The sequence below is a fragment of the Mariniflexile sp. AS56 genome, assembly GCF_030552475.1.
Classification (GTDB): domain Bacteria; phylum Bacteroidota; class Bacteroidia; order Flavobacteriales; family Flavobacteriaceae; genus Mariniflexile.
This window is the reverse complement of sequence record NZ_JAUPED010000018.1, coordinates 1-57,671: the sequence shown is the minus strand read 5'-3', so window position 1 is coordinate 57,671 and position 57,671 is coordinate 1. Positions and strand designations below refer to the sequence as shown.

At 34.2% G+C, this 57,671-nt stretch carries 55 protein-coding genes (1 of these 55 running past the window's edge); 25 read left to right on the top strand and 30 right to left on the bottom strand.

Annotated features, from left to right (window positions below; all coding sequences use genetic code 11):
• The 3 genes in view from Q5N74_RS16630 to Q5N74_RS16620 are tightly spaced (each overlapping or abutting the next) and all read right to left on the bottom strand, a layout consistent with a single transcriptional unit that may run on beyond the window.
• A protein-coding gene (locus tag Q5N74_RS16630) for a peptidylprolyl isomerase (RefSeq protein ID WP_369686038.1) crosses the window boundary here: on the bottom strand, positions 1–623 show its 5' portion. Its footprint begins 811 nt before the window's first position; only the first 623 of its 1,434 coding nucleotides appear in the window; its start codon is at positions 621–623; the stop codon falls past the left edge of the window.
• Entirely contained in the window at positions 607–1,458 is an 852-nt protein-coding gene (locus tag Q5N74_RS16625; RefSeq protein WP_304390125.1) for a peptidyl-prolyl cis-trans isomerase, read from the bottom strand. The genes Q5N74_RS16630 and Q5N74_RS16625 overlap by 17 nt, the downstream gene beginning before the upstream one ends.
• Positions 1,459–3,414, bottom strand: coding sequence for a peptidylprolyl isomerase (locus tag Q5N74_RS16620; RefSeq protein ID WP_304390124.1), 1,956 nt, complete (start codon positions 3,412–3,414; stop codon positions 1,459–1,461).
• A 145-nt stretch (positions 3,415–3,559) separates the two neighbouring features.
• Here Q5N74_RS16620 and Q5N74_RS16615 point away from each other — a divergent pair, with 145 nt between their 5' ends.
• The gene (locus Q5N74_RS16615) at positions 3,560–3,799 is read left to right on the top strand and encodes a hypothetical protein (protein WP_304390123.1); all 240 of its coding nucleotides are present in this window, start codon (positions 3,560–3,562) and stop codon (positions 3,797–3,799) included.
• Between the two features lie 84 nt (positions 3,800–3,883).
• Here the strand turns inward: Q5N74_RS16615 and guaB are convergent, their stop codons facing one another.
• The 7 genes from guaB to Q5N74_RS16580 form a co-directional block, all read right to left on the bottom strand.
• Entirely contained in the window at positions 3,884–5,356 is a 1,473-nt protein-coding gene (gene guaB / locus Q5N74_RS16610) for an IMP dehydrogenase (protein WP_304390122.1), read from the bottom strand.
• Between the two features lie 151 nt (positions 5,357–5,507).
• The gene (locus tag Q5N74_RS16605) at positions 5,508–6,212 is read right to left on the bottom strand and encodes an Insecticidal toxin complex protein (RefSeq protein ID WP_304390121.1); all 705 of its coding nucleotides are present in this window, start codon (positions 6,210–6,212) and stop codon (positions 5,508–5,510) included.
• 72 nt (positions 6,213–6,284) lie between these two features.
• On the bottom strand, positions 6,285–9,047 hold the full coding sequence (locus Q5N74_RS16600; protein WP_304390120.1) for an outer membrane beta-barrel protein: 2,763 nt from the start codon (positions 9,045–9,047) through the stop codon (positions 6,285–6,287).
• A 133-nt stretch (positions 9,048–9,180) separates the two neighbouring features.
• Positions 9,181–9,672: a hypothetical protein gene (locus Q5N74_RS16595; RefSeq protein WP_304390119.1), complete on the bottom strand. Its 492-nt coding sequence runs from the start codon at positions 9,670–9,672 to the stop codon at positions 9,181–9,183.
• The gene (locus tag Q5N74_RS16590) at positions 9,672–10,199 is read right to left on the bottom strand and encodes an FMN-binding protein (protein ID WP_304390118.1); all 528 of its coding nucleotides are present in this window, start codon (positions 10,197–10,199) and stop codon (positions 9,672–9,674) included. The genes Q5N74_RS16595 and Q5N74_RS16590 overlap by 1 nt, the downstream gene beginning before the upstream one ends.
• Before the next feature lie 272 nt (positions 10,200–10,471).
• Positions 10,472–11,626 (bottom strand): hypothetical protein, encoded by a 1,155-nt coding sequence (locus Q5N74_RS16585; RefSeq protein ID WP_304390117.1) that lies wholly within the window; start codon positions 11,624–11,626, stop codon positions 10,472–10,474.
• Positions 11,627–11,785: 159 nt separating this feature from the next.
• Positions 11,786–12,649, bottom strand: coding sequence for a hydroxymethylglutaryl-CoA lyase (locus Q5N74_RS16580; RefSeq protein ID WP_304390116.1), 864 nt, complete (start codon positions 12,647–12,649; stop codon positions 11,786–11,788).
• A 133-nt stretch (positions 12,650–12,782) separates the two neighbouring features.
• On the opposite strand from Q5N74_RS16580, the gene Q5N74_RS16575 reads away from it, so the two are divergent.
• Together Q5N74_RS16575 and Q5N74_RS16570 are read left to right on the top strand one after the other, a co-directional pair.
• On the top strand, positions 12,783–13,712 hold the full coding sequence (locus Q5N74_RS16575) for a spondin domain-containing protein (protein WP_304390115.1): 930 nt from the start codon (positions 12,783–12,785) through the stop codon (positions 13,710–13,712).
• Between the two features lie 80 nt (positions 13,713–13,792).
• Positions 13,793–15,715, top strand: coding sequence for a T9SS type A sorting domain-containing protein (locus Q5N74_RS16570; protein ID WP_304390114.1), 1,923 nt, complete (start codon positions 13,793–13,795; stop codon positions 15,713–15,715).
• 120 nt (positions 15,716–15,835) lie between these two features.
• Here Q5N74_RS16570 and Q5N74_RS16565 read toward each other — a convergent pair whose 3' ends face one another.
• Entirely contained in the window at positions 15,836–16,870 is a 1,035-nt protein-coding gene (locus Q5N74_RS16565) for a quinone-dependent dihydroorotate dehydrogenase (protein ID WP_304390113.1), read from the bottom strand.
• Between the two features lie 166 nt (positions 16,871–17,036).
• Between Q5N74_RS16565 and pepT the strand changes: the two genes are divergently transcribed.
• Both pepT and Q5N74_RS16555 read left to right on the top strand, forming a co-directional pair.
• Positions 17,037–18,275 carry a peptidase T gene (gene pepT / locus Q5N74_RS16560; RefSeq protein WP_304390112.1) on the top strand — a complete coding sequence of 413 codons (1,239 nt, stop codon included), beginning with the start codon at positions 17,037–17,039 and terminating at the stop codon, positions 18,273–18,275.
• Between the two features lie 45 nt (positions 18,276–18,320).
• Complete coding sequence (locus Q5N74_RS16555; RefSeq protein WP_304390111.1) at positions 18,321–18,857, top strand: GNAT family N-acetyltransferase; 537 nt, start codon at positions 18,321–18,323, stop codon at positions 18,855–18,857.
• Between the two features lie 88 nt (positions 18,858–18,945).
• On the opposite strand, the gene Q5N74_RS16550 is transcribed toward Q5N74_RS16555, so the two are convergent.
• Positions 18,946–19,191, bottom strand: a complete 246-nt coding sequence (locus Q5N74_RS16550) for a hypothetical protein (RefSeq protein ID WP_304390110.1) — start codon at positions 19,189–19,191, stop codon at positions 18,946–18,948.
• Positions 19,192–19,329: 138 nt separating this feature from the next.
• Entirely contained in the window at positions 19,330–20,025 is a 696-nt protein-coding gene (locus tag Q5N74_RS16545) for a peptidoglycan DD-metalloendopeptidase family protein (RefSeq protein ID WP_304390109.1), read from the bottom strand.
• A 272-nt stretch (positions 20,026–20,297) separates the two neighbouring features.
• Here Q5N74_RS16545 and Q5N74_RS16540 point away from each other — a divergent pair, with 272 nt between their 5' ends.
• From Q5N74_RS16540 to ttcA, 6 genes are all read left to right on the top strand, one after another.
• Positions 20,298–21,569: an ammonium transporter gene (locus Q5N74_RS16540; RefSeq protein ID WP_304390108.1), complete on the top strand. Its 1,272-nt coding sequence runs from the start codon at positions 20,298–20,300 to the stop codon at positions 21,567–21,569.
• A gap of 100 nt (positions 21,570–21,669) precedes the next feature.
• Entirely contained in the window at positions 21,670–22,011 is a 342-nt protein-coding gene (locus tag Q5N74_RS16535) for a P-II family nitrogen regulator (protein WP_304390107.1), read from the top strand.
• Between the two features lie 351 nt (positions 22,012–22,362).
• Entirely contained in the window at positions 22,363–22,803 is a 441-nt protein-coding gene (locus Q5N74_RS16530) for a hypothetical protein (protein ID WP_304390106.1), read from the top strand.
• Positions 22,804–22,806: 3 nt separating this feature from the next.
• Complete coding sequence (locus Q5N74_RS16525; protein ID WP_304390105.1) at positions 22,807–23,007, top strand: hypothetical protein; 201 nt, start codon at positions 22,807–22,809, stop codon at positions 23,005–23,007.
• A 164-nt stretch (positions 23,008–23,171) separates the two neighbouring features.
• Positions 23,172–23,720 (top strand): hypothetical protein, encoded by a 549-nt coding sequence (locus tag Q5N74_RS16520; RefSeq protein WP_304390104.1) that lies wholly within the window; start codon positions 23,172–23,174, stop codon positions 23,718–23,720.
• Between the two features lie 408 nt (positions 23,721–24,128).
• Positions 24,129–24,917 (top strand): tRNA 2-thiocytidine(32) synthetase TtcA, encoded by a 789-nt coding sequence (gene ttcA, locus Q5N74_RS16515; RefSeq protein WP_304390103.1) that lies wholly within the window; start codon positions 24,129–24,131, stop codon positions 24,915–24,917.
• A 10-nt stretch (positions 24,918–24,927) separates the two neighbouring features.
• Here the strand turns inward: ttcA and rimO are convergent, their stop codons facing one another.
• Positions 24,928–26,235, bottom strand: coding sequence for a 30S ribosomal protein S12 methylthiotransferase RimO (gene rimO / locus Q5N74_RS16510; RefSeq protein WP_304390102.1), 1,308 nt, complete (start codon positions 26,233–26,235; stop codon positions 24,928–24,930).
• Between the two features lie 131 nt (positions 26,236–26,366).
• On the opposite strand from rimO, the gene Q5N74_RS16505 reads away from it, so the two are divergent.
• On the top strand, positions 26,367–27,425 hold the full coding sequence (locus Q5N74_RS16505; RefSeq protein WP_304390101.1) for a serine hydrolase: 1,059 nt from the start codon (positions 26,367–26,369) through the stop codon (positions 27,423–27,425).
• A gap of 83 nt (positions 27,426–27,508) precedes the next feature.
• Here Q5N74_RS16505 and Q5N74_RS16500 read toward each other — a convergent pair whose 3' ends face one another.
• The 12 genes from Q5N74_RS16500 to recR form a co-directional block, all read right to left on the bottom strand.
• Positions 27,509–27,976 carry a DUF3291 domain-containing protein gene (locus tag Q5N74_RS16500; RefSeq protein WP_304390100.1) on the bottom strand — a complete coding sequence of 156 codons (468 nt, stop codon included), beginning with the start codon at positions 27,974–27,976 and terminating at the stop codon, positions 27,509–27,511.
• Positions 27,977–28,069: 93 nt separating this feature from the next.
• On the bottom strand, positions 28,070–29,023 hold the full coding sequence (gene ftsY / locus Q5N74_RS16495) for a signal recognition particle-docking protein FtsY (protein WP_304390099.1): 954 nt from the start codon (positions 29,021–29,023) through the stop codon (positions 28,070–28,072).
• Between the two features lie 395 nt (positions 29,024–29,418).
• On the bottom strand, positions 29,419–29,571 hold the full coding sequence (locus Q5N74_RS16490) for a DUF4295 domain-containing protein (protein ID WP_117176235.1): 153 nt from the start codon (positions 29,569–29,571) through the stop codon (positions 29,419–29,421).
• Between the two features lie 6 nt (positions 29,572–29,577).
• Positions 29,578–29,760, bottom strand: coding sequence for a 50S ribosomal protein L33 (gene rpmG, locus Q5N74_RS16485; RefSeq protein WP_042500020.1), 183 nt, complete (start codon positions 29,758–29,760; stop codon positions 29,578–29,580).
• Positions 29,761–29,785: 25 nt separating this feature from the next.
• Positions 29,786–30,022, bottom strand: coding sequence for a 50S ribosomal protein L28 (rpmB, locus tag Q5N74_RS16480; RefSeq protein WP_304390098.1), 237 nt, complete (start codon positions 30,020–30,022; stop codon positions 29,786–29,788).
• Between the two features lie 84 nt (positions 30,023–30,106).
• The gene (locus Q5N74_RS16475; protein ID WP_304390097.1) at positions 30,107–31,357 is read right to left on the bottom strand and encodes a competence/damage-inducible protein A; all 1,251 of its coding nucleotides are present in this window, start codon (positions 31,355–31,357) and stop codon (positions 30,107–30,109) included.
• Complete coding sequence (locus Q5N74_RS16470; RefSeq protein WP_304390096.1) at positions 31,357–31,698, bottom strand: Hpt domain-containing protein; 342 nt, start codon at positions 31,696–31,698, stop codon at positions 31,357–31,359. The genes Q5N74_RS16475 and Q5N74_RS16470 overlap by 1 nt, the downstream gene beginning before the upstream one ends.
• Positions 31,699–32,310, bottom strand: a complete 612-nt coding sequence (locus Q5N74_RS16465; RefSeq protein ID WP_304390095.1) for a fumarylacetoacetate hydrolase family protein — start codon at positions 32,308–32,310, stop codon at positions 31,699–31,701.
• A 79-nt stretch (positions 32,311–32,389) separates the two neighbouring features.
• Complete coding sequence (locus tag Q5N74_RS16460) at positions 32,390–33,166, bottom strand: 3'-5' exonuclease (protein WP_304390094.1); 777 nt, start codon at positions 33,164–33,166, stop codon at positions 32,390–32,392.
• Positions 33,167–33,271: 105 nt separating this feature from the next.
• Positions 33,272–34,594 carry a dihydrolipoamide acetyltransferase family protein gene (locus Q5N74_RS16455; RefSeq protein ID WP_304390093.1) on the bottom strand — a complete coding sequence of 441 codons (1,323 nt, stop codon included), beginning with the start codon at positions 34,592–34,594 and terminating at the stop codon, positions 33,272–33,274.
• A 74-nt stretch (positions 34,595–34,668) separates the two neighbouring features.
• Positions 34,669–35,781: a glycosyltransferase family 2 protein gene (locus Q5N74_RS16450; RefSeq protein WP_304390092.1), complete on the bottom strand. Its 1,113-nt coding sequence runs from the start codon at positions 35,779–35,781 to the stop codon at positions 34,669–34,671.
• A 7-nt stretch (positions 35,782–35,788) separates the two neighbouring features.
• Positions 35,789–36,406, bottom strand: coding sequence for a recombination mediator RecR (recR, locus tag Q5N74_RS16445; protein ID WP_304390091.1), 618 nt, complete (start codon positions 36,404–36,406; stop codon positions 35,789–35,791).
• 119 nt (positions 36,407–36,525) lie between these two features.
• On the opposite strand from recR, the gene Q5N74_RS16440 reads away from it, so the two are divergent.
• On the top strand, positions 36,526–37,962 hold the full coding sequence (locus Q5N74_RS16440) for a sodium:solute symporter (RefSeq protein ID WP_304390090.1): 1,437 nt from the start codon (positions 36,526–36,528) through the stop codon (positions 37,960–37,962).
• Here Q5N74_RS16440 and Q5N74_RS16435 read toward each other — a convergent pair.
• Entirely contained in the window at positions 37,939–38,301 is a 363-nt protein-coding gene (locus Q5N74_RS16435) for a CoA-binding protein (protein ID WP_304390089.1), read from the bottom strand. The genes Q5N74_RS16440 and Q5N74_RS16435 overlap by 24 nt on opposite strands.
• Positions 38,302–38,481: 180 nt before the next feature.
• On the opposite strand from Q5N74_RS16435, the gene Q5N74_RS16430 reads away from it, so the two are divergent.
• Entirely contained in the window at positions 38,482–40,953 is a 2,472-nt protein-coding gene (locus Q5N74_RS16430; protein WP_304390088.1) for a TonB-dependent receptor, read from the top strand.
• 457 nt (positions 40,954–41,410) lie between these two features.
• Here the strand turns inward: Q5N74_RS16430 and Q5N74_RS16425 are convergent, their stop codons facing one another.
• Positions 41,411–42,418 carry a 3-oxoacyl-ACP synthase III family protein gene (locus Q5N74_RS16425; RefSeq protein ID WP_304390087.1) on the bottom strand — a complete coding sequence of 336 codons (1,008 nt, stop codon included), beginning with the start codon at positions 42,416–42,418 and terminating at the stop codon, positions 41,411–41,413.
• A gap of 222 nt (positions 42,419–42,640) precedes the next feature.
• On the opposite strand from Q5N74_RS16425, the gene htpG reads away from it, so the two are divergent.
• From htpG to Q5N74_RS16390, 7 genes are all read left to right on the top strand, one after another.
• Complete coding sequence (gene htpG / locus Q5N74_RS16420; RefSeq protein WP_304390086.1) at positions 42,641–44,554, top strand: molecular chaperone HtpG; 1,914 nt, start codon at positions 42,641–42,643, stop codon at positions 44,552–44,554.
• 218 nt (positions 44,555–44,772) lie between these two features.
• The gene (locus Q5N74_RS16415; RefSeq protein ID WP_304390085.1) at positions 44,773–45,963 is read left to right on the top strand and encodes an ATP-binding protein; all 1,191 of its coding nucleotides are present in this window, start codon (positions 44,773–44,775) and stop codon (positions 45,961–45,963) included.
• Between the two features lie 3 nt (positions 45,964–45,966).
• Positions 45,967–46,377, top strand: a complete 411-nt coding sequence (locus Q5N74_RS16410; RefSeq protein ID WP_304390084.1) for a response regulator — start codon at positions 45,967–45,969, stop codon at positions 46,375–46,377.
• Between the two features lie 173 nt (positions 46,378–46,550).
• The gene (locus Q5N74_RS16405) at positions 46,551–47,165 is read left to right on the top strand and encodes an MOSC domain-containing protein (protein WP_304390083.1); all 615 of its coding nucleotides are present in this window, start codon (positions 46,551–46,553) and stop codon (positions 47,163–47,165) included.
• Positions 47,166–47,302: 137 nt separating this feature from the next.
• Positions 47,303–48,262: a tRNA-dihydrouridine synthase gene (locus Q5N74_RS16400; RefSeq protein WP_304390082.1), complete on the top strand. Its 960-nt coding sequence runs from the start codon at positions 47,303–47,305 to the stop codon at positions 48,260–48,262.
• 219 nt (positions 48,263–48,481) lie between these two features.
• Entirely contained in the window at positions 48,482–50,668 is a 2,187-nt protein-coding gene (locus Q5N74_RS16395) for a radical SAM protein (RefSeq protein ID WP_304390081.1), read from the top strand.
• A gap of 98 nt (positions 50,669–50,766) precedes the next feature.
• Positions 50,767–51,756 carry a hypothetical protein gene (locus Q5N74_RS16390; protein WP_304390080.1) on the top strand — a complete coding sequence of 330 codons (990 nt, stop codon included), beginning with the start codon at positions 50,767–50,769 and terminating at the stop codon, positions 51,754–51,756.
• A 181-nt stretch (positions 51,757–51,937) separates the two neighbouring features.
• On the opposite strand, the gene Q5N74_RS16385 is transcribed toward Q5N74_RS16390, so the two are convergent.
• Complete coding sequence (locus Q5N74_RS16385; protein WP_304390079.1) at positions 51,938–52,801, bottom strand: bestrophin family protein; 864 nt, start codon at positions 52,799–52,801, stop codon at positions 51,938–51,940.
• A 121-nt stretch (positions 52,802–52,922) separates the two neighbouring features.
• On the opposite strand from Q5N74_RS16385, the gene Q5N74_RS16380 reads away from it, so the two are divergent.
• Together Q5N74_RS16380 and Q5N74_RS16375 are read left to right on the top strand one after the other, a co-directional pair.
• A complete protein-coding gene (locus Q5N74_RS16380; RefSeq protein ID WP_304390078.1) occupies positions 52,923–54,161 on the top strand; it encodes a DEAD/DEAH box helicase in 1,239 nt (412 codons plus the stop codon).
• Between the two features lie 78 nt (positions 54,162–54,239).
• Positions 54,240–55,169 (top strand): sterol desaturase family protein, encoded by a 930-nt coding sequence (locus tag Q5N74_RS16375; protein WP_304390077.1) that lies wholly within the window; start codon positions 54,240–54,242, stop codon positions 55,167–55,169.
• Positions 55,170–55,208: 39 nt separating this feature from the next.
• Here Q5N74_RS16375 and Q5N74_RS16370 read toward each other — a convergent pair whose 3' ends face one another.
• A complete protein-coding gene (locus tag Q5N74_RS16370) occupies positions 55,209–55,874 on the bottom strand; it encodes a M15 family metallopeptidase (RefSeq protein WP_304390076.1) in 666 nt (221 codons plus the stop codon).
• Positions 55,875–55,919: 45 nt separating this feature from the next.
• Here Q5N74_RS16370 and Q5N74_RS16365 point away from each other — a divergent pair, with 45 nt between their 5' ends.
• The gene (locus Q5N74_RS16365; RefSeq protein ID WP_304390075.1) at positions 55,920–56,279 is read left to right on the top strand and encodes a hypothetical protein; all 360 of its coding nucleotides are present in this window, start codon (positions 55,920–55,922) and stop codon (positions 56,277–56,279) included.
• A gap of 584 nt (positions 56,280–56,863) precedes the next feature.
• Positions 56,864–57,565, top strand: coding sequence for a DUF4369 domain-containing protein (locus tag Q5N74_RS16360; protein WP_304390074.1), 702 nt, complete (start codon positions 56,864–56,866; stop codon positions 57,563–57,565).
• The last annotated feature ends 106 nt before the right edge of the window (positions 57,566–57,671 follow it).

Genomic DNA, 57,671 nt, shown 5'->3' with positions numbered 1-57,671 from the left:
ATTATTTGAGCTACTTTTAATTCTGTACCAAATGTTGGACGTTCTTCCTTTGGGATTTTCTCAAAAAATGTACGTACTTCTTCTGGTGTTATTTCAATTTCCTCAACAATTTTAGCTTGCATTTTTGAAGCTAATTGGTTGGTTTTATTGATTTCGAACATATCATCTCTAAAAGATTTTTCATCATCCTTCTTATAGAATTCCAAGAGTTCTTTCATAGACTTACCAGACTGCGTTAAAAATTGCTCTACTTGGTAATCAACGTTTCTTCTAATTTCAGCGTCAGATACTTGAATACTATCTTGTACCGCTTGGTGTGCGTATAATTTATCTTCTAATAATTTACCAAATAACTCGCATGGTTTTATATCGGTAGTATTTACGCCTTGCGCTTGAAGTTGCAAATAGGCTTTATCTACGTCTGAATCTAAAATAATATAATCGCCCACAACAGCAGCAACACCATCTACTTTCTTTGCGTTTAAGGTTCTTGTGCTGTCTACTTTTTTTGGTGCTTCTTCGACTTTCTCGTCGTTTATTACCTCTTGTGCAGATACATTATTTACTAGTAGTAGGGTTATGAATAAAAATCCAAGGTGTTTCAAATTATTTGTAAATTTCAAATTGTTTATTTTTAATAGCATCTTTAGTAATATCTTTTTCTAATTCTCTAATAAGTTCAAGCTTTCTTTTATTAATGACAATTTGATCGATCGTTGGCCTTACATACTCTAAAGGCGCTGTATCATTTCGCAGTAAAACGTCATTAATTTGCATCAAATATACTCCTAATGAGTCTTTGAGTTGTACAAAATTAGATTTTTTTAACAGTTGATTTTTATTTTCGGGTGATATGGTTGATATTTTATTGATGACTTGGTTCACTTTAATCCAAATAGTATCATTTAATGAATAGGATTTAAACTGAATAGACATGGCGTTCAAATCTTTTTTATCTTTGGTATTGAAGCGTTTAAACTTCTCGACAACCTCATTATAGTTAAGAATATTTTCATCTAAATGCACATACCGAAACTTTAACAACTCCTCATTCAACCTAAACACATCTTTATTTTGATTGTAATAGGCATCCGCTTCTTGTTTAGTTACCACGGTATCCATATCTCTTTTTACAAGAGCTTCTATATAGGCCTTGGTATATAAATCGTTTTTATACTGCTGTATTAATTTATTAAACTCCTCTTGTTTAAGCTCGCTCAAGTTCACTTTAGCACCATCAACAAATAACTGTTGTGTTGCCCAACGGTTTATAAAATTTTGAACCAGCAACATACTATCTTCTTTAGGCGTGCCTTCAGATACTAAATCTTTTATATCATCATAAAACAAATACGTATCATTAACCCTGGCAACAGGAATTCTGTCGTCTGTTTTTTTAAAAAAGTCGCACGAGCTAACTAATATTAAAAGACATACTATGCTGATTTTATTTCGCACTTATTGATTTTTTATTTGAGACTTTACGCTTTTTAAAGCCGCTTCATTTACAACTACGTGATATTTAGCAGCTAGCTCTTTTAGCCATTTTGCTTCTTTATAATTTTGATAATCACTTATTACCAAACCTTTAGCTTCTTCTAACGATTTCTCAGTTTCAGGTAACACCTCTTTTACTTGAACTAATACATAGCCATTGGTGTGCTTGTATACTTTAGATATTCCTTCTTCAAACACAAAACCTTTTGGAAGTGCTTGATGGTTGGCTTCCATCACGTCTACCGTAAATATAACATCTATTTTATCATTACTATTGATAAGCATTTTTATTTGTGGTAATGCCATCCCCTTCTTAAGTAACTTCGCTACTTTTTTAAGTGTTTTTTGATCTTTAGAAGATGCTACTACGGCATCTACACGTTTCGGTGTGATGTAGTCGTTTTTATGAGCGCTGTAATAATCTTGTATTTCTAAAGAATCTGATTTTGCCGTATTCCAAATTGTTGTTTCCATTAAATCGAACAGCAATAAACCATCTCTATATTCAGCCACCACATGAGCGTACTCTTCGTTTTCAGTCTCTAAATTATCTTCTTGGTACGTTACTAAATTCGTATTTAAAAAAGCTTCGTAATGTTTTGATGCCAAGGTTTTAAAATCTGTTTTCGCAGCAGTATTACGCTGTACCGATACTAAATACGCACCAAAATCTTTATATGTAAATTGTTTGTCTCCAATTTTAACCAATGCTTTATCTCCTTTAAACCCAACAGGTAATTTCCACGTGCTTTTAAAATAATTTTCATTCAAAATGGAAGCGAAATACGTTAAGGCAGGTTGATTGCTGGCAACCTGGTATTTAGTTTTAAGCTTCGTATATAAAGCCTCGTCAATTAACTTAGAACGATCATCACGTTTTACTTTTTGTTCCAACTCAGGTTTCATATCTTCAAAAGAAGCTATTGGCTTTTTAGCTAATAATTTAACGATATGCCATCCATAAGCCGATTTAAATGGTTCGGACACCTCGCCTATTTCTTTCAAACCAAAAGCGGTCCCCTCAAACTCTTCAGAGTTTATTTGACCGCCAACCATAGGCGCTAATTTACCACCATTTGGTGCCGAATTTCCATCATCAGAAAATTGCTGCGCTAAAGCTTCAAATTCTTCACCTTGCTTTAGCTTTTTATAAATATCTTGAATTCTACTTTCTGTTTTTTCAGCTAAAGTATCACCTGGCTTTTCAACCACCATAATATGTGCTACCGTACGTTCACCTCGCGATGCACGCTTATCTTGCACAAATACCATGTGATACCCAAATTGGGTTCTAAACGGTTGAGATATCTCACCTATTTTTGTATTATATGCCGCATTTTCAAACGTATAAACCATTCTAAAACCAGAGAAATAACCTAAATCTTCTCCATATACGGTTTGCCCGTTGTGTACTTCTTGACGTACTTTTTCAAAACCTTCTTTTAAAGCTCTTTCACGTAATTTTAAAATAGAATTATATGCCGCTAAGGTATCTGTTGGGTTCGCGTTTTCTGGAATTTTAATTAAAATATGAGAAGCCTTCACATCGTTAGAAATACGTTGGTACGCCTCTTCTACCAAAGCTTCTGTTACTTTAGAATCTGAAATAAAACTTTTCGCCAACTGTTTTTTATACGTATCTAACTCACGCACATAGGTTGGTTTATCCTGAAGCTCTAATGCTTTTGCTTCTTTTAACTTTAATTTATAATTGGTGAAGAGTGTTAAATACTCATCCACATCTTTTTGCGATTCATCTTGAACCAAATCTAAATTCTTATTGTAAACCCTTAAAAATTCTGAAACATAAACAGGTTCATCATCAACACTAAACAACACGTCTTTGGTTGTGGTTTGTCCACTAACTTGTGCAATAGACACAGAAAAAAATAAAATGAAAAAATACTTAAAGTTCATTTGAATAAAAATTTATATGATGTCACAAAAATAGTAATATATAGCTATAAAGCAAGTTGCTTTTAAAAACGATTAAAAACATAAAATATTACCATTCTAAATGATATATTTTTTACCTTTCAATAATTATTTTTTACTATAAAGCATGCGAAAATTAAAGTTAATATGGGATTTTCATGGACCAGATGCGTTGAAAATTGCGGAACACCATGAAATTCATTTAAAAGAATATATTCAATTAGAGAAATTAGACATTTCGATTACTGGTTTTGAAGCGATGCACGATGCACACGCTATCGCTTTTTTGGTAGTAGATGAATCTGCCATGAAACCGATTCGTGATGCTTTGAAACCGCACCGTGGGCAGGTGTACACGGCGGAGTAAGTTTTTCTTATGTTTAAAACATAAAAAAAGGTTAGAATTTTTGAATTCTAACCTTTTTTTAATTTTATAAGTATTTACTAAAACCTATCTAGAATAATTAGGAGATTCTTTAGTAATCGTAACATCGTGTGGGTGACTTTCGTTAATACCACTTGCAGTAATTTTAACAAATTGACCAGTTTCTTTTAAAGTGGCAATATCTTTAGCACCACAGTAACCCATACCTGCACGTAAACCACCGATAAACTGGTGAATACTTTCGTATAAATCGCCTTTATAAGGTACACGCCCTACAATACCTTCTGGTACTAATTTCTTAATATCGTCTTCAACATCCTGAAAGTAACGGTCTTTACTACCTTCTTTCATGGCTTCCACAGACCCCATACCACGATATGATTTGAATTTTCGTCCTTCATAAATAATGGTTTCTCCTGGAGATTCTTTAGTTCCTGCTAAAAGAGAACCTAACATAACAGTATCTGCCCCTGCTGCAATCGCTTTTGGAATATCGCCTGTATAACGAATACCACCATCTGCAATTACCGGAACACCTGAACCTTTAATAGCTGCAGCGACTTCTAAAACTGCAGAAAACTGAGGAAAACCAACACCTGCAACAACACGTGTGGTACAAATAGAACCTGGACCAATACCTACTTTTACAGCATCGGCACCTGCTTCTACTAAATATTTAGCGGCTGCTCCTGTAGCAATATTACCAACGATAACATCTAAATTCGGAAATTTTGCTTTTATTAGTTTTAAAACATCTACCACACCTTTGGTATGCCCATGTGCTGTATCAATTACAACGGCATCAACACCTGCGTTTACTAAAGCTTCAGCTCTATCCACAGCATCTCCTGTAACACCAATAGCAGCAGCAACACGCAAACGACCATACTGGTCTTTATTTGCCATCGGTTTCTGACTTAATTTGGTGATATCTCTAAAGGTTATTAAACCAGATAATTTATAAGTATCATCAACAATAAGTAATTTTTCAATTTTATGTTGTTGAAGAATAATTTCAGCATCTTTTAAAGAGGTTCCTACAGCTGCAGTTACTAGATTTTCGCTAGTCATCACTTCAACAATAGGGCGTTTTTTATCGTGCTCGAAACGTAAATCACGGTTGGTTACAATTCCTTTTAGCATGCCTTCATCATCTACGATAGGAATACCGCCAATGCCATACTCGGCCATTGCTTTTTTAGCATCACTAACGATGGCTGTAAGCGGCAAAGTTACGGGATCTATAATCATACCACTTTCGGCACGTTTCACTTTTCTAACTTTTAAAGCTTGAGCTTCAATAGTCATATTTTTGTGTAACACTCCAATACCGCCTTCTTGCGCCATAGCAATAGCCATTTTGCTTTCGGTAACGGTATCCATAGCAGCCGATATAATAGGCACATTAATGGTAATGTTACGTGTAAATTTTGTTTGAATGTTTACTTCTCTTGGAAGTACTTCGGAATATGCTGGAACTAGTAGAACGTCGTCGTAGGTTAACCCTTCTCCTAGAATTTTATTTTGATGTGCAGTCATGATGCAATTATGATTATAATTGCGTGCAAATATACACATTTTTTTCTGTTTGAATCACGTAAACTTTCAGTAATAAAAAATAGTGTAAAAAAAACGTTTTACTTGTTAACTATTTGAAACACTATTACACTAAATACCTACAAAAAAAGCATTACTTGGTATTTTGGAAGTACAACCTAAGTTTGTTTAAAGCATATTCATAGCGCATTTCTTTATTATCCAAATCGCCAGTAAACCTAATTTCTTTGGGCACAAACACACCGTACAAACACTTACCTTCTAAAATGGTTTCAATCTTGTTTAAACTACGCGTATCGATACTATTTATAAAACCATCAACCCAAACATACTGTTCCTTATATAAAATACGTTTATCCCATTCTAAACCTGTTACTTCATTTAAAACAGAGGTCAATTTAAAAAGATTACTAATTTCAATAAATGAATTCTTAAAAATAGTCTCACTACAGCTTTGTGCGTAAGTCATGATCTTTTTATTCACAAAAATCACATTCGGGAAGGTTTCCATAACACGCAATTTACTAGAAATAAATTGAACCATTTTAAACCAAACCACTTGGTGCCCCCTTTTCTCGACCTCGGTTTGCACCCATTTATAAAAATCTCTACGGGATGCCAAACTCGAATATTCTTGGGGCTGGTTTTTTTCTAAGTTATAGGCATTCGCCATTTCCCAAACACCGGTGTTATGCGTTCTGTCAGATTTTAACCAATCTGAAGGTAATAGCATTTCCTGTTTTGTGGCTTCTTGATAAGCTTTTAAACTCCTCCATTCTTTAGCATAAATAGACAGGTTCGAAATAAACAGAAATAAAAAAAAACACCAATTTCTCATAGCCTATAAAAGTACGAGAAATTGGTATTGCTTTTACTTGTGTACAACGTATATATTGAAATGAGAGAAATTCTATCTTCTTCTCATGCCGCCTCCAGAACCACCGCCACGTCTAGAACCACGATCTCCACCTACATTCATTTTTTGTCCCGCAAAACTTCCGAATTTATAAGTAAAGTTTAGCATAAAATACTGCTCTAAAATTCTATTTTCAACATCTTGAATAGAGGTTTCAGACACTGTACGTCTATAACCATTATTTTTCCCGAGGATGTCATAGCCAACCAATGTTAAAGTAGCTTTATTATCCCATAATTCAATACCAAGTCCTGCGTTCCAAAAAATGGCATCACCATCAAAATCGTCACCAACGCGACTGTTATAACGGTAAGAGACTTTGTTAGATAAGAACACATTTTTTATGAAGAACACAGACGATTCAAAATCTATATTTTGCACAAAGTATTCATTATCATTAAACGCATCGGTATCATACACACTTTTATTGGTTGAATAACTGTAAGTACCACTAAAATCTAATTTATTATCATAGGAATATTTGAAAGATAATGATGGTCTTATGGTTGTTGTTTTGGCGGCAAACTCAATGGCATTTTGAATAGACAAGGTGTTTTTATACGAACCATTTAAACGGGCATTAATATTAATATTTGTTTTTTTACTGAAATATGATTTTGAAATAGCCGCATTTCCAGAATATGAATAATCCCCATTTATATTGGCATAGGTTGTGAACTTATTAAAATCTTCATCTGTAATGGTAGAACTGATGATTTTATCTTGAATAAATTGTGCTCTCACATTCCCAGTAATATTGATGTTATTGAAAGCCAAATTATTTTGGTATTCAAAACTTACATTATGGTTGATTTCTGGTTCTAAAAATGGGTTACCAACACGAATATGGGTTATATTACTCACATCTTCCACCGGTTGCAATTGGTTTGCAGATGGCAAATCGACATTTTGGTTGTAATTTAAATTGATGTTTTTATAGCCATTTTTATCACGATAGCGTAATCTTCCTGAATAAGTTAAAAACTCAAAGTCTTTTCTAAAGTTTCGAGCTTCAACCAATAAATCCTTATAATTTCTAAAGGTATTTGTAAACGCTCCTTCTACCTCAAAACGAAACTCTTTATACTCGTATCGTAATCTTAAAGCGGGTTTAATAGTGGTTGTTATGTATTTACTATCAGAACTTAGTACTTCATTAAAATCATCATAATCATTTGTAACCTCATCATAATCAAAAATATATTTTTCATTATTTTGAGAACGAATGCTCACGTTATACTTTGGCATTATTCTAAAATTAGTGAATAATTCTTTACTCCACATGGCACTAAGGCTGATGTCGCTACTATTTGAATTCGAAATATTTATTTGGTCTTGAACAATCGTAGTGCCTTTATTGTAAAGTATGTTTTCGGAATAGTTTTTACTATCGGAAGTACCTTTACTAAAATCGGTGCCTAATTCCACATTTAGATAATCTCTACCTTTACCTGTAATAGGGATAACACTAAACTTATTTTTTAATTGATAATTTGAAGACTCCGACTGGTTTGCCGAATTATACTCACTTACCAAATCACCATTGGTGTATTCTGAAATTTTATTAGTTAACGACCCAGATGTAGAATTCTCCGCATTAAAATCGGTTTCATTAGAAAGTTGAACTTTATTATTAGATTGCTTGTTTTTCGGCTTTAAGATAAATTTTAAATCGGCACCTCCTTTATGGTTATCAGAATCGTCAAAACTACTACTTTCAGAGTCTGTGATGTAATTTAAATTGGGTAAAAAATTCTCTGAATGGCTTTTTTGTGCCTTATCTGTACTTTGAGCGCTGTATCTGTAATTTCCGTTAACACGTGTTTCATTCCATTTTCCTTTGGTAAAATTGGCTCCAACAAAATCTGATTCCATATAACCATTACTCGTATCGGCATCTGGTAGCGCGTTAAACCCTTTAGACATGTTAATGTTATTTGTACCCGCTATAAGTCCCAGTTGTTTGCCGTCTACCAACTGGAATACATTGGCATTGGCTTGGTATTTATCATCGGTACCATAGCCCAATTTCACATCTCCAAAAGTGGCTCGATTTTTCCCTTTCTTAATAGTTAAGTTTATTTCCTTAGTTCCAGAATCAGACTCTTCACCTGTAAACTTTTGCATGTTACTTTTATAATCGGTAACCTGAACCTTGCTAATCACGTTACTTGGTAAGTTTTTTAGTGCGATATCTCCTTTCTTTTCTCCAAAAAATCGCATACCGTCTACATTAATAGCCTCTACTTCTATCCCGTTTACGGTAATGTTTCCTTCTAAATCGATCTCAACACCTGGTAATTTTTTAAGTAAGTCCTCCGCTTTATCATTAGGTAAGGTTTTAAAACTATCGGCATTATACTCAATGGTATCTTTCTTAATTAAAATGGGCGGTGCTTTACCTATAATAGAAACCACATTAAGTTCTTCAACTTGATCATCTAAAGTAATAAACCCCATGTCAAGCTGTTTTCCGGCAGGCACATTAATATCCTGTCTATAAGGTTTGTAACCCAAATAAGCGATGTTAAAAATAGCTTTGGAATCGTTTTCTGTATTAACCTGTAATGAAAACTCACCGTTTTTGTTTGTAATACCGTAAGCAATAGGAATACTATCTTTTATACTTTGAAGATACACGGTGGCACCTTCTAAAACATGAGTGCCTTGATCTTTAACGACACCTTCTAAGGTGAATTTTTGTGCAAATAAGGATGCAGAGATGCATAAGGATAGTAATAGTACAAGTGTTCTCAATGTAAGTATTTTATCTAGGTTTATGGCTTAGACCTTACAAACATTAAAAAGTTTAATGGAAATATGTTAAATTATCACTTTTGAAAAATGAATAGTAGAAAATGGGCAGAAAAAAGAACCGTAACGCACAAAATTAATGACTTTTCTGAAGCAATTGTTTAAGAATTACAAGCACCGAAACAGTAAAGGTAAGCGTCATTAAAATACCTGAAAACATCACAATATATTTCATCCAAAGGATGTCGCACCAAAGTAAATAAAGCCCACCAAAGGTTAATACCACCGATACAAAAGGCTCTACTATTAAAAACATTTTAAGCTTAGATCCCAATTGCGTTATAGAAACCAAAAGCCCTATTAAAAAGAAAATAATAGACATGGAAAGAATGTGATTATGCACCAAAGTAAGCATTTCTTTAGCACTTTTTTTAAAGTGCATAACTTCTGCGTTTTCATCAAATTCATTTCCTAAATACTGCTCTTCAATACCATTGGGATTTGCGGAAGAGGTTTCGCCCACAAATAATAAACCGGTATAAAACCCAATACTTAACACGATAACAAATGCACCGATTAATAATTTTAATTCTTTTGGAAGCGTTAATATTAATCCGTTTAGTTGCATTAAAGTAATTTTTTAGATTGAAGCATTTTTAATGACTTCAATAAGTTATTCATAGCATTCGTCATGGAACGCACCGAAATTGTTGCGCCAGATATAGCCACAATATTATCGCCATACCTCAAATTATCTGATGCTTTTTTACCAATGAATTGTTGCAGCCAGCGTTTGCTCCCTATTTCGCCACCGTAATCTTCACGATAAGCCGTCACCTTTGTTTTTAACACGATATGGTCTGTATCTAGCAATACTAAATAATCAAACTCGTCCGTTTTGCTTGGGGCTTTCCCCATATAAGCATAGCCCACTACTTTTTTATTAGCATGGATGCTTATAAAGTTTTTAGCATCAAATTGTGATGGTAATTCTTTATTTATTTCGGTTGAAAATGAAATAGGCGTATATGCATAGCTAGATAACTTAAAAGTATCTTTAATCTCTTTATCTATTTTCTTACTTAAATCTTTTTGTATAGAAAAAGACAGTAATGAAAAAGCTAATAATAAAATGGTAACCTTTTTAAAAATCATGCGGCAAAAATAAACTTTTAATTTTAAAATTTGAATGTCATTAAAAAATGGTTTAGAACAAATCCACGGTATTGCAATGTGCTTTTCTTTCAAACCTGTTATAATACATTCTTATTCGTTGTTAACGGAACAAATAATATACCAAAAAGCTAAAGTAAATATAAGATCTACTTTAGCTTTCTGGTTTTGTTTCTATGCATTAGCTATTACATGTCAATTCTATTTTAATAAATAGGAAATTGTAATACGCCGTAATTACAGTAAAAATTGTTTTAGAACCAAACACCTAAACCAAAGTTTAATTGGTTTGTAGCACTGTCATCTGCGTTATTTTTAAACTGATAATCGGCTTTAACAACGGCTCCTGGTGCTATTTTATAACTTAAACCTAAAGTCCAGTCATCTCTATTATAACTATCCTTTCTAATTAAACTTCCAGCTACTGATGCATGCGTATCATAATCTTCATAACGTGCAAAAGCATATAACTGTTGTTGTTTTGTTTGTGGTAATAAGTTATAAGCAGCTTCTAAATACCAACCTTGTAAAGAACTACCTAAATCTGCAGTATTTAAAGTATTATAATCTTCACTACCAGAAACACTTGTGTGGATAAATTGACCTCTTGCAGCAAAACGTTGGTAAGCATAACGTGCATCTAAACCAATCATAGAAAGACCAACATCAGACCCATCAATCATATCGACACCATCTTCAGCTTGTGTGCGTCCAAAATACCCAGATAAACCTAAACGTAAACCTAATATCCCGTAATAATCTAATTTTCCAGATAAATTAGGCGTGTTAATAGTTGATTCTGCGCCTTTTTGACGTCCATTACGTAAACCGTTAGAACCTCCTAAAACCTTTCCGTCGTTCACAGATTTAAATCCGTTAAACACATACGCTTGGTAACCTAAAGAAATTTCGTTAAATCGACCTTGAACACCTACACCTATTTCTCTCCATGTAGTTGGAACAATACTTTTATCAACACTTGGTCTGTTTACACCATTAAAGGTTGTTGGTTCGTGAAACTCATTAATAATACCCATTGGTACTAGCATTAAACCACCACGTAAGTTTACATTATCTGCAACCGTGTATTGAATAAATGCTTGTTCTACATATACTTCTTTTACATGTTCAAATTCTACTTCGGTAACAAATTGTACTTTATCGTTAAATTTGTAACCAAATAATAATACCAAACGTTGTACATCTAACGTTCCATTACCACCTTCTGGCTGGTTGTATGTTATTTCACCATAACCTCCAACAGTAACACCTGTATTAATGTTCCCTGTTAAAATACGTTGTGCCGCATTTAATTGAGTTTGTGGGTTTGTTGAAAGGGAATCTGGTACCGTTTGTGCAAATGTAAAAGCTGCTGTAAAAGTGGCTAATAGTAAAGATATTCTTTTCATTTTTAGTGATTGTTTTGTTTTTATTTAGACTTGATATAAATAATATGTTAAAATATCGTGCAAAAATAAAATACAAAATGAGAATCACAAAGTTTATTTAGATTAAATTTAAATAAACTTTTTACACCCCTAATTATTAACCTTTTAGATAGGCTAAATTTAATGATATACGCTAAAAATTTTAGTTGCCTCATTATGCGCACTCTCAAAACTAAGCGCATTTAGGTTGTTATTTTTCTGTGAAGTAAAGTAAGATAACAACTTTTCGGTTGGCATATTACCTGTTAATTCGTCTTTCGCCATTGGGCAACCTCCATAACCTTGTATGGCACCATCGAAACGTTTACAGCCCGCCTTATAAGCTGCATCGACCTTTTCGAACCAAGTAGATGGTGTGGTATGTAAATGGGCTCCAAACTCTATATTTTGATACTGCGGAATTAAATTTGAAAATAAATAGTGAATATTCTCTGAATTAGAACTTCCAATAGTATCACTTAAAGATAATATTTTAACGCCCATATTGCTTAAACGCTCGGTCCACTCCCCCACAATATCCACATTCCATGGGTCTCCATATGGGTTTCCAAACCCCATAGAAATATAAACCACCACTTCTTTATTGGATTTGTTCGCAATTTCTAATATTTCAGAAAGTGTAACTATAGATTGCGCAATCGTTTTGTGCGTATTACGCATTTGAAAATTCTCAGATATAGAAAACGGATACCCCAAATAACCTATTTCAGGATGATTACTAGCATCTTCCGCCCCTCTTCTATTTGCTATTATAGATAATAGTTTGCTGCTTGTTTTACTTAAATCCAATCGCGACAGCACTTCTGCGGTATCTACCATTTGTGGAATGGCTTTGGGTGAAACAAAACTTCCAAAATCAATCGTATCAAAACCAACTCGTAATAACGACTGAATGTATTGCACCTTTTTCTCTGTTGGAATAAACTGCTTAATGCCTTGCATGGCATCTCGTGGGCATTCTATAATCTTTATTTCGCTTGACATTACTTGGTTTAAAATACGATGCTAAAAATACTATTATTTTTATAAAGAGCTTATTTAAAAAATAAGTAAAACGTTTCTTTTTGTTAGTATTCGTGAAAATAGTAGACCTATAATACAAATAACTCGATGCCTTATGAAAAATTCTACGTTTACTTTAATTATCGGACTTTTATTTTCAATTGGCAGTTACTGCCAGAGTACGGCAACCTATAACATATCACTCACCACTATTTGGAATGAAACCGATCACACTTCAGTTCCTGGAGGCGCGCATTGGTCTGCCTTAGTGGGTGCCACTCATAACACGACGAATCAATTTTATGAAATAGGCGCTATATCTCCAAACACCAATGGTATTAAAGATGTTGCTGAATTAGGTAACAATACCAATTTCATGAATGAAGTGAATACAGCTATTTCTGCCAACAAAGCAGACCAATGGCTAAATGCAGGAGGTATTGGCAGCGCCGTTGGCACTTTTACCCTTAACAATTTACAAGTAAGTGAAACATACCCTTTAATCAGTCTGGTTTCTATGGTGGCTCCAAGCCCCGACTGGTTTATTGCCGTAAACAGTATTAATTTAAGATCTGGAAACAACACCATTAACAATGGTTGGAAAGAGACTTTTACTTTAGACGTTTTCGCATATGATGCGGGTACCGATGATGGTGTAAATTATACATCTGAAAATATGGTAAGTAGCCCACGCTTAGGTATTTCTAAAATTACAGGTGTTCCAATAAATAGTAATAAAATGGGGACTATTACTTTTACTTATAATGCTTCAACTTTAAGTACTCTGAGCCAAAATGCTATTGAAAACATTACAATATACCCCAACCCAGCACAGAGTAAAGTAACGGTTTCAAATAGCCGAAATATGGACTTAAAATCAATTCAACTTTATAACATATTGGGACGCTTAGTAACAGACGTTACACTTAACGCGCAGACTTCAAAAATCGATTTTAATGTATCTCATTTAAGTAAAGGTATGTATCTATTAAAACTGAATGGTGTTGACGGAAAGAGCAAAACTAGCAAACTACTTGTCAACTAGTCGTTTATTCTCACGGTTCAACGTTTTAATTATTATAAAAAGGTGTTATGCTATACATTTGAAAAAAATGTTTTCCCCAAATGCATCTTTTAAAACCTACATTAGCCTACCTTTTCCTATTGATATCTTTATCATGGAGTGCCAACTTGTTTGCACAAAATGAAACAGCATCGTGTGGAACAACAGTCTCACAACAATCTTTAGAATTTTACAACAGTATAAAACCCCAGCTTAAAAAGTATGAGCAGGCCTTTATGCAAAAACAGTTGGCTAAAAACCCATCTCATACCATCTTGAATAATTCCATACCCATCAAAGCACACGTTATTCGTAGCTCGAAGGGTACCGGAGGTATTTGTGAAGCAGACCTTAATACAGCTATTAATAATTTGAATAGTATGTATGCTGATGCCTACATGGAGTTCTTTTTATGTGACGGTATTAATTATATTGATGAAGATAGCCTATGCCACTTGAAAAAAGGAGATGAAAAAACATTGGTAGAATCTAACAATGTGGCGGGTCTAATAAATATTTATTTTGCAGATTCTATTGAAAATGAAAAGGATGAAAGCATTTGTGGTTATGCTGATAATGAAGGTAGAAATGATGTGATTGTAGTCAAAAATAGTTGTGTTACTAACGATTCTACTTTGGCTCATGAAATAGGTCATTTTTTCTCTTTAGCCCATACACATGGTGCCGATGATGCACTAACAACAGAATTAGTAGACGGTAGCAACTGTGATACTAATGGCGATGGCATTTGCGACACGCCAGCCGACCCAAAATTAACCACCAAAAACGTTAATAATTTCTGTCAATACACAGGAACTGAAACTGATGCTAACGGAGATGCTTACACACCGGACACATCAAACATCATGTCCTATTCCAGAAAAGGCTGTCGCTCTCATTTTTCGCAACAGCAACTCGCCCGCATGTATGCCTATTACCTTACCGTTAAAAACTATTTGGCTTGCCCTACTTTTAATGCTAATTTCACGGCAGACGTTGTTCAAACCTGTGATGAATCGTTAACCGTAAATTTTCAAAGCAGTTGTAAAAACATTTCAAAATGGGCTTGGGATGTAGATAGTGACGGCGTGATTGATTACACCACACAAAACCCAACGCATACCTTTACAACAGGTATTTATGATGTAACGCTAACCGTTTCAACAAAATCTAAACACATAAAAAAGACCTATTCAAAACTTATAAAAGTGGGTGACGCCGTAACTCTTTTTAATGATGATTTTGAATCGTATCATTTACAAAGTGATGTCAATTGGACGGCTAAAGATGTGACCGAGCATGGCTATAATTGGCTTCTAAATAAAGGTGAAACAACCTCGGTTAACACAGGTCCTATTTTAACAAAAACAACGCAAAACCAAACAAACACCTATATGTACGCAGAAGCTTCTGGTGCGCAGGCAGGTGATATTGCCGAGTTAATATCGCCATGTATGGATATTGTTAACCCGAATTCTGAATTGGAGTTTTCATACCACATGTTTGGAAAAAATATTGGTGAATTACATGTTGATATAAAAACGGATGCTGGCTATATAAATGATGTGATTCCCGCTATTATTGGTAGTCAACAAAAACATCAAGACGATGCTTTTATTATTAAAAATATCGACTTAGCGGCCTACACGAACCAAACAATTAATCTGCGTTTTAGGGCTATAAGAGGTAGTGGTTGGGATGGAGATATGGCTATTGATAATATTTTTATTAAAACAATAGACATTCCTATTACAAACGATACGGTTAAAATATACCCAAACCCCGTTAATGGCAAAACCATTCATGTGGCCTTTTCGAACCCACACGACGCTGTAAATTATCAATTAAGTGATTTAACTGGAAATGTTGTATTAACTGGAAATTTAACCGATAAGCAAATACATATAGGCAACCTTACTTCTGGTATGTACTTACTAACCATTAGAAGTAACGGCAATACAGTAACCAAAAAGGTTATAAAGTAATAACCTTTTACTGCATTAAATAGCCATTCTATTTACTTAAATGATTTCAACAAGTACCCTACCAGAAACTAAAAATTCGTAACTTATACTTACTACAATAAATTCAGTTTAATTTCTAAATTAAGCTTCTTTAAGAATCGCTTTGTTTATAGATTTCACAAGACTAGGCCCTTCGTAAATAAAACCGGTATAAACCTGTACTAAATCGGCACCTGCACGCATTTTTTCTAAAGCATCTTCTGCGGAATGAATACCACCAACCCCAATTATAGGGAACGCCTTATTACTTTTATCAGCTAGATACTTAATAACTTGTGTGCTTTTATTCTTAACGGGTTGTCCGCTTAAACCGCCGTTTCCAATAGCTTCTAATTGAGTTTCAGAGGCTATTAATCCTGTTCTATCAGTAGATGTATTACTAGCAATAACCCCATCTAACTTGGTGGTTGCAACCAATTCTATAATTTCATCTAACTGCGCATTATTTAAATCGGGCGCAATTTTTAAAAGAATGGGTTTTTGCTTTTCGAAGGTTTTGTTGGCTTTTTGTACAGCACCAATTAACTCTTCTAAATATTCTTTATCATTTAATTTCGCATGGCTTCCCACATTCGGACAACTTACGTTGAGCACAAAATAATCTACAAACGGGTGCAGCGCATTAAAACATTCTAAATAATCTTTTGTATAATCTTCGGGCTTGGTATTTGTGTTTTTACCAATGTTTCCACCAATAATAAGTTTACCCTTATTATTTTTTAATTGCGAGATAGCTGCTTCAAGACCTTCATTATTAAAACCCATACGGTTAATAATACCTTGATCGTCTTTCAAACGGAACAAACGTTTTTTCGGGTTTCCTGCTTGTGCTTTTGGGGTAACGGTTCCTATTTCGATAAAACCAAATCCGAAATTGGCAAGTTCATTATATAAAACCGCATTTTTATCGAATCCTGCGGCTAAACCTACAGGGTTTTTGAAGGTAATACCGAAAAGGTTTCGTTCCAATCGTTTATCATTCACCACATATAAACTTCTAAAAATAGCAGCAAAACCTGGAATTTTAGAGGTGTTTTTAATTAATGAAAATGTGAAATAATGAATCTTTTCTGGATCGAACGAGAAAAATAACGGGCGAAGTAATAGTTTGTACATCTGTATTATTTCTGCAAAAGTACTCCTAAATATTCAAAATAAAAAATCATCCTTTTCAAAAGCAAAAAAAATTAATAATTGTACTTTTGAAGCACAAAAGGCTATGTGATTATCTCTCAGAACCTCTAAAATTTCTTACCTTAACACTTTAATAATTCATCTCAAAATGATTTCAAAAGAACACATCATAAAACGCTTTATAAGTTACGTTACAATCGATACCGAATCGGATCCCACATCAAACACCACACCTAGTACGGCTAAGCAATGGGATTTAGCAAACAAACTTGCCGAAGAGTTAAAAGCGATTGGTATGCATGATGTGAGCATTGACGAGCATGCTTATATTATGGCCACTCTGCCAAGTAACGTGAGCCATGAAACGCCCACCATTGGTTTTATCTCCCACTTTGATACCTCACCAGATTTTACTGGAGCCAACGTAAACCCACAAATTATTGAGCATTACGATGGAAAAGATATTGTTTTAAATGAAGCTGAAAACATTATCCTATCTCCCGATTATTTTGATGATTTACTGCAATATAAAGGGCAAACCTTAATTACAACCGATGGCACCACACTATTGGGGGCCGATGATAAAGCGGGTATTACTGAAATTGTTTCGGCCATGGAATATTTAATTAACCATCCAGAAATAAAACACGGCACCATTAAAGTAGGCTTCACACCCGATGAAGAAATAGGTAGAGGTGCTCATAAATTTGATGTTGCCAAATTTGGAGCCGATTGGGCTTACACTATGGATGGTAGCCAAATTGGCGAACTTGAATACGAAAACTTTAATGCCGCTGGTGCTGTTGTAAAAGTAAAAGGTAAAATTGTACACCCAGGTTATGCCAAGGGTAAAATGATAAACTCCATGTACATTGCCCAAGAATTTATAAATTCATTACCGCGCATGGAAACTCCTGAACATACGGAGGATTACCAAGGTTTTTTCCATTTGTCTTCTATGACAGGTGAAGTTGAAGAAACGGTTTTGGAATACATTATCCGTGATCACGATTTAGGACATTTTGAAGCACGTAAAGCCGTTATGGAAAATTTAGCAACCGAGCTAAACGAACAATATGATAGAGAAGTGATAAGCGTTGAAATAAAAGACCAGTATTTTAATATGCGCGAAAAGATTGAACCTGTTATGCATATTGTAGATATTGCGGAAGAAGCCATGAAACAACTACATATTGCACCTCTTATAAAGGCAATTCGTGGCGGTACCGATGGCTCACAATTAAGTTACATGGGCTTACCATGCCCAAATATATTTGCTGGCGGACATAATTTTCATGGGCGTTACGAGTATGTACCCGTTGAAAGTATGATTAAAGCAACTGAAGTTATTTGTAAAATCGCGGAATTAGCGGCTATAAAAAAATAAAGCATCTCATACCACCATCAAGGAACTCCAAAAAAGAAAAAGTAAATGGCAGGTGAATTTCCCATTCTAAAATCTGAGAACGTTATTTTAAGGCAATTTACAAATGCAGATTTAGAACATGTTTTTAAAGGACTTTCGCACCCCGATATTATAAAGTATTACGGCATTAGCTTCAACAGTTTGGAAGCCACAAAAGAACAAATGATCTGGTTTGAAGACCTTGAAAAGAATGGAACTGGTATTTGGTGGGCGATTTGTTCCCAATTTGATGGCACTTTTCTGGGTGCTGGAGGTCTCAATGCATTAAGCAAAATCCATAAAAAAGCAGAAATAGGTTTTTGGTTATTACCAGAAAACTGGGGAAAAGGACTTATGACGCAAACAATGCCTCTTATTTTTAATTACGCCTTTAAAAATCTAGATTTACATAGAATTGAAGGTTTTGTAGAAACTGAAAATATAGCTTGTAAAAAGGCACTAGCAAAACTTAAATTCAATTTGGAAGGCACTATGAAAGACTGTGAAATTAAAAATAACAAGTTTATTAGTGTTGATATTTACTCCAAATTTGCTGATGAATAAAGGCAAAGCATAACTTTACCTTCTTATATAAAAACAAAAAACCAGCTATTTAGCTGGTTTTTTGTTTTTATATATTTTCTAAATTGAATTAATCTTCAATAGTAATTTCTGTTTTTTTCTTTCCGTTTTTAGTTGAAAAATCAACACCATCACTACCAATACTTAGTGAGGTACCATCACTTTCTTTCTCTTTTGGCGCTTGCACTTCTTTTTCAATTATAATTGTATCCGATTTTGATTTCTCTTCTCTACAACTTGTAAAACTTAATAATATTACAGAGGCAAAAATGGCAAAACTTATAGAGTTTCCGAGTATTAATGTTCTTTTTTTCATCTTAATTGTTTTATTGATTAATATAGGTGCAAGGTACAACCAACAAGAACTAAAAGAATTACATCAATTTTAACAAGTGTTATAGAATTACCATTTCTCACTATATAAACAAACCCTAAGCTGTTAATATATAAGTTTTTAACCTTCTAATTTCAATAATACATTAGGGTCTGGGCAATTATCTAAATAAAAATCTAAATCGGTTTTACTACAAACCCCAGGATAATCACCATTAAAATTTTGTAAGTCTCTAATAATTTGGAAATGTAAATGCGGTGGGTAATCGCCATTCACTTTAGCATCACCCAAAGTACCTAACAAATCACCTTGCTTAAAAACTTGATTCACCTTAACATTTTCAATAGACGCCAAACTTAAATGACCATAAAGTGTATAAAACTCCACATCCTTTATTTGGTGTTTCAAAATAATAGTCGGGCCATAATCACCAAAATTCATATTGTTTTTAAAACTGTGCACCGTAGCATCTAGCGGCACATAAATAGGTGTATTTACAGCATGCCACAAATCGACACCTAAATGGATGTTTCGTTCCTTTTCTGGCGAATCATTAAAATACGTACTGCGTTTATAAATGCCTCGGGCTTCATTATAGCCACCAAAGGCCACCGAAGCAGCGTGTTTTTGAATGTGACTTGTAATATAAGTTTCTAACTTCTTAGATGAAGATACATCAACATGGCGTAATCCTTCATTTTCTTCCGATAAATCTAACTTAATATAAGCCGAATTTTTAATGGAAGCGTCTAAAATACGAAGCGGTTTATTACTTATACCAATAAGGAAATCTTTAAAGTTTAATCGAGTCGCCATAAAAAGTATTTATTCAAAAGTATTAAAAAAACACACTTTTTGGGTTTAAATATTTTTAACTAGAAGTCCGATTATAGAAAAAATCAAATTAAGAATTTTACGGTTTAGTGAGAATTTCGAAAAAATTTATTTCCCGCTGCCAATTCCATAACTAAAGGCTTTAAAATCATTACATTCATGCTTTTTTAAAAATAAACCTGAATATTTCTTCAAAACTCTCTAAGGAAATAGGCCTGATTTTTAACAACTAAAACTAATTAACTAAAAAATTTATGGAATTATTAGCACTTATTGCTCAACAACCAACCGAGCTCATTGATCAAAAAGAAATTATACACGGTATAGATAGTGTATGGGTAGCACTTTGTGGTGCTATTATATTTTTAATGGAAGGTGGTTTTGCATTGCTTGAAGCTGGTTTTGTGCGTGCAAAAAATGCGATGAGTATAATAGCTAAAGTCATGATCGATATTATTTTTGGAGGTATTGCCTTCTATATTATTGGTTTTGGTATTGCCTACGGAAAATCGAATGGCTGGTTTGCACTAGACTTTGGTATAACGACGGACGATTTAGGTCTGGGACTTACCGTTTCCAACAAACTCTTCTGGTTTATACAACTTGGTTTTGCTATAGCATCCATTTCCATCGTATCTGGTGCCGTTGCAGAACGCATGAAATTATGGTCTTACGCCCTATTTGTATTTATATTTTGCGCCGTTATGTACCCTGTAGCAGCACATTGGGTTTGGAATCCAGATGGTTGGTTAGCACTTCGAGGCTTTAACGACTTTGCAGGGTCGTCGGCAGTTCACGCTATGGGTGGTTTTGCAGCTTTAGCCGCTGCCATTGTATTAGGGCCACGTCTTGGAAAATATACTAAAACAGGAAAATCAAATCCAATACCGGGTCACAACTTACCATTAGCAGCCGTTGGCGCCTTTATTTTATGGTTTGGTTGGTTTGGGTTCAACCCAGGTTCTACCCTATCAGCTGTTGGAAATTGGGAACTTATAGGAACCGTTGTTGTTAACACCTTTTTAGCATCGGCAGCTGGCGGACTTTCCACTATGGTTTACACCTATTTCAAATACGGTCAAATAGATATCACCATGGCTATAAATGGTGTATTAGCTGGTTTAGTAGCTATTACTGCAGGTTGTAATGTAGTCGATTCCAATTCGGCCATCATTATTGGTTTAATCGCAGGGGTGTTAGTAGATCTTGCCGTTATATTCTTCGATAAAATTAAAATTGACGATCCCGTTGGTGCGATTGCAGTACACGGTATAAACGGTTTGTTTGGTACCATTGCTGTGGGTTTCTTTGCAACCGAAAACGGTTTGTTTTTCGGTGGTGGCACCTCGCTATTAGTAACACAAACTATAGGTGTGATTGCTATTGGTTCCCTATCTTTCATAGTGACTTATTTATTAATGGTTATTTTGAAAAAAACCATTGGTATTCGAGTATCACGTCGCGAAGAAAACGCAGGTATCGATGCTGTATCATTTGGAGTTGAAGCCTACACCACATTCGAATAATTTAAGAAAACACTAAACAAACACAGCGTACTTTTATAAACGTTTACACCGCAAGGCGTCCTTTTATGAAAGTACGATGTAACCATAAAATAATAATGACATGAAAAAAGTAGAAGCCATTATAAGACCCTCTAAACTTAAAGACGTACAACAAGGCCTTAGAGAAGCCGATATACCATGTTTAACCATTGTTCCTGTAAAAGGGTCGGGCTTGCAAAAAAGCTATACCGAGCGTTACCGTGGTACCGAACAATCTATGATTTTACAAACGCGTATCATGATTATGTGTATTGTAAGCGACTCAAATTTAGACAAATGCATCGATATTATACTCGATAATGCCTCTGAAGGACAAGTAGGCGACGGTAAAATTTTCGTGTACCCCGTAGAAGACGCTATTAGAATTCGTACCAGAACCCGAGGCATCGAAGCTATTAAATAATAGTATTTGGGCGTTACCACAAGGGTCGGGCTTTTCGTTGCAATCTTTTTAAACCTCATGGCGAGCACAAAGGCCGAAGCCATCTGCCACTATTTAGTTTCCAAATAAAGTTTAGATTCTTTTTAGTTTAAAAAGGATTTCCTCTGCAATCCCTAACGCGCAGTACAACATAAAAACATACTTTGTAATTAAAAATCCTGATAGAAAACTATCAGGATTTTTTTTTGCTTAAAAAGGAAAATTCAACTTCATTTTGTGAGAAAAAATTTTAACTTCGTTTAAGAGTATATATAGCCAATTGAAACTGGTTAAGTCTTATAGTTATATACAATATGAAAAAACAAAAACTGAATGACAAAATTTGAACTAATAACACTAATAATAGCATCATTTTCAATTGCAGTAAGTTTAATTGCCGTTTATCTATCTGGCAAAGCTAATAATACAAATAAAAATATGTTCAGACGCCAAGGTGTAATTGATTTACATATGGCTTGGCAGAATATAAATGAAATTGATGAAAAAAATCTAATTGGACCTGATGTCGTTAAAGCTGTAAACGCCTTATCCCTCACAGCTTCATTATGGAATCACGATGTTATTGAAAAAAGTATTCTATACCAAACTTATTGGACTTCATATAAAGACCTTTATGACACTTTAAACAACATTAATGAACTAGTTCCTGGACACAAAAAGACTTGTCGTAGCTTAATGACAAATGAAATAACTAAGGCTTACGAAGGAATGAAAAATGTGAATTTAAGCACTGTAACACAAACAATAATATAAGATATGGACGAGTATAAAGTTTATCAAAAAGTAAAAGAAGCTATCGAGGCTGTTGAGCAATATCAAAACACGGTAAATGAAGGGAAAACTGGATTGTGGAAATCTGACATTGAGAAAGGACTAGAAACTCTGACTGAAAAAAGACATATGTTAGCCTCTTCTGGACAAGCTTGTTCTTGTTGTAATGGAAGTGGAAGAGGATAAAATACTGTTTATAAAAAATTGTTAATTTAGACTTAAATCTATGTTAGTAGCTCCTTTACAAGCTTCTGATTTTCCGCCGGAACATCCTCGCACACAAACGCGCAACTTTCCATATTCATAAACTTTGTAGAGCATTAAAACCAAACTTAAAAATATAGAGAATATTGAGCGCCAAAAAATACACCAACATAAGGCCTTCACTTTCATGGATGGTATATGAAGAACATGCTTTAAGTTTAAAACTTGCAGCTGACGATTCGTTCGAAAAAGGAAAGGAGGTTATGAGAATTAGGAGTCAAAATGAAAGAATTCATGCACTCGGTTTGTTCAGAGGAAGTATGCTTATGTATGCGGTAAGCTTGGAATTAATCCTAAAAGCTAGAGCTTTATTTGAGGAAAAAAATAATATTTTGAGTGGTCAAATTTCTTCTTTCAAGGAATTCATGAAACAATGGAAATCAAATAACACTAATGGGCATAGCTATATGGAAATAGTTAACCATTACAAAATAGAATTATCTGAAAAAGAAATTGAACTCTTAAACAATTTCCAAAATTATACTAGTTGGGATGGTCGCTTTCCCTTTCCAAAAAAGGAAGACGAAATAACAGATATGGAAAAAAATGGAAGAACTAGTGGAACTGCTAAAACTAGGCACAAACAAGAAATTAAAGAGTTCTTAGATAAACAAATGGCAGCAATGACAATATAAACCTTAAACTATTAAAAATCAACACGATAAGTGTTACTATTCTATTTTCACTTGTACGCTATCCATCAATTCCCAAACTATTATAATAAAATAGGACTACGTAAAATTAAAATTTATTAGTTCTAGTTATACCTCTATTGGTTACTTTGTTTGTTAGCTAATGATTTTCATTCGGAAGCTATTATACAAACACATGACATTTGAACGAAAACTAAAACATTCAACTCTCTGTACGTATTTCGAATTAAATCATACAAAACAAAATAAGTAAAATTGGACTTAGTAACACCATCAGTTTACAAATAGCTTTTTCTTCCATCATAAATTAAATTTCCAAATTTCAACCAACACCCCGTAAAAGTTTCCATTCAAAAGCATTAAAATATTACTTTTGCAGCCATGGAGACTATGCAACAGATTACAAAAAAATTAATTCGTGCTACGGGTGAAGCCTTAGAACAATTTTCAATGATAGAAGCCGGCGATCGTATTATGGTTTGCCTATCTGGTGGAAAAGACAGTTATACCATGCTCGATATGATGCTACACTTTCAAAAAGTAGCGCCTATTTCTTTTGAAATTATTGCGGTAAATCTAGACCAAAAACAACCAGGGTTCCCTGTAGAGGTGTTGCCTACTTACTTAAGTAATTTAGGTGTAGACTATAAAATTATAGAGAAAAACACCTACAAGGTGGTCATGGAAAAAACACCCGAAGGCAAAACAACCTGTAGTTTGTGTTCTAGGTTGCGACGTGGCACTTTATACGAAGCTGCCAAGAATTTAAATTGCAATAAACTAGCCCTAGGCCACCATAGAAACGATATTATAGAAACGTTTTTATTGAACTTCTTTTTCGCTGGTAAATTAGAAGCGATGCCTCCTAAGTTTAAAAACGATGCGGGCGATTTGGTGATTTTAAGACCGCTTGCTTTGTGTAAAGAAGAGGATATTGAAGTGTATTCAGAATACATGAATTTCCCTATAATACCCTGCAATTTATGTGGGTCTCAAGAGAATTTACAACGCAAAAAAGTAAAACAAATGATAGCCGACTGGGAAACGGATTTCCCAGATCGAACTTCTGTTATGATGAATGCTTTGCAAAATGTATCGCCGTCGCATTTACTAGATCGTAAAATTTACGACTTTTCGTTGCTTCAAGATATGGTTTCTAACGACGATGCTTTGGTATAGGTCGTTTTAATTACGCGGTAACAACTTCGGCAAATAAATCAAAATCTGCTGCTTCTGTAATTTTAACAGTTGCAAACTCACCTGTTTTCATATAGGTTTTGCTGGCATCAATTAAAACTTCGTTATCAACATCTGGCGAATCAAATTCGGTACGTCCCACAAAATAATTACCTTCTTTTCTGTCGATAACTACTTTAAAGGTCTCCCCTATTTTCGCTTGGTTCAATTCCCATGAAATTTGAGATTGAATTTCCATGATTTCGTTAGCACGTTCTTGCTTAACGTCTTCTGGCACATCATCCTCTAAATTATAAGCATGTGTGTTCTCTTCATGAGAATAAGTAAAACAACCCAAACGCTCAAAACGCATCTCTTTAACCCACTCTTTTAGTATTTGGTAATCTTCTTCCGTTTCACCAGGATAACCTACAATTAAGGTGGTTCTAATGGTCATATTCGGTACCGCTACTCTAAAATCTTTAAGTAATTGGGTGGTTTTCTCTTTGGTAGTACCACGACGCATGCTTTTCAAAATAGAATCTGAAATATGCTGTAATGGAATATCTATATAATTACAAATTTTTGGTTCGCGGTTCATCACCTCCAACACATCCATAGGGAATCCTGTTGGGAAGGCGTAATGCAAACGAATCCATTCGATTCCATCCACTTTTACTAGGGCTTCTAATAATTCGGCAAGGTTTCGTTTTTTGTATAAATCTAACCCGTAGTAGGTTAAATCTTGGGCAATTAAAATCAATTCTTTAACACCTTTAGCAGCTAGCTTTTCAGCTTCAATAACCACTTCTTCAATAGGCGTACTTTTGTGTTTTCCACGCATTAACGGGATGGCACAAAAACTACACGGGCGGTCGCAACCTTCGGCAATTTTTAAATAGGCATAATTTTTTGGTGTGGTTGTTAAACGCTCACCAATTAATTCGTGCTTATAGTCGGCACCCAAAGCTTTTAATAAACCGGGTAATTCTGTTGTACCAAAATAGGCATCTACATTCGGGATTTCCTTTTGCAAATCTGGCTTATAACGCTCACTTAAACAACCGGTTACAAAAACCTTATCAACTTCACCATCTTCTTTCTTCTGCATAAATTCTAAAATAGTATTTATGCTCTCTTCTTTGGCGTTATTAATGAATCCGCAGGTATTAATGACAACAATATTACCTTCTTCTTCATGAACCACGTCTTTACCACTGGCTTTTAACTGTCCCATTAGCACTTCGCTGTCGTAAACATTTTTACTACACCCTAGTGTTACTACGTTGATTTTATTCTTTTTAAGCGATTTCGTTCTCATACCAAAATTTAAGTGTGCAAAGATACGGAATGATTTAAGATTAATGATTTAAGATGGACGATATTTAAGCTTTCAACCTAATTCATTAAACCTTTACTATATTTGAACGTCCTATTATTAAAATCTGCCTTATGAATCGCCTCTATTTTTTAGCCTTTTTGGTAACTATGTCTTTTCTAAACTGTTCAAAAGACACCGCTATTGAAGATGTTGCACTATACTTTCCGCCAATAAACACGGAAACTTGGGAAACTAAATCGATCACAGAATTGGGTTGGAACGCGAACGCACTGCAACCTTTACTATCTTTTTTAGAAGACACAAACACCAAAAGTTTCATTATACTCTATAACGGACGCATTGTTAGCGAAAATTATTTTAACGGACATGACAAAAGCGCTTCGTGGTACTGGGCAAGTGCCGGCAAAACATTAACCACAGTCGTATCTGGAATTGCACAGCACCAAGGCTTGATAAATATCAACAATAAAGTCTCTGATTATTTGGGAACAGGTTGGACCAGCGCTCCACTTCAAAAAGAAAACCTCATTACTTGTAAAAGCCTACTGGCGATGAATTCGGGTTTGGATGATACTTTAGGAGATGATGTATCGCCTGAAAATTTGCAATACACCGCAGATGCTGGCTCCCGATGGGCTTACCACAATGTGTATGTGAAAATGCAAGATGTGGTAGCTGCAGCGAGTAATCAAACTTGGAATACTTATTTCAATACCCAATTAAGAAATAAAATAGGCATGACGGGGCAGTGGTTTAATGTGGGTGGTTTAAGTGTTTATGGAAGTAATACCAGAAGTATGGCGCGTTTTGGTTTGATGATGTATGCAAATGGTACATGGGAAAATACCCAAATTGTGCCGGAATCTTTTTTAAATGAAGCCACAAACACCTCACAAACTATTAATGAAGCTTATGGCTATTTATGGTGGTTGAATGGCAAATCGAGCTACCATTTACCACAAAGTCAGTTAGAATTTAGCGGAAGCCTTATACCAAATGCACCAGATGACATGTATGCTGCTTTGGGTAAAAACGATCAGAAAATTTATGTGGTACCAAGTAAAAAATTAGTGGTTATTAGAATGGGGGAACAGGCGGAAGACTCTAATTTTGCGCTATCTAATTTCGATAACGACTTGTGGGAAAAACTTAATGCGCTAATGGATTAAATCGCATTAGATTCTTTAAACTTCATTTTACAAAGCAATCTATATATGAAACCTGGCGTGAAAAAAACACTAATTTTTATGTCTTAGTTTTTCTCTTCTCCCGGTTTAGGAAATTGATATCTAAAACTAAATGCAACTTCGGAAGGTCCGTTTTTCTGAATGTATTCTAACTTTTCTGCAGCTTCTTGAATCGTTGGTACGTCTCCTTTCGGAATCCACCACATGGCAGTAGCTACTTTTCCGTAGGCATAAAACCATTCCTTCCTTCTTTTTAAAAAATCAGAATGAAAGGTCTTGTACATAAACGTTTCTAAAGACGCGATAGTTTCCCAAACTGAAATATTTATAATCACTTGCTCATCTGTAAATGGGCTGAAGTTAGCAGCCTCTTTATCTTCATCGAGTAACCGCCATACAAAACCGTTACTTTTTTCAGCGATTTCATTTACTGCATTGACATTATCGACAAACTCTTTCATAATTGGATCATCCATACTCACCCCTTTCATTCGGGCAATATTGATTTCAGCAATTTGATACTCTTTAGTCATTATATAAAAATTGGCAGCCTCTTGTTTTTAATTTCAATTATAGGACAAGCATCCTCTAGAAAACAAAAAAAAAACGACTTCTGAACAGGAATTTTACTTAAAAAAAGAATCGACAAACTCGAATTTATTGAACACTTGCAAGTCTTCTATACCCTCGCCTACTCCAATATATTTAACAGGAATTTTAAATTGATCTGAAATTCCAATCACAACACCACCTTTTGCAGTACCATCTAGTTTGGTTACGGCTAATGAAGTGACCTCTGTGGCTGCTGTAAACTGTTTTGCTTGCTCAAATGCATTTTGACCTGTAGAACCATCTAAAACCAATAAAACATCGTGAGGCGCATCGGCAACCACCTTTTGCATCACACGTTTTACTTTGGTAAGCTCATTCATTAGGTTAACTTTGTTGTGTAAACGCCCAGCGGTATCTATAATAACCACATCGGCATTTTGAGTTACTGCACTTTTTAAGGTATCGAACGCCACAGAAGCAGGATCGGACCCCATAGATTGCTTTACTAATGGCACATCAACACGATCTGCCCAAACTTGAAGTTGGTCTATCGCAGCTGCTCTAAAGGTATCAGCAGCTCCTAAAACAACATTAAGTCCTTGTTTTTTAAATTGAAACGCTAATTTACCAATGGTCGTTGTTTTACCTACACCATTTACGCCAACCACCATAATAACGTGTGGTTTTTTATCTTGAGGTACTGTGAATTCCGAGTCGTTACCCGAATTCGTTTCACTTAATAAGCTTGCTATTTCTTCGCGAAGAATGCTATTTAACTCGTCGGTTCCTAAGTATTTATCTTTAGCAACACGCTCTTCAATGCGCCCTATTATTTTTAGCGTCGTATTGACGCCCACATCGCTAGAAACCAAAACTTCTTCCAGATTATCTAAAACATCATCATCTACTTTAGATTTTCCAGCAACCGCTTTACTTAATTTATCAAAAAAAGTGGTTTTTGTTCTTTCTAAGCCTTTATCTAAGGTTTCTTTTTTTTCTGAGGAAAATATTTTTTTAAAAAAACTCATGTTTCTAGGTTAATTAGTTGGTTTATTTATGTGTTTAGGCATCTGTGTTAAGGATTACTCATGTGTTCTATTTTAACAAATAGTAAATCATGAATACTCTGTATTTCAAGTGATACCATTTTAATCCATTTTAAATGAAATATTGTAATGATTAGAAACTGACAAATAGCCTAGTTCTTCGTCCTTACAACAACGTTTTAAAAAGATACAGCACTTCAACAACACTCAGAGTAAACTCCAATCTAGTTCCTTATGGTAATGCCTTAATTGTATTGTCAAAAGTCTTACCACTTATTTCAACTGCTATTATGGCAGTAATCGACTCCCAAATATAAACATAAAAAAGCTGCTTCCTATAAAGAAAGCAGCTTTGTATATTTTAAAAAGCTTGTTTTTTACTTTTTGTTGAAAAAGTCGTCTGCAAATTCAGGAGACATGATTGATTCAACAAACATGTAAGCACCTGTTTTAGGTGACTTTACCATTTTAATCGCTTTAGTTAATCTTTTAGAAGATGTTTGTAACGATGCTACTGTTTTCTTTGCCATGACTTATTATTTTATCTCTTTATGAACTGTCATACGCTTAAGGATAGGATTAAATTTCTTAATCTCCATTCTATCTGGCGTATTCTTTTTATTTTTAGTAGTAATGTACCTTGAAGTTCCTGCTTGACCAGACTCTTTATGCTCTGTACATTCTAATATTACTTGTATTCTATTACCTCTCTTTGCCATTTTTTTAACTTATTATATACAGCTATTATTTTAAAAATCCTTTAGATTTTGCATCCTTAATTGCTGCAGAAATACCTATTTTGTTGATAGTTTTTAAAGCAGATGTAGAAACTTTTAAAGTTATCCAGCTGTCTTCTTCTGGAATGTAAAAACGTTTCTTTACTAAATTCGCATTAAATCTGCGTTTAGTTTTATTCATTGCATGAGACACGTTGTTTCCAACCATTGCCTTCTTACCTGTAAGTTCACAAACTCTTGACATTATTTATAACTTTAAATTTCTTTTGTTGCTTAAAATCGAGGTGCAAATATACAAATTCTTTACATTACAACAACCTAATTTATATCAATTTTTAAAAATTTCTTTTAGAAGCATTTCTAAGGCCTTATTTACAGCCTTATTTATCACCTTTATTCGGTGATTTCCTAACATGAATTTTTCTGAATAAACACCGTTTTTTGTAGCAATAGCAATATAAACGGTACCAACCTCAGCTTCTGAATCGCCTTTTGTTGGCCCTGCATTTCCCGTTGTTGCCACGACAAAATCTGACTGGAAAATTTTTAATGCATTGCTCGCCATAGACTCTACAACCTGCTTACTTACCACCGAAAACGCGTCAATATCTTTTTTTGAAACGCCTAAAACGTTAACTTTTGACTCTGTTGAATAGGTTACAACGCCTCCTTTAAAGTAAGCTGAAGCTCCAGGATGTGCCGTAAATTGTTCGGCAATCATACCGCCCGTACAACTTTCTGCGATGGCTAATGTTTTTCCTAATTTATTTAATTGTTTTGCAATAACTACTTCCACCGAGCCATCTTCTTCCTCAAAACCTGCAAACTCGTTTTTTATTAATGGAAGTACTTTATCAAGTTCCTTTTGAACACCGTCTATAACTTCTTGAACATTGAAACCTTTGGATGATAAACGCAACCTCATCTTACCTAAACTTGGCAAATAAGCCAGTTTAATGGTTTTAGGCAAGGCATCTTCCCAAGCTTCAATACGTTCAGCTAACGCGCTCTCACCGATGCCGTACACCAATAAGGTTTTGTGTAAAATATATGGGCAATTGTATTTTTCTTTTAGCTTTGGAATAACAGACTCTTCAATTAAAGCATTCATTTCAAAAGGCACACCCGGAAGTGAAATAAAAACTTTAGAATCTTTTTCCATCCACATACCTGGCGCTGTACCCAATTTATTCATGAGTACGGTTGCTTTGGAAGGTACGAGTGCTTGATCGCGATTTACTTGAAGCAGTAAACCTCCTGAATAATGTTTCCAGAGTTCTTCGATATTTTCTATAACGGAAGGATCGTTAACAAGCGTATCATTAAAATATTCAGCGATGGTTTTTTTGGTAATATCGTCTTTTGTTGGCCCTAAACCACCTGTAAGAATAACGATATCCACATTATTTTCAGCATCTTTAATGGCCTTAAGTATATGTGTTTTATCATCTTGAACCGATGTTATTTGATATACCGATATGCCTATTTTATTAAGATGTTTTGCTATAAATGCAGAATTGGTATCAATTACTTGACCTATTAAAAGCTCGTCGCCTATGGTGATTATTTCAGCTAACATTATAAATTAAAATCTGCTTTTATTTCGGCAACTGTATTTTCTACAGCCGAAATAACAATAGCTAATTGTGAAGAAATATCTAAATCTCTTTTTTCAAATTTACCCCAATCTTGAACTTCTATTAAAACATCAAGCACCCCCATTTCGAATAAATCGACTGTTGGTTTCATTTTATGCGCTGCTTGGTAAGCATCGTGATAATCTTTTGCTGCTACTGCTATCTTTAATCGTTCTGCGTCTTCTGGCACTTCTTCCAAAAAAGCTTCAGCTAAAGTTGCGATAAAATCTTCATCATTATCTGCTAACTCGCGTACCCTAAATAGTTTGTAATGTTGTTCCATTTATTTAATTGTTATTGAAAACATTTCTTTGTCTTCTATAAATCCTTTTAGTTTATCATTTGCAAGCACTTTACCAACGCCTGCCGGAGTTCCCGTAAATATAATATCTCCTATCTTTAAAGTAAAATATTTTGACACATATTCTATCAATTCATCAATTTTCCAAAGCATATGGCTTGTATTTCCTAATTGTACAATATTATCATTTTTTTTTAAAGAAAACTCAATCGTATCTACATCTTTAAAATCTGACACTGGCAACCATTTACCAACAACCGCAGCACCATCAAACGATTTTGCTTTTTCCCAAGGTAAGCCTTTTGCTTTTAACTCACTTTGCACATCGCGTGCTGTAAAATCAATTCCCAAGCCAATTTCCTCATAATATTTATGAGCAAATTTTTTATCGATATGCTTCCCTATTCTATTGATTCTAACTAAGATCTCTACTTCATAATGCACATCATTTGAAAAATCAGGAATAAAAAAGGGCTGTTTTTTAAGTAGAATAGAGGTGTCTGGTTTTAAAAACACCACCGGATCTGTTGGTTTTTCGTTTTGCAACTCTTTAATATGTTCGGTGTAATTTCTACCGATGCAAATGATTTTCATTCTAGATATATTAGATTGTTAGACTCCTTGGGTTGATAGTTTTTTTGAAACTAATCCGTAAACTACGACTGCGACTAAATTATCCTAATTTATTATTCAGACTTCTTAGCTTAATAGCAGTAAGTACTTTTTTGGTGTACAACGGGAAATCGGCATTTAATAACCAGCCAAAATACCCAGGTTCATTTTCTAAAACATCTGTAACTAATTTGCCTTTATGCTTTCCGAAAGAAAAACATTCTTCACCTTTTTTATTAAAAGCTAGGAAGCCTGCGAAATCTGCAAATTGCTTTCTAGAGCTGAATTCAGCTAAAAATTTAGTATCATTTTCAATTTCATCATACTTAGCAATTTGCGCTTTTAGCACTTCATAGGTTGCTTTAGTATCCGCTTCAGCGCCATGGGCACCTTCTAGTTCTTCATGACAATAAAACTTGTAAGCAGCACTTAAAGTACGTTGTTCCATTTTATGAAAAATGGTTTGCACATCTACAGCCACACGATTTTTCATATCGAAATCAACCTCAGCGCGCAGTAATTCTTCTGCCAATAATGGAATATCGAATCTATTAGAATTAAAGCCTCCTAAATCGGAATCTTTAATCATATTATAAACATCTTTTGCAATTTCTTTAAACGTTGGCTTATCAGCTACGTCTTCATTGCTTATACCATGAATGTCAATAACCTCCTGTGGAATTGTCATTTCTGGATTTACCAACCATGTTTTATTTTCTTCCTTTCCGTTTGGATATACTTTTAAAACAGCCATTTCCACGATGCGGTCATGGGTTATATTGATTCCTGTTGTTTCAAGGTCGAAAAAACAAATGGGTTTGGTGAGGTTTAAATTCATTACTTTTATTTTTCTGTTGAATAATCTGACTTTACTTAGCCAATTACAAAAATAAGAAAACCCAACGTTTTACGGTTAGGTTTTTAAATTTTATAATGATTAAGATTATATTTCCCTATTACTATCCCAAGCTTCTAGGTAATCTTTAACGGCTTTTACAAATTGTCCGCCTAAAGCACCATTAACCACACGGTGATCATAAGAGTGCGATAAAAACATGCGGTAACGAATACCTATAAAGTCGCCTTCACTGGTTTCTATCACTGCTGGCACCTTACGTATCGCTCCCAAAGCTAAAATACCAACTTGAGGTTGACTAATGATTGGAGTTCCCATAATACTACCAAAAGTACCTACGTTGGTAACTGTATAAGTTCCTCCTTGAATATCATCTGGTTTTAATTGATTGGCACGTGCGCGGGTTGCTAAATCATTTACCTGCTTTGTCATACCTACTAAATTAAGTTGGTCGGCATTTTTAATTACAGGTACTATTAAATTCCCGTCGGCAAGTGATGCTGCCATTCCTAGATTGATGTTTTTCTTTTTAATAATGGTATCACCTTGTAGTGATATATTCATCATTGGGAAATCACGCAGTGCTTTTGCAACCGCCTCCATAAATATAGGTGTAAAGGTTAAATTTTGACCTTCACGTTTAAAAAATGAATCTTTAACTTTTTTTCTCCAATTCCAAATTTTGGTAACATCAGCTTCAATAAAACTTTGCACGTGTGCCGATGTTTGAACGGACTCCACCATATGATGTGCAATAATTTTGCCCATTCGAGTCATTTCTATTATTTCATCTTCACCACTTACTGTAACCGGTGTTGGCGTTGGTTTTGGTTTAGCTGGCTGTGCTGTTTTAGCTACTGGAGCTTCAACTTTAGGCGCTACAACTTTACCTCCTCTATTTTGAATATAACTTAAAATATCATTTTTAGTAACGCGATTATCCATCCCCGTACCTTCGATACTATCCAATTCTTGCTGAGAAACACCTTCTGCCTTAGCTATATTTTTAACTAGTGGAGAATAAAAACGATCTTCACTAGAAACAACGGGAGTTATGGTTTCTTTAGCTTCTGCTATCGATTGACTCACAAACTCAGCCGCTTTAATTTCTTCAGTAGACGATTCACTTGAAATTGTTTCAGAAACCTCTTCGGTACCATCATCCTCACCATCTATTTCAATAATAGCGATGGTTTGCCCTACTTGCACAATATCATCTACATTGAAAAGCTTCTCTAATAAAACACCCTCTACTTCACTTGGCACTTCACTATCCACCTTATCGGTTGCGATTTCAAATACCGCTTCATCAAGTTCTATAGTATCTCCTACTTCTTTTAACCAAGACGTTATAGTTGCTTCTGCAACACTTTCTCCCATTTTGGGTAATTTAAGCTCAAACTTTGCCATATCAATAACGTAATACTTCTTTTTTAGTTTATGTTTGCAAAATTACTTAAAAAACATTGATTTCTTTAAATTATTTACAACAAAAACTTATTTATAATAACAATCTCACCTCTACTTATAGCATTATCGCTACCTAGCATAAAATTAGCTTGCTTTGGCACTATTTTAAAGGTAATTGATTTATTTTTTTCTGCGTCACTCATCATGACGATAATATCTTTATAACTTAATGTGTTTCCATCAAAAATAACTTCGGTGCCCTTTTCAAGGTTATTCATATTAGCTTGTAAACTCATTTTTTTAGGTAAAACTGCTTGCAGTTCACTATTGATCTTATCGGAAACAAACACATACGCATTTACTTCCTTTTTTCCTTTTACAGGTGATATTCTAACCAAATATACCAGCCTAATACCAAGCCACACAAACATATCGAAAAATACGTTTTTCTTAAAATGCTTTTTATAAAATATTTGCATAGCACCATAAAAACGCCGCGCATAATGTTTATCTTTTAAAGTGCTCTCTCCTTTATAATGAATAACGGTTGTGTCGCCAAAATAATAATTATCGCAACCCGACTTTAATATTTTATAGGACAAGTCGATATCTTCACCATACATAAAATAATCTTCATCGAAGCCTTGTACTTTATGATAGATGTCTCGTTTCATCAACATAAAAGCGCCCACTAGGATATCAACCTTACCTGTTTCATTTTCACTTAAATGATTCGCGTAATAGGCTTCTGAATTCCCATATATTTTTTTAAAAGCAGCATGCACGTAAGGAATGTTTCGTTTGCTTTCAGGAAGAAAAACACCTGCTCCATTTATAAGTTTACAACCAACAATACCAAGGTTTTCTTTGCTTTCTGCGAAGTTTAAAAGCGCGGTAAACGTATCTTCTGCAACCACCGTATCTGGGTTTAGAATGCACAAATAGTCGCCTTTGGCTTGAGCTACACCAATATTATTTCCTTTTGAAAATCCGAAATTTTCTTTATTCTCAATTAATAGAATTTCAGGGAATAGGCGTTTTACCATTTGGCAACTCCCATCTTCAGAATTATTATCAACTACAATAATTTCCGCATCTATAGTAGTTATAGCTGCTTGCACACTTTTTAAACAAAGCTCTAAAAAGTACTGGACATTATAGTTTAGTATGACAATGGATAACTTCAACAGTTCATTATAGTTTTAGAGACGATTCAAACGGAACCCTATTCACAATACTTCTACCTAGCGTAATTTCATCAGCATACTCCAATTCATCGCCCACGGAAATACCTCTTGCTATTGTAGATGTAAACACTTTATAATCCTGTATTTGTTTAAAAATGTAGAAATTGGTTGTATCGCCTTCCATGGTAGAGCTTAACGCGAATATCAGTTCTTTTATTTCACCTTCTTTCACTTTATTCACTAAAGAGAGGATGTTTAAATCGTGTGGTCCTACCCCATCCATAGGTGAAATTTTACCACCTAAAACATGGTATAAACCTTTAAACGAACTGGTGTTTTCAATAGCCATAACATCACGAATATCTTCAACCACACACACAAGTGTTTTGTCTCTCTTGGGATTTGAGCAAATTTCGCATAACTCAACATCACTTATATTGTGACAGGATTTACAAAATTTGATATCATTTCGCATGGTTTGTAAAGCCTCTGCCAGTGCAGTTGTTTGCTCTTTAGGCTGCTTAAGCATATGTAAAACCAAACGTAATGCGGTGCGTTTACCAATTCCTGGTAACTGCGACATTTCGTTAACGGCACGCTCAAGTAGTTTTGATGAAAATTCCATAGCTGCGAATTTAATACTTTTTAGCACAATTAAAAGAAGCCTTTACAAAAGAATAAAATCTAGGTATTAAACTGAAGACTGCAAACTAATTTTGTATTTTGGCAACCTAATCTAAACACATGAGCGCTACACAAATTATTCTACTTATTGCTGCCTATTTTGGAGTTCTAATTATAATATCTTATTTCACTGGAAAAGAAGACTCTAACGATGCTTTTTTTAAGGCAAATAAATCGGCACCATGGTATATTGTTGCTTTCGGAATGATTGGAGCTTCCTTATCTGGAGTTACATTTATCTCTGTTCCTGGATGGATTGAAGCTTCACAATTTAGCTACATGCAAGTCGTTTTAGGTTACATTGTGGGGTATTTAGTGATTGGAACCGTGCTACTCCCTTTATATTACAAGCTTAACTTAACCTCTATTTACACCTATCTAGAAGAACGCTTTGGAAACTATGCCTATAAAACAGGTGCTTCGTTTTTTCTAATTTCACGTATTGTTGGAGCCAGTTTTAGATTGTACTTAGTTGCTAATGTGTTACAAATTATTTTATTTGATGAATTGGGCGTCCAATTTTGGCAAACCGTAACCATTACGGTTGCTTTAATTTGGTTGTACACCTTTAAATCTGGTATAAAAACCATTATTTGGACCGATTCCCTTCAAACCCTATTCATGCTTATTGCGGTAGGTGTTTCCATTTATTATGTAAGTAGTGATTTGGGTATAAGTGGCGGCAACCTTTTAGGCTATGTTTTAGATAGCGATTTATCGAAAACCTTCTTTTTCGATGATTTTAAATCTAGCAATTACTTTTGGAAACAGTTTATATCTGGTGCGTTTATAGCCATTGTTATGACTGGTTTAGACCAAGATATGATGCAAAAAAACTTAACCTGTAAATCGCTTAAAGACGCACAAAAAAACATGTTTTGGTTTACGATTGTTTTAACGATCGTCAATTTTATATTTTTAAGTTTAGGCCTACTTTTAACCGTTTACGCACAACAATTGGGTATCGATGCACATAAAGATGAATTGTTCCCGCTACTAGCGAAAAACCATTTAGGTGTTGGCATCTTCATCTTCTTTCTTATTGGCTTAATTGCAGCGGCTTATAGTAGTGCCGATAGTGCTTTAACAGCTTTAACCACATCATTCAGTATTGATATTTTAGACATTGAAAAGAAATATGACAAACCTAAGCAGGTAAGCATTCGAAAACGCATTCATATATTAATTTCACTGCTTTTAATATTGGTTATCGTAGCCTTTAAATACATTATTAAAGATGAAAGCGTTATCGCCAAACTCTTTGTTTTTGCAGGTTACACTTACGGTCCGCTATTAGGTCTTTACAGTTTCGGACTTTTCACAAAATGGCAGGTTAAAGATAAGTTAGTGCCTATCATAGCCATTCTATCTCCTGTTTTATCTTACGTCATAAGTGTGAATAGTGAAAAATGGCTTGGTTTCGAATTCGGATTCTTCATTTTAATATTGAACGGATTTCTAACCTTTCTAGGCTTAATATTGATTCGTAGAAAGTAATACCAACGAACAAGCAACTTCAAAAGAAATATTGTTTTCCTTTAAAATATTATAAAACTCAGGATTTTCTGTTCCTGGGTTAAAAATAACGCGCTTCGGTTTTAACGACACCAAATAATCATAATATGGTTGTTGGTTCTTTGCGTTGAGATACAAGGTTATGGTGTGCACATCTTCAAAAGGCATTAATTCTGTTGAAATAGTGACACCAGCAACCGTTCCTTTTTTCAAACCATAAGCCACAGTTTCAATAGTTTGACTTGCCAATTTATTAATTACAAGATTAGAATATCTACTTGGGTTTAAAGATGCCCCAAACACCAATGTTTTTTTATTCATACGGTACAATTTAATGTTTTTAAAATACGACTCAACACGCTACAATACAACCTATTAGGATTCATTAACTCAAAAATCTCCTTTATAAAATGTTAAAAAATGTTAATAACTCATAAATCACGTAACAGAATCTAACCTTTGTCGTCTACTTTATATCAATCAAAATAAACAATCAATTTAATGAAAAAATTACTTTTAGCCTGTACTTTATTGGTTTCTATAATCAATAATATTCAAGCAACGAATCCAAAATCACCGATCGACAAAACAGGCTCCATTTCTGGAGTTGTGTTAGACGCTGATCTGAAACAACCCTTACCTTATGTAAATATTATAATAAAATCTACTAAGGATGAGATTTTAACTGGAGGTATTACTTCAGAAGACGGAAGCTTTAAAATAGAAAAAGTAGAAGAAGGAAAAATAATAGTTAGCATTCAATATATTGGATACAAAACTATTAGAAAAGAAATTTCTATTAGCAGAGGTAATTACGACATCAATCTAGGTAACATTTATTTGGAAGAAGCTGCTGAAGGTTTGGATGCGGTTACCGTTATTGCGGAAACCTCAACCATTCAACAAAAAGTAGATAGAAAAGTTATTACCATAGGTAAAGACTTAGCGGCTACAGGAAGTGCTTCCGAATTAATGGTTGGTATCCCTTCTGTGGGTGTTGATGCCCAAACAGGTGATATTAGCTTACGCGGAAACCAAAATGTTCGAGTTATGGTTGATGGTAAATTATCAAACATTCCAACGGCGCAGTTGTTAAAACAAATTCCTTCAACCGCTATAAAATCTATCGAATTAATCACCAACCCTTCTGCTAAATACAATCCTGAAGGCATGAGTGGTATTATAAATATCATTCTGCACAAAAACACGATGGTGGGCTTTAATGGGAATATGAGTATTGGTTTAACCCACGAAATTGAAGCTAAATTTAATAGCTCGTTAGATATGAATTACCGCAACGGAAAATTCAATTTATATGGTAGTTATAGCAACAACATTTCTAAAAACAGAAATGAAGGATTAGTATCGAGACCAGAAAACAACTCGGAGCAATTTTTTGAATTTTTAGATAAAAGACAATCACACTTATTCAAAGCAGGTGTCGATTTTTATTTAAATGATAGAAATACCATGTCTTTTTTCACAACTCAAAACACCTCTAAAAGTAGTAACAATGGGAAAACAGACGCGATTTTTTATAATGACATGTCTTTCAACCAAAGTCAACTCGTAGTTTCTACTAGCGACAATGTATCATCACAATATAATTTTGATTACAAACATGATTTTTCAAAAGAAGGCCATAATATAGAGCTTGAAGTTGATTACAATGTTTTTGATGATGATAGACCCGCTGATTTCACGTTTCTATTAGGCCCGAATACCGATTATACCGATTTCAATAATACCGCTAGAAAAAGTACCACAGTAAATTTAGATTATATAAACCCGTTATCAGATTCATCAAAACTTGAATTTGGGTTAGAAGCTCGTTTGTTCAATTCAGATATTGCTTATGCCTCTACAGGAGAATCTTATAACAGTGCCGGTAATTTAAGACCTACACCAAGTACAGCCTTCGATTATACTCGCGATATTTATTCGGCGTATGCCAACTATAACAAGCAATTTGATAAATGGAGCTACCAATTAGGAGTACGTGCGGAAAATGTGCAAGAAGACGCCTTAGCCTTATCAACAGAAGCAGAAAGTACCGAGTCATTCAAAAACGATTATTTTGAATTGTATCCTTCTGCGTTTATAACCTATTCACCTTCAGACAAAAACTCATACCAATTTAGTTATAGCCGTCGTATAGACAGACCAGGCATAGACCAAGTAAACCCTATTAAACAATGGAGTTCCCCGTTAATTTCATCCTATGGAAATATCAACCTAGAACCACAATTCACAAATTCTATTGAAGCTAATTACACCCGAACTTTAAAGGACAGAAAAGGAAGCGTTACAGGTGGTGTTTTTTATCGTGTGATTTCAAACGATATTAACCGTGCCTTATTTATAGACCGTACAGATATAAATTCTGGTCGTGTGATTATGACCCAAGATAATTTTGATAACACGACCGCATTAGGAGCCGAATTATCTTCAAATTACAAACCAACATCATGGTGGAGCATCAACTCCAGTTTTGATATATATTCGCAAACACAAAAAGGAATTGCAGAGAATTTAACGGCGCCCATAGAAACGGCTACGATTAATGATATTCAAACATCTGTTGATGAAATTGACAATGTGGCATGGAATCTTAGAATGTTTAACAATTTCAGTCTTAGTAAAACGGTTTCGTTTACCGCTTTTGGTCTTTATCGAGGAAAAGACAAATCGTTACAGTTTGACAGAAAAGCGATGTATTTTGTAAATCTGGGAGCACGCGTTGGTTTTGCACAAGGAAAAGGAACCTTTAGTTTTAATGTAAATGATGTGTTTGACACCATGGAATTCGCTTTTAGTGGTAGAAAACCATTTGTACAAGATGGTGCCTTTAATTGGGAAAGCAACACCTGGAATGTTGGACTATCTTATAGATTTGGAGGCGGAAAATACCGTGCTAAAGCAAGAAAGTCGAGAGATGACAATGAAGAGTCTGGTGGCGGTGGTTTTATTTAATAAAATATTGAGCTACCAATTTAATATCACATATTAATTAAAAAACCCCAAAGTAACTTTACTTTGGGGTTTTGATTTTTAAGGAATATTTTAGTTAAAATATTAAATTTTTGAAAAAAAATTAACAACTACACAATATACACACTACCAATACGTTATAACATCATACAATCTAACCAACGAAAACATAATTATTTTAAGAGTTAGTCACCTTCACATAAAAAATTTCGTACTCAGATTTGTATACACATAACATAAAACTCGAAAATTAATTTTCGAGTTTTTTTTTGTAATATGTTAAAAATGAGTTAAATACAAACTTTAATTGTAATGTTTTTTACGCTTTCCCGTCTATAAATCCGATTCTTCACTAAAGTAAAGTGTTAGTTGAAGTTGAATTGATTAATAGCTAGAAAAGCCCGAAATTCCCCGTTTCAGGCTTTTCGATTTTATATCTTTAAGCCCATTTAATAATGGCACTACCCCAAGTAAAGCCACTACCAAAGGCAGCAAGCACCACATGATCGCCAGGTTTTATTTTACCTTCTTCCCAAGCTTCAGTAAGCGCAATAATAACAGAAGCTGCTGTTGTATTACCATACTTCATAATATTATTAAAAACTTGATCATCATTTAAGCCAAACTTCTTTTGAATAAATTGGGCAATACGCAAATTCGCCTGATGCGGTATTAACATATCAATATCCTCTTTCTTCAAACCATTTTTAGTCAAACCTTCCACAATGGCTTCACTAAAACGAACTACAGCATGTTTAAACACAAAAGTTCCATCCATATATGGGAAATACGATATATCTTCTTCTCCTGCTTCCAGAATTTCTGGCACCCAATGCGCAATACTCGGTGAAGCCACAATAAGCTTATCGGCATACTTTCCTTCACTGTGTAAATGGGTTGATAGAATTCCTTTCGTATTATCTTCCTCTCTGGTTAAAACACAAGCGCCAGCACCGTCACCAAAAATAACAGTGACACCACGACCGCGTGTGGTTTTATCCAAACCGTTACTGTGGTATTCCGCCCCAATAACCAAAATATTTTTATACATACCGGTTTTAATAAACTGGTCGGCCACAGATATGGCATATATAAACCCTGAACATTGGTTTCTTACATCCAAAGCACCAATGGTACGCATATCAAGTAAATCTTGAATTTGTACCCCACAACCTGGAAAATAAAAATCGGGACTCAACGTAGCAAATACTATAAAATCGATATCATCTTTGGTTAACCCAGACCGCTCTATAGCTATTTTGGCAGCTTTCGCCCCCATAATGGCCGAGGTATCATCGGTACCCTCTTTTATCCATCGGCGTTCTTTAATACCTGTTCGCTCTTGTATCCAAGCATCGTTGGTGTCCATCATTTTAGATAAATCATCATTTGTGACCACATTTTCTGGCACATATTTACCTAAACCTATTATTTTTGAATTGTACATATCACTCCTAATTTTTATAATCACAAAGTACAAAATTAAATAGATAAAATCCAATTTTAAAAAATCCCTAATTCGAAGTATTCGAGCACTCCTAAATTAAAAAGTAGTGTCAGTTTGTCACATTCTTACTCTTGGTACTTTTTTTGACTATTCGGTTAGGAGTTAATTAAAATGAAGTATAACCCATTTTTCGCTTTCGCGGAAAAGAAAAAATAATTTATTATGGCAAAAGGAAGTATTAATGTTTCTGTAGAGAACATTTTCCCACTTATTAAAAAATTCCTGTATAGTGACCACGAAATATTTTTACGTGAGTTAATTAGTAATGGTACCGATGCAACATTAAAGTTAAAACACTTAGCTAGTATTGGAGAATCAAAATCTGAATACGGTACACCACAAATTGAAGTTAAAATTGACAAAGAAGGTAAAAAACTTCATGTGATTGACCAAGGTTTAGGTATGAGTGCTGAAGAGGTTGAAAAATACATCAACCAAGTGGCGTTTTCTGGAGCTGAAGAGTTTTTAGATAAATACAAAGATTCTGCTAAAGATTCTGGTATTATCGGTCATTTTGGTCTTGGTTTTTACTCAGCGTTTATGGTTGCAGAGAAAGTAGAGATTATCACAAAATCTCACACAGGCGCTCCTGCTGCACATTGGATGTGTGATGGTTCTCCTGAATTCACCTTAGAGGCTTCAGATAGAACGGAAAGAGGAACAGAAATTATTCTTCATATTGCTGCAGATTCTACTGAGTTTTTAGAAGAATCTCGTATTAGCAGTTTACTTCAGAAGTATAACAAGTTTATGCCTATTCCAATTAAATTTGGAACGAAAGAAATAAACGATCCAACACACGAGCCTGAAACAATTACAGATAAAGACGGAAAAGAAACTAAAGAACCACAACGTAAAATCACAGTTGATAACATTATCAACAACCCGAACCCGGCATGGACAAAACAACCAGCCGATTTAGAAAATGAAGATTACAAAGGTTTTTACCGTGAATTATACCCTTCTCAATTTGAAGAGCCTTTATTCAACATTCACTTAAATGTAGATTACCCATTCAACTTAACTGGTATCTTGTATTTCCCTAAAATGGGTCAAGATATGCAAATGCAGAAGGATAAAATTCAACTGTATCAAAACCAAGTATATGTTACTGATAATGTAGAAGGTATTGTACCCGAATTTTTAACCATGCTTCGCGGGGTTATCGATTCTCCAGACATTCCTTTAAACGTATCACGTTCTTACTTACAAGCGGATGGTGCTGTGAAAAAGATTTCATCTTACATAAGCAGAAAAGTTGCTGATAAATTAAAATCGTTATTCAATACAAATCGTGAAGATTTTGAAGCTAAATGGAATGACATTAAAATTGTAATTGAATACGGAATGCTTTCTGAAGATAAATTCTTTGAAAAAGCGAATGATTTTGCCTTATTCCCAACAGTTGATAATGCTTATTACACGTATGATGAATTATTCAATAAAATAAAAGCAAACCAAACAGATAAAGATGGTAAGTTGGTAATTCTTTACGCTTCAGATAAAGATGCACAACATGCTTATATTGAAACTGCAAAAGCGAAAAACTACGAAGTTTTACTATTAGACTCTCCAATTGTTTCGCATTTAATTCAGAAATTAGAAAGTGATAAAGAAAACATCACATTTGCACGTGTAGATGGCGACCATATTGATAATTTAATCAAGAAGGACGAAACAACTATTTCGAAACTAACTGAAGAACAAAAAACGGCTCTTGACACCTTATTGAAAGAAGTGATTCCTTCTGAAAAATTCATGGTACAGTTAGAAGCTATGGATAGTGAATCATCACCATTCATCATCACACAACCAGAATTTATGCGTAGAATGAAAGAGATGCAACAATCTGGCGGCGGTGGCGGCATAAACATGTTTGGTAGTATGCCAGAAATGTACAATTTGGTAGTAAACACAAACTCTAAATTAGTTAACGATATTTTAGAAACGGAAGCTAAAGAAGAGCAAGAACGTTTAATCAACCAAAGTTTAGATTTAGCACGTTTATCACAAGGACTATTAAAAGGTGAAGAACTTACTAAGTTTATCAAGCGTAGTTATGAGATGATTAAGTAATCTCCAAATTACAAAAGCAAATAACATCGCGCTTAGCGCAAACAAAGTATGATTTACAGTTATGCTTGGACTATTATAAAGCCACTTTGCTCCTGCAAAGTGGCTTTTTTTATGTTCTATTTCGTAATATTTTACTCGATTAATTTTCATATGTAAGAAATTTTTCTTATTTTCAAAAAAAATAACCCCTATAAGTCCTAAAACTACCCTCACCCTCTATGGAAGAAATTATCAATATTCTTAGGGAAGAACTTTCCCAAAAAGAAGATAGAATAAAAACAATTTCGGTCGATTATAAAAATGTATATGATAACTCACCCGAAATGTTTGTTTCTATCGATCCTGAAACAGCCTTAATAAAGGACTGTAATAAAACTTTAACGGTTAGAACAGGTTATCACCAAAGTGAGATTATTGGGAAGCCAATTTTTTTCATTTACCATGAAGACTGCATACCACGTGTTAAAAAAGCATTTCAAACATTTCTTTCTACAGGCAGTGTTAAAAATGAAGAATTAGAACTTCGAAAAAAAAACGGAGAGAAAATAACCGTACTATTAAATGTCAAGGCTGTTAGAGATAAATATGGAAGAGTTCTTTATAGTAATTCTTCATGGACAGACATTACAGAATTAAAACAATTAAGACAAGAAGTAGAGGAAAACTATATACAAATAGACAAATCCAACAAAGAGCTTGAAAAACGGGTTAAAGAACGCACCAACGAGTTAGAACTTAAAAATAAGGAGCTCTCTCAATTTGTATACATCGCATCGCATGATTTACAAGAACCTTTAAGAACGATTCATAGCTTTTCAGGCTTACTTAAAGAAGAATTTGAAAACAATTTAAGTGATGAAGCAAACATCTACTTGAATTTTATTTCTGATGCCTCCACACGCATGAGTGAATTGGTAAAAGGTTTATTAGACTATGGTCTTATAGGACAAAACAAGAAAAAAACCATTTTTAAATGCGAGCAGTTAATCCAAGATATTCAAGCCGATCTTTATATTAAAATTAAAGAATCTAACACAACACTTATTATAAACAACTTACCAGAAATAACAGGCTATAAAACAGAAGTAAGGCTCTTGTTCCAGAACTTAATTTGTAATGCCATTAAATTTAGAAAAGAAAATAGCCCTGCAGAAATTGAAGTATCGGTTAAAAGACGCAAACATAAATGGGAGTTCTCTGTTAAAGATAACGGCATTGGTATTGCCGAAGAAAACACGCATAGAATTTTCGGCATTTTTAAACGCCTACACAACAGAGACGTTTACGAAGGCGCAGGTATTGGTCTCTCACATTGTAAAAAAATTGTTGAACTACATGGTGGAAAAATTTGGGTAGACTCCAAAATAAACGAAGGCAGTACGTTCCATTTTACCATCCCTCAAATTTAAAACATGAAGAAAGTTAACACTATTTTATTCATCGATGACGATGAAGCGACTAACTATATCCATCAAAATATGGTTAAAAAGTCGAAACTCGCCATCACATCTATAGCCTTATCAAGCGCTATTGTTGCGTTAGACTTTTTACAAACTAAAATTGATGGAGAATATCCACGTCCAGACCTTATTTTTTTAGACATAAATATGCCAGCCATGAATGGCTGGGAATTCCTAGAAGCCTACAAAAAATTAGATGCGGAAATGAAAGGGAAAATTATAGTGGTTATGTTAACTACATCGCTTAACCCTAACGATGAAAAAAGAGCTCGCACTTTAAATGAAATCACAGACTTTAAGAACAAATTACTAGATGCTAAAACACTAGAAAAAATAATACATGAACATTTTCCAGATGCCTAACCGAATTTAATTTGGGCATAAGTCATTCGCATATAAGCACAACAATACCACCTAAACACACATTTTTTTTCTAAAGTTTTGCAGAGCATGAGGTTTTGAACAAATTCAACTAAATTTGTTTCGACTAAACGAGTATTAGGTTTAGTCTTAATTATTTTAGTTAAAAACACATCATGCAAATTATAGCCACCAACCTAGCACAACCAACATCCATTACTTGGATGGGTCAAGAAGTTATTACTGGTATTTACAAAACCCCCACCAATCAACCTATATATTTAGGTAAAGAAATCGTGGCAGAAGATGAAGTATCAGACCGTGAAGTACATGGTGGCGAGTTTAAGGCCTGTTATTTGTTTTCAGAAACCCACTATGCGTATTGGAAAAACCTTTACCCCAATTTAAAATGGAATTATGGCATGTTTGGTGAAAACCTGACTGTTTCAGGTTTAGATGAAACTGAGATACTTATTGGCTCCATCTATAAAATAGGAGAAGCCTTGGTGCAAGTTACGCAACCACGAGAACCTTGTTACAAGTTTGGCGTTAAATTTGGCTCCCAAAGGGTATTAAAACAATTTGTAAAACATGGCCGCCCGGGGACATACGTGCGGGTTTTAGAACCAGGGTTTGTTAAAACCGGAGATGTATTCATACTTAAAGAACAAGCCAAAAACAGCCTAACCACAGCACAGTTTTTTGAATTACTTTTCTCAAAAAACAAAAATCAAGAACACTTAAAATTGGCTATAAATAACGACGCACTTCCTCCTTTTAAAATGGAATAAAACACACGTTATTGATATATAAATTCTACACACCATAATTATTTAAAGTGTTTTGGTTTCACCCCTATAATCTTTTCTTGAGTATCATAAATTTAGTTATAGATGTTTCAAGTATATTTGCACAACACAATTTTTAAATGGCAATCACTTTACTTTCCTCACCCCTACAAGGCTTTACCGATTTTAGATTTCGTAATGCCTTTCATCATTATTTTGGTGGCATAGATACTTTTTATGCGCCCTACATTCGGTTGGATGGTAAAATGGTAATTAAATCGTCCTACCAACGCGATTTACAACCAGAAAACAATACGACTCTAGAGGTTATTCCGCAAGTAATGACAAACGATCCTGATGGGTTTCTGTTTGTTGTTAATTATATTCAGCAATTAGGCTATAAGGAACTTAACTGGAATTTAGGTTGCCCTTACCCGATGGTTACCAAGCAAGGTATGGGTTCTGGACTTATTTGCAATCCAGAAAAAATTGATCATATTTTGAAGCGTGTTCATAATGAAACCGATGTGGTTGTATCTATGAAAATGCGCATGGGTTACGAAAACCCTGAAGAAATTTTAGATGTGTTCCCTATTTTAGACAGCTATCCGCTTAAAAATATAGCCATACATGCACGCATTGGTAAGCAACTTTATAAAGGCGGCGTAAATTTAGAAGCTTTTCAGCGTTGTATAGATAGCACCAAACATAAACTCTATTATAATGGCGACATTACTACCGTTGCTAAGTTTAAGGAAATGCAAGAACGCTTTCCAAGTATCGACCATTTCATGATTGGTCGCGGCCTTATTGCCGATCCGTTTTTACCAAGCATGATTAAAAACAACACCACGGAATACCCTGCCAACAGATGGGATATTTTTAGTGAGTTTCACGACACCATTTACCAACAATACGATGCGGCTCTTTCAGGTCCCACCCCTATTAAAATGAAAATGCTAGGTTTTTGGGAATACTTTTCACAATCCTTTTCAAACCCTCAAAAAACATATAAAAAAATTAAAAAAGCAGGCAATCCAAGGTCTTACACCCAAGCAGTTGCCGAAATTCTGAAGAACGAGAAAACAATTAACAATTAACAATTAACAATTAACAATTAACAAAACTAAAAATCCACTTTCAACCTAACTACTAATTCCAAGAGTTTTCCCATTTAGCTTTAAAACTTTGATTCTTTATAACTTTAATTCTTTGCAGCTTTGAATCTTAGAAACTTTGCTCCTTTGGGCTTTAAAAGACATAAACCTCTCAAAACACAAGTTTTCAATTATATTTGCCATATATTTTAATACAGCATTTTGAAAGACCTTTTACTTATAACACCACCTTTTACGCAATTAAACACGCCCTACCCAGCTACGTGTTACTTAAAAGGTTTTTTAAACACTAAAAACATCAGTGCCTTTCAAATGGACTTGGGTATTGAAGTTATTTTAGAATTATTCTCAAAAAAAACATTTGAGGCTATTTTTGAAATCGCTTTTAAAAACGACCGTATTGTTACCGAAAACACCCAAAGAATATACGCTTTAAAAAAGGCTTACTTACAGCCCTTGGATGATGTTATTGCCTTTTTGCAAGACAAAAAACCAACCTTTGCCAGACAAATTTGTAGCGATCAATTTTTACCGCAAGCCTCCCGGTTTAATCAGTTAGACGATTTAGATTGGGCATTCGGTTCAATGGGCATGCAAGACAAAGCAAAGCATTTAGCGACTTTATATTTAGAAGATTTATCCGATTTTATTATTGAATGCATCGACCCTAATTTTGGCTTTAGCAGATATGCTGAACGCTTGGGCCAAAGTGCCAATGCCTTCGATGAGTTATACGCCAATTTACAAGCAGAACCTACCTATATAGACGATATCACCATACAACTTCTTGAGGAAAAACTACAAACAGTGCAACCAAAGTTGGTTTGTTTTTCGGTACCTTTTCCAGGGAATTTATACAGCGCCTTCCGTTGTGCACAGTACATAAAAACAAATTACCCCGATATTAAAATTGCCATGGGTGGCGGTTTCCCAAACACGGAATTACGCTCAGTATCCGACGTTCGTGTCTTTGAATTTTTCGATTTCATTACCTTGGATGATGGCGAATTACCCATAGAATTATTATATAACCATGTTAAAAACCCAAATACCAAAGAGTTTAAACGTAGCTTTATTTTAGAAAATAACGCTGTGGTTTATATAAATAACAGTAGTAAACCAGACTATAAACAAAGCGACCTCGGTACGCCTGATTATTCCGATTTATTGCTGAATGATTACATTTCAGTCATAGAAATTGCAAACCCCATGCACAGTCTTTGGAGCGATGGCAGGTGGAACAAACTCACCATGGCACACGGTTGCTATTGGGGAAAATGTACCTTTTGCGATATCTCTTTAGATTATATAAAAATTTACGAGCCCATTGCCGCCAAATTATTGGTAGACCGCATGGAGCAACTTATGGAACAAACTGGCGAAACCGGATTCCATTTTGTAGATGAAGCAGCACCACCTGCCTTAATGAAAGCCTTGGCTCTTGAAATTATAAAAAGACAACTTACCGTAACTTGGTGGACCAATATCCGGTTTGAGAAAAACTTCACCAAAGATTTGTGTTTACTACTAAAAGCATCAGGCTGTATTGCCGTTTCTGGTGGTTTGGAAGTTGCTTCCGATAGGTTATTAAAACTCATCGATAAAGGCGTAACGGTGGAACAAGTAGCCCGCGTAACCCGCAATTTTACCGAAGCCAACATGATGGTGCATTCCTATTTAATGTATGGCTACCCAACGCAAACGGTTCAAGAAACGGTTGATAGTTTAGAAATGGTACGCCAGCTATTCGAAATTGGCGTATTGCAATCGGGGTTTTGGCATCAGTTTGCTTTAACAGCCCACAGCCCTATTGGGTTAAATCCATCAGAATACAAGATTCAACCCCACTATAAAGACATCACCTTTGCCAATAACGATGTCGACTTTACCGATACTACAGGTATAGACCACAACCAGTTTAGTTTCGGGTTAAAAAAATCGCTTTTCAATTTTATGCACGGTATTGGTTTCGATATGCCTTTACAAGAATGGTTCGAGTTTAAAATACCAAAAACCAGTATTAAACCCGATTTCATCTTCCAGTGTTTAGAAACGGAAACGAATTTCAACATCAAACCAACCGCAAAAATTATGTGGTTGGGTACCGAACCTTTGGTGACTGAGCATTCTAAAACCAAACGTGGCAACACCTTTTATTCACTAAAACTGACGTTTCATAACACAACTAACACCTTTGATATTACTTTAGATAAAGATAAAGGCTCCTGGTTTTTAAACCAATTAGAAGCATTAAACATAAACAACAACCAACTTCCCTCCTTTTCAGCATTAAAAAAAGATTTTGAAACCGAGTTTGAAGATTTTGAATTGTTTTGGTTTTCTAAACCTATGAACGTTTTACGTGATAATGGGTTGTTGATTTTGTGATTACTTTTGTGTTTTATTTGTCAGAAAAAACGATTAATGTCGTTTAAAGTATAGTATATTAAAACAGTAACATATCAATTAAAGTAATAGCAAATATCTTGGACTACAGTTCTCATATCAAAAAAATTAAATCTCATTTTCCAGAACTAGACCTTCTGAAAGAAGTTGAATTCAACCTTTTTAGAAACGAAGAGTTTGCAATATCTTGCATAGAAACTTGCATTAACTTATGTAATAACGCTTGTGATAATTTAGATAGTAACTTAAGTTTCGGAGTTATATACAATCACACTTTTAATGCGTCTGCAAAAGTTAAAGGCAATCAAGCTGTAATTACATTCAATCTAGGATTGATTGAAAAATTAGATACAATTATTTCTGATTCTATTAATTTATTCATGAGTGAAAATGTAGCAAGTATGACCATAGATAAAATTCAAAAAGACGAATTAATACAAATATCTTACAGATGTTGTATTTCCTATTTATTTTATCATGAACTAGCACATATCATACAATTGTTTAGTATTAAAAAAAGTGATACTTATGATTTTCAAGAACAGTATTCTAAAGAAAAATTATTTGATATAAAACAACATATTTATGAATTTGACGCAGATTTATTTGGTTCAATGATAAGCGCAATTGAATTATTTAAGAAAATAATGGATGAAAATCATCAGTTCAAACCTGTTATTTTATTCAACTCTTTAACTGCATTATTATTTACAACTGCAAATATAATTATTGAATATTCAGGAAATATGTTTAATGAAATATACTACATGAACAACAGTCACCCACATCCATTCATTAGAATTATAAAATGTAATGAACAAATTTTGGGTAATATTTCAAAAAACTTGAATACACCAAAAGAATTTTTTGAATCTGTACTTCAAAGATCAACGACTATGATAAGTCAAATTTTATACACAGATGAACGAACTTTGGATTATGAAAAATTTTACAAAGAAAACTCAAACAAAATTGAAGAATATATTAATGAAATTGAAGAAGTAAACAAACTTTACAAAGAACTTACTAGATATAAATCTAAAGAATTCATTAACAAGTTTATTAATTAAAAAAAGTCTGCTATAACAGCTTTAGAACTTATTGCGCTTGAATTCCAATTTGGAATTCAAGCGCAATTCAATATCCTTCGGCTAGAAAGTAAAAGACACTTCGGTTTTTTTTTGCAATGAAACATATAAGGACACCGTAAACGACAATTTCTAAATAAAAACTTCAACAACAAACTCTAAATCAAAACACCTCCTCCACATGTTTTTTAATGTTTTCTGATATTTTATCAATAGGTAAATCGTTGGCATCAAAGCCAAATGGGTCTTCAATTTCTTCAGCAATTAACTCTAAACTCGCCAATACATAAAAAACAAAAATAACCACAGGTACGGCGTAATACCCCAGACTAAATACGTAACCAAACGGCAAAGTCATCACGTAGAAAAAGATAAATTTCTTAATAAAAGCACTGTATGAATAAGGAATAGGTGTGTTTTTAATACGTTCGCAAGCACCACAAATATCGGTAAACGATTGGACTTCGCTATTTAAAACGATGAGTTGGTCGCCCGTAATTTTTTTCTGTTCATGCAAATCATACACCTTTTGATAAATCATTTTAGCAACTTGGTTTGGCCTATGTTTATGGTGATCAATTTCTAAATCTAAATCTTCATAAAGCTGTAAACTTGTTTCCTTATCGGTTAAATGCTTTACTAACATCGATGCATAACTAGGAATCAATCTTTTAAAATAACCTCTATCGTGATCCTCTTTCAACATTACACTTAGTTTAAGTGCTAAATTTCTACTGTTATTCACTAAGGCTCCCCACAATTTTCTGCCTTCCCACCAACGATCGTAAGCGGTATTGGTTCTAAATACTAACAACAAGGATATAACAAAGCCCAACATGCTATGCATCACCGTTATATTTGATAAATGGTTTTTGGTTGATAATTTCCAGTATTCAAGTTCCAAATACCCCACGCCGTATGTATAAACACCAATAAAAATCATCATTGGGATGAGTTTTCTAAAAGTATCCGATTTATGAAATCTAAAAATAAACGTAAGCCAATCTTTGGGATTGTATTGTACCATTAATAATTTTTTATTAAATATTTAAGTCTGTAAAATTAAAGAATGTTTAATATCTATTTGCTTTAAATTAACTAAAATTAGCCGACCAACTTTTACGTATCTTTGCAGCAAATTATACTTCATGTCATTTAAAGACTTACAACTTAACAGACCTATATTAAGAGCCGTTGCCGAAGCTGGTTACGATAACCCAACCTTGGTACAAGAAAAAACCATTCCTTTTGTTTTGGCAAAAAAAGACGTGATTGTCTCTGCCCAAACGGGTACGGGTAAAACGGCCGCTTTTGCCTTACCTATTTTACAACAATTGTTCGATAAGCAAGATGGGAGTAAAAAAGGTAAAAAAATTAGAGCCTTAATTGTAAGTCCTACGCGCGAATTAGCCATTCAAATTGCTGAAAATTTCAAGACTTATAGCACCTACACCAATTTAAAAACAGCCGTTGTTTTTGGTGGCGCTTCTATAGAACCTCAAATTGATGTATTAAAAAAAGGTGTAGATATTTTAATTGCCACTTCTGGACGTTTGCTCGATTTGCATAAACAAGATGTTATAAACCTAGATTATATTGAAACTTTGGTTTTAGATGAAGCCGATTTGATGCTAGACATGGGTTTTATAGACGATGTTAAAAAAATTGAACGTTTATGTACCAACGAAAAACAAATATTATTGTTTTCGGCAACCATACCTTTTAAAGTAGAGCAATTAGCCAATACTATTTTAAATGAACCTGAACGTGTTGAAGTGGCTCAAAACTCATCTACTTCAAAAAACATCGATCAGGCTTTATATTATGTGCCTAAAAAAAATAAAATTGAACTGTGTTTACACATCCTAAGAAATACGGTTAATGGAAGTATTCTTATTTTTAGACGTACCAGATTTGGCGTTGAAAAGTTAGAGGAAACCCTTAAAAAGAACGGCTATAAGGTAGAAAGCATACATGGTGACAAAAGTCAGAATTTAAGGGAAGAAGCCTTAAATAATTTCAAATTGAAAAACGCCACTATTTTAATAGCGACCGATGTAGCTGCCCGTGGTATCGATATAAAAGAATTGGATGCTGTTATAAATTTCGATTTACCAAGTAAACCTGAAACTTACGTACACCGTATTGGTAGAACCGCCAGAGCAGGGAAATTTGGAGCTTCCTATTCATTCTGTTCTGCCGATGAAAAAACATATGTAGCCAGTATACAACAGCTTATTCATTTGCAATTAGATGTTATTGAAGACCACCCCTATCCGCTAGATCCTAAAGCTAAAAAGGAAATTCATAGAACTCCTGGAAAAAGCAAACATAAAAAAGGGCGTAAAAGTGAAGCGTCTAAAAAGAAAAAGAAACGCTGGTATTAAAATATTTAATAAGTATCTTCGTCAAAATGGTCAATAAAGACTTCAAAGCCGCTAACACATTAAAATTTTAAACGATATATGGATTTCACAAACCCATTAGTATATGGTGTCCCCTGTTTTTTAGGACTAATTTTACTAGAACTTACTTACAGTAAAACCCATAAGAAAAAAGAACTTTATGATTGGAAAGATTTAGGGTCTAGTCTTACTATGGGAATTGGATCGGCGATTATGGCTCCTTTAATTAAGACTATTTCGGCCATCATTATTTTCAACTATGTTTACGAAGTATTCAACCCCTTGGTTGATGGTGTACGGACTAATATTATGGGCTGGGAATCTTTTGGTTACGCTTGGTATGTATGGATTGCTTGTCAGTTTTTAGACGATTTTAGCTATTATTGGTTTCATAGACAAAACCACATGGTGCGCTTTTTATGGGCGGCACACATTGTACACCACTCTTCTGATAATTTCAATTTAGGAACCGCTGTAAGAAATGGTTGGTTCACTATTTTATATAAGCCATTTTTCTATATGTGGATTCCTGCTATTGGTTTTCCACCTGAAATGATCGTTGTCTGTTTAGGAATTGAGGCACTTTGGCAATTTCAATTGCATTCAACCTATGTTCCAAAAATGGGTATTATTGAGAAAATATTCAATACACATACCATGCACCAAGTTCACCACGCTAAGAATTTAGAATACATGGACAAAAACCATGGTGGATTTTTAAACATGTTTGATAAGATATTTGGAACTTGGAAAGAATTAGATGATGATATTAATATTGAATACGGTGTTACAAAACCACCAAATTCATACAACCCGTTAGTTATATTAACACATGAATACAAAGATATTTGGCACGATATGAAGAAGAGTCCTAATCTATATCACAAATTCATGTATGCCTTTGGACCTCCAGGATGGAGCCATGATGGAAGCACTTTAACCATCAAACAAATGCGAGATGAAATCGCAAAAGGCAATCAACAAGCATAAAAAAACTAAAAACCTGTATTCTAAAAAATACAGGTTTCTTTATTTTACAGGAAAATCAAAATAGGTATTTGGAAACGGTTCATCACGAAGTGTAAAATGCCACCACTCTTTTGGGTAATTTTTAAACCCACATGCCAGCATCACTTTTTGCAAAAGTTGCCTATTCGCTTTTTGAATATTAGTAATATGCTGGTAGTTTACCCAAGAAGCTTCACCAAAAAAATCGTAATCACTCCCCATATCTAAGGGCTTATTGGTATTACCATCTATAATAGTAACATCTACAGTACTGCCTTTACTATGCCCAGAACGCGCTGCAATGTAATCTTCTTTAAATAAATTTAATTTATCAACATCGGGATAAAAAGCGTGTTTGTTAATGGTATCATTCAAATTGTTCGCCCAGGTTATAAAATGGTTTACGGCACGTTGTGGCCTGTAGCCATCATAGACTTTTAAACACAAATTCTTAGCCAATAACGCCGTTTGCACCTCTTTTAGAGCCAAAGCGCTTTGTTTTGTTAATATCAATTTATTGGACTGGTAGCCAATGATTCGTTTGCCTACAAAATTATTTTTGGTATGGTATCGCAACTCCACATCCAAATCTGGAATGATGCTTTTCACATATACAAAACCATCTGGCAATTGCGCAAACGCACTAAACCAAGTACATACCAATAAAAACGTTACATAACCCTTCATAACTTATTCAAATTATGCTAATTTAGAAAAAAAAATATTTAAGACATGATCTATCCTTGGCATTTGTACGCAATGGCTGCACTTTATATGGTTGCAGGTATCAATCATTTTATAAAACCCAAAATATATTTACGCATCATGCCACTTTACTTACCAAACCATAAATTATTGGTAGCCTTAAGTGGTATTGCTGAATTGTTTTTAGGTATCATGGTATGCGTCCCTCTAGTTAAAAACATAGCACTTATATTCATCATGATTATGCTGCTCGTTTTTCTATTGGTACATTTCTATATGCTTTCTAGTAAAAAAGCATCAGCAGGCTTACCTAAATGGCTCCTTCTTTCTAGAATCCCTATGCAGTTCATACTTATGTATTGGGCTTACTCCTATTTAAGTTTATAATACCTCCCATTTAATTTATTAAAATATAAGGCATAAAAAAAACCGAGTTCCCTCAAACTCGGTTTTCTTTTCAATTTGCTTATTTTATTACGAAGTAGATTTAGGGTTTCTATATCAACTACATAATGCAAATATTAATTAATTAATCCATTGAACTAAAAAGTATGTCATTTAGTACACTTCAAAGATAGAATTAAAAACGAATACCAACGACAAAATACACTATAAATCGATGAAATACACTTAATTTTAACATTTACTGACGAAATATCACTAATAATCGACGTAATACATGTTTTAAAAACGCATTAAACTGAAAAAAGCACCCTAAATAATAGAGTGCTTTTTATTAACTAACCAACTAAAATATGAATTACACCTCCTATGTTTAAAGTAACCACTCAATAAACAAAATAAAAATGTAACTATTTATTAATTATCAAGTACTGTGCCAAAACACATATTTAGGACGTAAAAATGCGATAAAAACACAATAAAAATAACCAACTATATAAATAGATACATACCACTAGTATTTAAAATATAATTATAGCATATTTGCTTCCAAATAAACTAATCTCTTAATGAAAAAAGCAGCATACCTCTTATTATCACTTTTAATTCTTGCCTGTGGCAATGAACAACATGATTTAACAGTAAAAGTTCACGTAAACGGTTTAAAAAAAGGTGTTCTTTATTTGAAAAAAGTAAAAAATGACAATCTTATAACCGTAGACACTGTTGCTGTAAATGGGCAACCCGATGTTACATTACGCGCCGCCACTTTAGAATCGCCAGAAGTGTTTTATTTATTTTTAGATAAAAATAGTTCTGAAAAAGATCAAATTGCTTTTTTTGCTGATAAAGGCATCACAGAAATTACGACCTCTGTTAAGAATTTTGGTTATGAGGCCAAAATTAACGGTTCTGAGCAACAAAAAATATATGAAGAGTATAAAGTGATGAGATCGCGCTTTAACGACCAGAATTTAAACCTTATTAAAGAACGGTTTGAAGCTTTGCAACAAGGTGACACCTCTAAATCTAATGCCATTCAAAAGAAATCGGATGGAAACTTAAAACACCGTTATTTATTCACAGTAAATTTTGCTTTAAACCATAAAGACAGTGAAGTTGCACCCTACCTAGCGCTTACTGAGATTTATAATGCAAAAGTGAAATTTTTAGATACCATCAACAATTCTTTAACACCTAAAGTGAAGGCTTCTAAATATGGAAAAAAATTACAAGAGTTTATAGACGACATAAAAAAGACTGAAGAGTAACCACTTCTTCTTCATAAAACACAAAAGACGGGTCAAACATAAAAGTTGGGGAGAATGTTATCTTTGAATAAAAAGTGTTTAGATTTTGAATATAGAATTAGCCCGT

Excerpts from the sequence above, each read along its gene's own strand:
- Q5N74_RS16620 (WP_304390124.1), bottom strand. The coding sequence starts at position 3,414 with ATGAACTTTAAGTATTTTTTCATTTTATTTTTTTCTGTGTCTATTGCA.
- Q5N74_RS16615 (WP_304390123.1), top strand. The coding sequence starts at position 3,560 with ATGCGAAAATTAAAGTTAATATGGGATTTTCATGGACCAGATGCGTTG.
- guaB (WP_304390122.1), bottom strand. The coding sequence starts at position 5,356 with ATGACTGCACATCAAAATAAAATTCTAGGAGAAGGGTTAACCTACGAC.
- Q5N74_RS16605 (WP_304390121.1), bottom strand. The coding sequence starts at position 6,212 with ATGAGAAATTGGTGTTTTTTTTTATTTCTGTTTATTTCGAACCTGTCT.
- Q5N74_RS16595 (WP_304390119.1), bottom strand. The coding sequence starts at position 9,672 with ATGCAACTAAACGGATTAATATTAACGCTTCCAAAAGAATTAAAATTA.
- Q5N74_RS16590 (WP_304390118.1), bottom strand. The coding sequence starts at position 10,199 with ATGATTTTTAAAAAGGTTACCATTTTATTATTAGCTTTTTCATTACTG.
- Q5N74_RS16585 (WP_304390117.1), bottom strand. The coding sequence starts at position 11,626 with ATGAAAAGAATATCTTTACTATTAGCCACTTTTACAGCAGCTTTTACA.
- Q5N74_RS16580 (WP_304390116.1), bottom strand. The coding sequence starts at position 12,649 with ATGTCAAGCGAAATAAAGATTATAGAATGCCCACGAGATGCCATGCAA.
- Q5N74_RS16575 (WP_304390115.1), top strand. The coding sequence starts at position 12,783 with ATGAAAAATTCTACGTTTACTTTAATTATCGGACTTTTATTTTCAATT.
- Q5N74_RS16570 (WP_304390114.1), top strand. The coding sequence starts at position 13,793 with ATGCATCTTTTAAAACCTACATTAGCCTACCTTTTCCTATTGATATCT.
- Q5N74_RS16565 (WP_304390113.1), bottom strand. The coding sequence starts at position 16,870 with ATGTACAAACTATTACTTCGCCCGTTATTTTTCTCGTTCGATCCAGAA.
- pepT (WP_304390112.1), top strand. The coding sequence starts at position 17,037 with ATGATTTCAAAAGAACACATCATAAAACGCTTTATAAGTTACGTTACA.
- Q5N74_RS16555 (WP_304390111.1), top strand. The coding sequence starts at position 18,321 with ATGGCAGGTGAATTTCCCATTCTAAAATCTGAGAACGTTATTTTAAGG.
- Q5N74_RS16550 (WP_304390110.1), bottom strand. The coding sequence starts at position 19,191 with ATGAAAAAAAGAACATTAATACTCGGAAACTCTATAAGTTTTGCCATT.
- Q5N74_RS16545 (WP_304390109.1), bottom strand. The coding sequence starts at position 20,025 with ATGGCGACTCGATTAAACTTTAAAGATTTCCTTATTGGTATAAGTAAT.
- Q5N74_RS16540 (WP_304390108.1), top strand. The coding sequence starts at position 20,298 with ATGGAATTATTAGCACTTATTGCTCAACAACCAACCGAGCTCATTGAT.
- Q5N74_RS16535 (WP_304390107.1), top strand. The coding sequence starts at position 21,670 with ATGAAAAAAGTAGAAGCCATTATAAGACCCTCTAAACTTAAAGACGTA.
- Q5N74_RS16530 (WP_304390106.1), top strand. The coding sequence starts at position 22,363 with ATGACAAAATTTGAACTAATAACACTAATAATAGCATCATTTTCAATT.
- Q5N74_RS16525 (WP_304390105.1), top strand. The coding sequence starts at position 22,807 with ATGGACGAGTATAAAGTTTATCAAAAAGTAAAAGAAGCTATCGAGGCT.
- ttcA (WP_304390103.1), top strand. The coding sequence starts at position 24,129 with ATGCAACAGATTACAAAAAAATTAATTCGTGCTACGGGTGAAGCCTTA.
- rimO (WP_304390102.1), bottom strand. The coding sequence starts at position 26,235 with ATGAGAACGAAATCGCTTAAAAAGAATAAAATCAACGTAGTAACACTA.
- Q5N74_RS16505 (WP_304390101.1), top strand. The coding sequence starts at position 26,367 with ATGAATCGCCTCTATTTTTTAGCCTTTTTGGTAACTATGTCTTTTCTA.
- Q5N74_RS16500 (WP_304390100.1), bottom strand. The coding sequence starts at position 27,976 with ATGACTAAAGAGTATCAAATTGCTGAAATCAATATTGCCCGAATGAAA.
- ftsY (WP_304390099.1), bottom strand. The coding sequence starts at position 29,023 with ATGAGTTTTTTTAAAAAAATATTTTCCTCAGAAAAAAAAGAAACCTTA.
- Q5N74_RS16490 (WP_117176235.1), bottom strand. The coding sequence starts at position 29,571 with ATGGCAAAGAAAACAGTAGCATCGTTACAAACATCTTCTAAAAGATTA.
- rpmG (WP_042500020.1), bottom strand. The coding sequence starts at position 29,760 with ATGGCAAAGAGAGGTAATAGAATACAAGTAATATTAGAATGTACAGAG.
- rpmB (WP_304390098.1), bottom strand. The coding sequence starts at position 30,022 with ATGTCAAGAGTTTGTGAACTTACAGGTAAGAAGGCAATGGTTGGAAAC.
- Q5N74_RS16475 (WP_304390097.1), bottom strand. The coding sequence starts at position 31,357 with ATGTTAGCTGAAATAATCACCATAGGCGACGAGCTTTTAATAGGTCAA.
- Q5N74_RS16470 (WP_304390096.1), bottom strand. The coding sequence starts at position 31,698 with ATGGAACAACATTACAAACTATTTAGGGTACGCGAGTTAGCAGATAAT.
- Q5N74_RS16465 (WP_304390095.1), bottom strand. The coding sequence starts at position 32,310 with ATGAAAATCATTTGCATCGGTAGAAATTACACCGAACATATTAAAGAG.
- Q5N74_RS16460 (WP_304390094.1), bottom strand. The coding sequence starts at position 33,166 with ATGAATTTAAACCTCACCAAACCCATTTGTTTTTTCGACCTTGAAACA.
- Q5N74_RS16455 (WP_304390093.1), bottom strand. The coding sequence starts at position 34,594 with ATGGCAAAGTTTGAGCTTAAATTACCCAAAATGGGAGAAAGTGTTGCA.
- recR (WP_304390091.1), bottom strand. The coding sequence starts at position 36,406 with ATGGAATTTTCATCAAAACTACTTGAGCGTGCCGTTAACGAAATGTCG.
- Q5N74_RS16440 (WP_304390090.1), top strand. The coding sequence starts at position 36,526 with ATGAGCGCTACACAAATTATTCTACTTATTGCTGCCTATTTTGGAGTT.
- Q5N74_RS16435 (WP_304390089.1), bottom strand. The coding sequence starts at position 38,301 with ATGAATAAAAAAACATTGGTGTTTGGGGCATCTTTAAACCCAAGTAGA.
- Q5N74_RS16430 (WP_304390088.1), top strand. The coding sequence starts at position 38,482 with ATGAAAAAATTACTTTTAGCCTGTACTTTATTGGTTTCTATAATCAAT.
- Q5N74_RS16425 (WP_304390087.1), bottom strand. The coding sequence starts at position 42,418 with ATGTACAATTCAAAAATAATAGGTTTAGGTAAATATGTGCCAGAAAAT.
- htpG (WP_304390086.1), top strand. The coding sequence starts at position 42,641 with ATGGCAAAAGGAAGTATTAATGTTTCTGTAGAGAACATTTTCCCACTT.
- Q5N74_RS16415 (WP_304390085.1), top strand. The coding sequence starts at position 44,773 with ATGGAAGAAATTATCAATATTCTTAGGGAAGAACTTTCCCAAAAAGAA.
- Q5N74_RS16410 (WP_304390084.1), top strand. The coding sequence starts at position 45,967 with ATGAAGAAAGTTAACACTATTTTATTCATCGATGACGATGAAGCGACT.
- Q5N74_RS16405 (WP_304390083.1), top strand. The coding sequence starts at position 46,551 with ATGCAAATTATAGCCACCAACCTAGCACAACCAACATCCATTACTTGG.
- Q5N74_RS16400 (WP_304390082.1), top strand. The coding sequence starts at position 47,303 with ATGGCAATCACTTTACTTTCCTCACCCCTACAAGGCTTTACCGATTTT.
- Q5N74_RS16385 (WP_304390079.1), bottom strand. The coding sequence starts at position 52,801 with ATGGTACAATACAATCCCAAAGATTGGCTTACGTTTATTTTTAGATTT.
- Q5N74_RS16380 (WP_304390078.1), top strand. The coding sequence starts at position 52,923 with ATGTCATTTAAAGACTTACAACTTAACAGACCTATATTAAGAGCCGTT.
- Q5N74_RS16375 (WP_304390077.1), top strand. The coding sequence starts at position 54,240 with ATGGATTTCACAAACCCATTAGTATATGGTGTCCCCTGTTTTTTAGGA.
- Q5N74_RS16370 (WP_304390076.1), bottom strand. The coding sequence starts at position 55,874 with ATGAAGGGTTATGTAACGTTTTTATTGGTATGTACTTGGTTTAGTGCG.
- Q5N74_RS16365 (WP_304390075.1), top strand. The coding sequence starts at position 55,920 with ATGATCTATCCTTGGCATTTGTACGCAATGGCTGCACTTTATATGGTT.
- Q5N74_RS16360 (WP_304390074.1), top strand. The coding sequence starts at position 56,864 with ATGAAAAAAGCAGCATACCTCTTATTATCACTTTTAATTCTTGCCTGT.